At 68.5% G+C, this 57,671-nt stretch carries 49 protein-coding genes and 2 pseudogenes (2 of these 51 only partly in view); 30 read left to right on the top strand and 21 right to left on the bottom strand.

Features of this window, described 5'->3' with window-relative positions; all coding sequences use genetic code 11:
- Positions 1 to 208: the start of a PIG-L family deacetylase gene (locus NI1_RS22495; protein WP_067824346.1), read on the bottom strand. Its footprint begins 722 nt before the window's first position; only the first 208 of its 930 coding nucleotides appear in the window; it begins with the start codon at positions 206 to 208; the stop codon falls past the left edge of the window.
- 197 nt (positions 209 to 405) lie between these two features.
- Between NI1_RS22495 and NI1_RS22490 the strand changes: the two genes are divergently transcribed.
- Both NI1_RS22490 and NI1_RS22485 read left to right on the top strand, forming a co-directional pair.
- A complete protein-coding gene (locus NI1_RS22490; RefSeq protein ID WP_067824344.1) occupies positions 406 to 2,844 on the top strand; it encodes an MFS transporter in 2,439 nt (812 codons plus the stop codon).
- A 141-nt stretch (positions 2,845 to 2,985) separates the two neighbouring features.
- On the top strand, positions 2,986 to 3,864 hold the full coding sequence (locus NI1_RS22485) for an SGNH/GDSL hydrolase family protein (RefSeq protein WP_067824342.1): 879 nt from the start codon (positions 2,986 to 2,988) through the stop codon (positions 3,862 to 3,864).
- A 13-nt stretch (positions 3,865 to 3,877) separates the two neighbouring features.
- On the opposite strand, the gene NI1_RS22480 is transcribed toward NI1_RS22485, so the two are convergent.
- The 7 genes from NI1_RS22480 to NI1_RS22450 all read right to left on the bottom strand — a co-directional run bounded on the left by NI1_RS22480 (position 3,878) and on the right by NI1_RS22450 (position 10,018).
- Complete coding sequence (locus tag NI1_RS22480) at positions 3,878 to 4,825, bottom strand: DUF4862 family protein (RefSeq protein ID WP_067824341.1); 948 nt, start codon at positions 4,823 to 4,825, stop codon at positions 3,878 to 3,880.
- Positions 4,822 to 5,529, bottom strand: coding sequence for a fumarylacetoacetate hydrolase family protein (locus tag NI1_RS22475; protein WP_067824339.1), 708 nt, complete (start codon positions 5,527 to 5,529; stop codon positions 4,822 to 4,824). Before NI1_RS22475 ends, NI1_RS22480 begins: the two co-directional genes overlap by 4 nt.
- Positions 5,530 to 5,536: 7 nt before the next feature.
- Positions 5,537 to 6,286 (bottom strand): amino acid ABC transporter ATP-binding protein, encoded by a 750-nt coding sequence (locus NI1_RS22470; RefSeq protein WP_067824338.1) that lies wholly within the window; start codon positions 6,284 to 6,286, stop codon positions 5,537 to 5,539.
- Positions 6,283 to 6,981, bottom strand: coding sequence for an amino acid ABC transporter permease (locus NI1_RS22465; RefSeq protein WP_067824421.1), 699 nt, complete (start codon positions 6,979 to 6,981; stop codon positions 6,283 to 6,285). Before NI1_RS22465 ends, NI1_RS22470 begins: the two co-directional genes overlap by 4 nt.
- 11 nt (positions 6,982 to 6,992) lie before the next feature.
- Positions 6,993 to 7,781 (bottom strand): transporter substrate-binding domain-containing protein, encoded by a 789-nt coding sequence (locus tag NI1_RS22460; RefSeq protein WP_067824336.1) that lies wholly within the window; start codon positions 7,779 to 7,781, stop codon positions 6,993 to 6,995.
- A gap of 123 nt (positions 7,782 to 7,904) precedes the next feature.
- Entirely contained in the window at positions 7,905 to 9,365 is a 1,461-nt protein-coding gene (locus NI1_RS22455; RefSeq protein ID WP_218026804.1) for an amidase, read from the bottom strand.
- Entirely contained in the window at positions 9,362 to 10,018 is a 657-nt protein-coding gene (locus NI1_RS22450) for a GntR family transcriptional regulator (protein ID WP_067824334.1), read from the bottom strand. The genes NI1_RS22455 and NI1_RS22450 overlap by 4 nt, the downstream gene beginning before the upstream one ends.
- An 81-nt stretch (positions 10,019 to 10,099) precedes the next feature.
- Between NI1_RS22450 and NI1_RS22445 the strand changes: the two genes are divergently transcribed.
- From NI1_RS22445 to NI1_RS40150, 3 genes are all read left to right on the top strand, one after another.
- The gene (locus tag NI1_RS22445; protein WP_157535266.1) at positions 10,100 to 11,119 is read left to right on the top strand and encodes a bile acid:sodium symporter family protein; all 1,020 of its coding nucleotides are present in this window, start codon (positions 10,100 to 10,102) and stop codon (positions 11,117 to 11,119) included.
- A gap of 94 nt (positions 11,120 to 11,213) precedes the next feature.
- Positions 11,214 to 11,606 carry a hypothetical protein gene (locus NI1_RS22440; RefSeq protein WP_067824332.1) on the top strand — a complete coding sequence of 131 codons (393 nt, stop codon included), beginning with the start codon at positions 11,214 to 11,216 and terminating at the stop codon, positions 11,604 to 11,606.
- 152 nt (positions 11,607 to 11,758) lie between these two features.
- On the top strand, positions 11,759 to 12,550 hold the full coding sequence (locus tag NI1_RS40150; RefSeq protein ID WP_369690152.1) for a DUF6319 family protein: 792 nt from the start codon (positions 11,759 to 11,761) through the stop codon (positions 12,548 to 12,550).
- 145 nt (positions 12,551 to 12,695) lie between these two features.
- Here the strand turns inward: NI1_RS40150 and NI1_RS22430 are convergent, their stop codons facing one another.
- The gene (locus NI1_RS22430; RefSeq protein WP_245663360.1) at positions 12,696 to 14,213 is read right to left on the bottom strand and encodes a GGDEF domain-containing protein; all 1,518 of its coding nucleotides are present in this window, start codon (positions 14,211 to 14,213) and stop codon (positions 12,696 to 12,698) included.
- Positions 14,214 to 14,534: 321 nt separating this feature from the next.
- Between NI1_RS22430 and galK the strand changes: the two genes are divergently transcribed.
- From galK to NI1_RS22395, 7 genes and pseudogenes are all read left to right on the top strand, one after another.
- Complete coding sequence (gene galK, locus NI1_RS22425; protein WP_245663359.1) at positions 14,535 to 15,647, top strand: galactokinase; 1,113 nt, start codon at positions 14,535 to 14,537, stop codon at positions 15,645 to 15,647.
- Positions 15,648 to 15,743: 96 nt separating this feature from the next.
- Positions 15,744 to 16,175 carry a group II truncated hemoglobin gene (locus NI1_RS22420; RefSeq protein ID WP_067824326.1) on the top strand — a complete coding sequence of 144 codons (432 nt, stop codon included), beginning with the start codon at positions 15,744 to 15,746 and terminating at the stop codon, positions 16,173 to 16,175.
- Between the two features lie 120 nt (positions 16,176 to 16,295).
- Positions 16,296 to 18,017: a sodium:solute symporter family protein gene (locus NI1_RS22415; RefSeq protein WP_067824324.1), complete on the top strand. Its 1,722-nt coding sequence runs from the start codon at positions 16,296 to 16,298 to the stop codon at positions 18,015 to 18,017.
- A gap of 12 nt (positions 18,018 to 18,029) precedes the next feature.
- On the top strand, positions 18,030 to 18,263 hold the full coding sequence (locus NI1_RS22410) for a hypothetical protein (RefSeq protein ID WP_067824322.1): 234 nt from the start codon (positions 18,030 to 18,032) through the stop codon (positions 18,261 to 18,263).
- Positions 18,264 to 18,399: 136 nt separating this feature from the next.
- Complete coding sequence (locus NI1_RS22405; protein WP_067824320.1) at positions 18,400 to 19,251, top strand: SMP-30/gluconolactonase/LRE family protein; 852 nt, start codon at positions 18,400 to 18,402, stop codon at positions 19,249 to 19,251.
- A gap of 57 nt (positions 19,252 to 19,308) precedes the next feature.
- Positions 19,309 to 19,545: pseudogene (locus NI1_RS22400) on the top strand (acyl-ACP desaturase); the annotation flags it as partial.
- A gap of 67 nt (positions 19,546 to 19,612) precedes the next feature.
- Positions 19,613 to 20,395: a CPBP family intramembrane glutamic endopeptidase gene (locus tag NI1_RS22395; RefSeq protein WP_067824318.1), complete on the top strand. Its 783-nt coding sequence runs from the start codon at positions 19,613 to 19,615 to the stop codon at positions 20,393 to 20,395.
- Between the two features lie 54 nt (positions 20,396 to 20,449).
- On the opposite strand, the gene NI1_RS22390 is transcribed toward NI1_RS22395, so the two are convergent.
- Positions 20,450 to 21,154: a DUF8020 domain-containing protein gene (locus NI1_RS22390; RefSeq protein WP_067824316.1), complete on the bottom strand. Its 705-nt coding sequence runs from the start codon at positions 21,152 to 21,154 to the stop codon at positions 20,450 to 20,452.
- A 254-nt stretch (positions 21,155 to 21,408) separates the two neighbouring features.
- Between NI1_RS22390 and NI1_RS22385 the strand changes: the two genes are divergently transcribed.
- The 8 genes from NI1_RS22385 (at position 21,409) to NI1_RS39920 (ending at position 35,156) form a co-directional block, all read left to right on the top strand.
- Positions 21,409 to 22,407: a FecCD family ABC transporter permease gene (locus NI1_RS22385; RefSeq protein WP_067824314.1), complete on the top strand. Its 999-nt coding sequence runs from the start codon at positions 21,409 to 21,411 to the stop codon at positions 22,405 to 22,407.
- A 77-nt stretch (positions 22,408 to 22,484) separates the two neighbouring features.
- Positions 22,485 to 23,510 (top strand): FecCD family ABC transporter permease, encoded by a 1,026-nt coding sequence (locus NI1_RS22380; protein WP_067824411.1) that lies wholly within the window; start codon positions 22,485 to 22,487, stop codon positions 23,508 to 23,510.
- Between the two features lie 20 nt (positions 23,511 to 23,530).
- Positions 23,531 to 24,403, top strand: a complete 873-nt coding sequence (locus NI1_RS22375; protein WP_067824413.1) for an ABC transporter ATP-binding protein — start codon at positions 23,531 to 23,533, stop codon at positions 24,401 to 24,403.
- Positions 24,404 to 24,506: 103 nt separating this feature from the next.
- Positions 24,507 to 31,820 carry a non-ribosomal peptide synthetase gene (locus NI1_RS22370; RefSeq protein ID WP_067824311.1) on the top strand — a complete coding sequence of 2,438 codons (7,314 nt, stop codon included), beginning with the start codon at positions 24,507 to 24,509 and terminating at the stop codon, positions 31,818 to 31,820.
- 37 nt (positions 31,821 to 31,857) lie between these two features.
- Positions 31,858 to 32,856 (top strand): ABC transporter substrate-binding protein, encoded by a 999-nt coding sequence (locus tag NI1_RS22365; protein ID WP_067824309.1) that lies wholly within the window; start codon positions 31,858 to 31,860, stop codon positions 32,854 to 32,856.
- Complete coding sequence (gene entS / locus NI1_RS22360; protein ID WP_067824306.1) at positions 32,853 to 34,079, top strand: enterobactin transporter EntS; 1,227 nt, start codon at positions 32,853 to 32,855, stop codon at positions 34,077 to 34,079. Before NI1_RS22365 ends, entS begins: the two co-directional genes overlap by 4 nt.
- Positions 34,079 to 34,915, top strand: coding sequence for a siderophore-interacting protein (locus NI1_RS22355; RefSeq protein WP_067824303.1), 837 nt, complete (start codon positions 34,079 to 34,081; stop codon positions 34,913 to 34,915). Before entS ends, NI1_RS22355 begins: the two co-directional genes overlap by 1 nt.
- A gap of 7 nt (positions 34,916 to 34,922) precedes the next feature.
- Positions 34,923 to 35,156, top strand: a complete 234-nt coding sequence (locus NI1_RS39920; RefSeq protein WP_067824300.1) for a phosphopantetheine-binding protein — start codon at positions 34,923 to 34,925, stop codon at positions 35,154 to 35,156.
- A gap of 34 nt (positions 35,157 to 35,190) precedes the next feature.
- On the opposite strand, the gene NI1_RS22345 is transcribed toward NI1_RS39920, so the two are convergent.
- The gene (locus tag NI1_RS22345) at positions 35,191 to 36,840 is read right to left on the bottom strand and encodes a (2,3-dihydroxybenzoyl)adenylate synthase (RefSeq protein WP_067824298.1); all 1,650 of its coding nucleotides are present in this window, start codon (positions 36,838 to 36,840) and stop codon (positions 35,191 to 35,193) included.
- 94 nt (positions 36,841 to 36,934) lie between these two features.
- Here NI1_RS22345 and NI1_RS22340 point away from each other — a divergent pair, with 94 nt between their 5' ends.
- From NI1_RS22340 to NI1_RS22330, 3 genes are read left to right on the top strand one after another with little or no spacing between them, the layout of a single operon-like run.
- On the top strand, positions 36,935 to 37,738 hold the full coding sequence (locus tag NI1_RS22340) for an SDR family oxidoreductase (protein ID WP_067824296.1): 804 nt from the start codon (positions 36,935 to 36,937) through the stop codon (positions 37,736 to 37,738).
- On the top strand, positions 37,735 to 38,967 hold the full coding sequence (locus NI1_RS22335; protein WP_245663358.1) for an isochorismate synthase: 1,233 nt from the start codon (positions 37,735 to 37,737) through the stop codon (positions 38,965 to 38,967). The genes NI1_RS22340 and NI1_RS22335 overlap by 4 nt, the downstream gene beginning before the upstream one ends.
- 28 nt (positions 38,968 to 38,995) lie before the next feature.
- A complete protein-coding gene (locus tag NI1_RS22330; protein WP_067824290.1) occupies positions 38,996 to 39,661 on the top strand; it encodes an isochorismatase family protein in 666 nt (221 codons plus the stop codon).
- On the opposite strand, the gene NI1_RS22325 is transcribed toward NI1_RS22330, so the two are convergent.
- From NI1_RS22325 to NI1_RS22285, 9 genes are all read right to left on the bottom strand, one after another.
- Positions 39,649 to 41,577 (bottom strand): M3 family metallopeptidase, encoded by a 1,929-nt coding sequence (locus NI1_RS22325; RefSeq protein WP_067824288.1) that lies wholly within the window; start codon positions 41,575 to 41,577, stop codon positions 39,649 to 39,651. The two genes, NI1_RS22330 and NI1_RS22325, sit on opposite strands and share 13 nt — an antisense overlap.
- A 28-nt stretch (positions 41,578 to 41,605) precedes the next feature.
- The gene (locus tag NI1_RS22320; protein WP_067824284.1) at positions 41,606 to 42,202 is read right to left on the bottom strand and encodes a LemA family protein; all 597 of its coding nucleotides are present in this window, start codon (positions 42,200 to 42,202) and stop codon (positions 41,606 to 41,608) included.
- Positions 42,199 to 43,014 carry a DUF3137 domain-containing protein gene (locus NI1_RS22315; RefSeq protein ID WP_067824281.1) on the bottom strand — a complete coding sequence of 272 codons (816 nt, stop codon included), beginning with the start codon at positions 43,012 to 43,014 and terminating at the stop codon, positions 42,199 to 42,201. The genes NI1_RS22320 and NI1_RS22315 overlap by 4 nt, the downstream gene beginning before the upstream one ends.
- A gap of 148 nt (positions 43,015 to 43,162) precedes the next feature.
- Positions 43,163 to 43,855 (bottom strand): DUF8020 domain-containing protein, encoded by a 693-nt coding sequence (locus NI1_RS22310; protein WP_067824279.1) that lies wholly within the window; start codon positions 43,853 to 43,855, stop codon positions 43,163 to 43,165.
- Between the two features lie 100 nt (positions 43,856 to 43,955).
- Complete coding sequence (locus NI1_RS22305) at positions 43,956 to 45,440, bottom strand: PepSY-associated TM helix domain-containing protein (protein WP_067824276.1); 1,485 nt, start codon at positions 45,438 to 45,440, stop codon at positions 43,956 to 43,958.
- Between the two features lie 165 nt (positions 45,441 to 45,605).
- Positions 45,606 to 46,181 (bottom strand): hypothetical protein, encoded by a 576-nt coding sequence (locus tag NI1_RS22300; RefSeq protein WP_067824273.1) that lies wholly within the window; start codon positions 46,179 to 46,181, stop codon positions 45,606 to 45,608.
- 64 nt (positions 46,182 to 46,245) lie between these two features.
- Positions 46,246 to 47,901: an acyl-CoA synthetase gene (locus tag NI1_RS22295; protein WP_067824271.1), complete on the bottom strand. Its 1,656-nt coding sequence runs from the start codon at positions 47,899 to 47,901 to the stop codon at positions 46,246 to 46,248.
- 174 nt (positions 47,902 to 48,075) lie between these two features.
- Entirely contained in the window at positions 48,076 to 49,737 is a 1,662-nt protein-coding gene (locus NI1_RS22290; RefSeq protein ID WP_067824269.1) for an acyl-CoA synthetase, read from the bottom strand.
- Positions 49,738 to 50,084: 347 nt separating this feature from the next.
- Positions 50,085 to 50,924 carry an SDR family NAD(P)-dependent oxidoreductase gene (locus tag NI1_RS22285; protein ID WP_067824266.1) on the bottom strand — a complete coding sequence of 280 codons (840 nt, stop codon included), beginning with the start codon at positions 50,922 to 50,924 and terminating at the stop codon, positions 50,085 to 50,087.
- A 135-nt stretch (positions 50,925 to 51,059) separates the two neighbouring features.
- Here NI1_RS22285 and NI1_RS22280 point away from each other — a divergent pair, with 135 nt between their 5' ends.
- The 7 genes and pseudogenes from NI1_RS22280 to NI1_RS40145 form a co-directional block, all read left to right on the top strand.
- Positions 51,060 to 51,845, top strand: coding sequence for a helix-turn-helix transcriptional regulator (locus NI1_RS22280; protein ID WP_067824263.1), 786 nt, complete (start codon positions 51,060 to 51,062; stop codon positions 51,843 to 51,845).
- A 244-nt stretch (positions 51,846 to 52,089) separates the two neighbouring features.
- Complete coding sequence (locus NI1_RS22275) at positions 52,090 to 52,941, top strand: alpha/beta fold hydrolase (protein ID WP_245663357.1); 852 nt, start codon at positions 52,090 to 52,092, stop codon at positions 52,939 to 52,941.
- A 27-nt stretch (positions 52,942 to 52,968) separates the two neighbouring features.
- Entirely contained in the window at positions 52,969 to 54,471 is a 1,503-nt protein-coding gene (locus tag NI1_RS22270; protein WP_084523542.1) for a GMC family oxidoreductase, read from the top strand.
- Between the two features lie 33 nt (positions 54,472 to 54,504).
- The gene (locus NI1_RS22265) at positions 54,505 to 55,965 is read left to right on the top strand and encodes an aldehyde dehydrogenase family protein (RefSeq protein ID WP_067824260.1); all 1,461 of its coding nucleotides are present in this window, start codon (positions 54,505 to 54,507) and stop codon (positions 55,963 to 55,965) included.
- Positions 55,962 to 56,225: a putative antibiotic biosynthesis monooxygenase gene (locus tag NI1_RS22260; RefSeq protein WP_067824257.1), complete on the top strand. Its 264-nt coding sequence runs from the start codon at positions 55,962 to 55,964 to the stop codon at positions 56,223 to 56,225. The genes NI1_RS22265 and NI1_RS22260 overlap by 4 nt, the downstream gene beginning before the upstream one ends.
- Positions 56,222 to 57,148: a catalase gene (locus NI1_RS22255; RefSeq protein ID WP_067824245.1), complete on the top strand. Its 927-nt coding sequence runs from the start codon at positions 56,222 to 56,224 to the stop codon at positions 57,146 to 57,148. Before NI1_RS22260 ends, NI1_RS22255 begins: the two co-directional genes overlap by 4 nt.
- Before the next feature lie 22 nt (positions 57,149 to 57,170).
- Positions 57,171 to 57,392, top strand: a pseudogene (locus NI1_RS40145) (NAD(P)-binding domain-containing protein); the annotation flags it as partial.
- A gap of 24 nt (positions 57,393 to 57,416) precedes the next feature.
- Here NI1_RS40145 and NI1_RS22245 read toward each other — a convergent pair.
- Positions 57,417 to 57,671: the end of an AfsR/SARP family transcriptional regulator gene (locus tag NI1_RS22245; protein WP_157535265.1), read on the bottom strand. 3,414 nt of this gene lie beyond the right edge of the window; 255 of the gene's 3,669 nt are visible here — the last part of the coding sequence; its start codon lies off the right edge, out of view; its stop codon occupies positions 57,417 to 57,419.

Here is a 57,671-nt window from a genome sequence, read left to right as displayed (position 1 = left end):
CCAGCGCGCGATCGTCCTCGGCCCGGCGCACGGCGTAGTCGCCGAAGGCTCTGCGGCGGCCGGTCAGCCCCGCGGTGTCCGGACCGGCCGTGTACACGGTCAGTATCCGCACCCGCCGGCCCGCCGCGGCCCGCGCCGCGACGAGCGCTCCGACCGCGAGTGCCGCGTCGTCGAAGTGGGGTGAGAGCACCACGAGTTCCCTGCTCACCGCGCACCATCCGTATCCGAGGTAGTGATCGATCGTGCGGGCGCGAGCCCGCTTTTACGCCAAACGTGCGGTGGCCGTGGTGGGTTCAATTCAAGCGTGCGATAGGGCGCGGGTAAGCTCGCCGAATTGCTTAACAGCGAGGGTTTTTCGAGGAGTACCGCAGGTAGGGAAGACGAAAACCGACAAGGGCCCCAAACATGACGAATGTTACCACCGAGGCTTTTGATACCACCGAGGCGCGGGCCGTCCCGCCGCCGCCACCCGCCGGGGAGACGCTGTCGCACCGGCAGATCCTGACCATCCTGTCCGGGTTGCTGCTGGGCGTTTTCCTGGCGGCGCTGGACCAGAACATCGTGAGCGTGGCGATCGTCCGTATCGCCAACAGCCTGCACGGCTTCGACCAGCAGGCTTGGGCCACCACGGCCTACCTGATCACCGCCACCATCGCGACCCCGCTGTACGGGAAGCTGGCCGACATCTACGGCCGCAAACCCTGGTATCTGATCGCGATCGGGGTGTTCGTGATCGGTTCGGTGGCATGCACATTCGCCACCTCCATGTACCAGCTGGCCGCCTTCCGGGCCATCCAGGGCATCGGTGCGGGCGGGCTGATGTCGCTGGCGTTCACCATTATCGGCGATATCGTCCCGCCCCGGGAAAGGGTGCGCTACCAGGGCTATTTCATGATGGTCTTCGGTATCGCCACGGTGCTGGGGCCGGTCCTGGGCGGCTGGCTCTCCAATGCCGACCAGTTGCTCGGGCTGGCGGGCTGGCGGTGGGTGTTCCTGGTGAACGTGCCCATCGGGGTGCTGGCGCTGCTGGTGGTGGGGAAGGTCCTGAACGTGCCCTTCGTGCGGCAGCCGCACCGCACCGACTGGCTGGGGGCGATCACGCTCGCGGTGGGCACCGTGCCGTTGCTCATCATCGCCCAGGAGGGCCGGGACTGGGGCTGGCGCTCGGAGCGGGCCCTGCTCTGTTACGGGATCGCCGCCGCCGGGCTGGTGCTGTTCCTCATCGTCGAGCTGCTGATGAAGGATTCAGCGCTGATTCCCTTGCGGCTCTTCAAGAGCGGCACGTTCAGCCTGGCTATTCTGGGCGGGTTCATCGTGGGCGTCGCCATGTTCGGCGCGATCGTGCTGGTGCCCTTGTACTTCCAGGTGGTGCGCGGCTATTCACCTACGCGCGCCGGGCTTTTCATGCTGCCGCTGGTGCTGGGGATCATGATCGGCGCGCAGCTGGCCGGACTGGTCACCAAATACACCGGCCGCTACAAGATACTGCCGGTGCTCGGCTCGCTGGTGATCGCGGCCGGTTCGGTGCTGTTCGCCCTGGTGCGCTTCGACACTCCGCTCTGGCAGCCGCTGTTATATTGCGGCGTAATCGGTTTAGGCCTGGGCGGCTGTATGCAGACGCTGGTCATCGCCACCCAGAACGCCGGGCCGCGCACGGATATGGGCGTCTCCACCGCCGCCGCCACCTTCTTCCGCCAGATGGGCGGCACGCTCGGCGTGGCGATCTTCCTGACCATCCTGTTCAACCTGCTGCCCGGCCGCATCCTGCACGCCTTCGGCGGCACACTCCCGCCCGGCTTCGACGCCGGCGGCATGGGCGGGCTGGAGAGCGATACCGCGGGTCTGGCCGCCCTCCCCGACGAACTGCGCATCCCCATCCTGACCGGCTTCACCAATGCCATGGGCGGGGTCTTCCTCGTGGCCGCCGCGGTGGCGGTCGTCGGCGCGGTGGTGCTCATGTTCATGAAAGAGCTGCCGCTGCAAGATGTGCCGATGCCGGTGGCCCAGGTCGCGGCGGAGCCGGAGCCCGAACCGGAACCGGAGGACGAGCCGCTCACCGAGTCCACCATCCTGTCCATCGCCGGCGTGGTGCATCGTGAGGACGGCCAGCCCATCCCCGATGCCGTGCTCACGCTCATCGACCAACGCGGCCGCCAGGTTTCGCGCGCCATCGGTGAATCGGACGGCGTGTACGCCATCGGCGTTCCGCGGGCTGCCACCTATGTCCTGATCGTCTCGGCCAACGGCTATCAACCGGCGGCCGTTTCGGTGACGGTGGGCCGCCGCCCGCACGAACTCGATATCGCCCTGATAGGTTCCGGCGAGGTCTCCGGCATCGTCCGCTCGGCCGGGCGCGGCGCCCCGCTCCCCGACGCGACCGTCACCCTCACCGACGCTTTCGGTGATGTGATCGGTTCCGCCGTCACCGCCGCCGACGGCGCTTTCGCCTGCCGGGGCGTGCTGGCCGGCACCTACACCCTGGTGGCGGTGGCCGAGCATATGCGCCCGAACGCCGTCGCCCTCACCGTGCCGGACAGCGGAATGCTGCGCCACGACGTCGAATTGGCTCCGCGCGCCGTGTTGGCGGGAGCCGCGCTCACCGATGCGGGCCGGGCCGTTCCCGACGCTCAGATCACCGTCCTCGACGAAGCCGGAGACCTGATCGCCATCACCCGTACCGATGACACCGGCCGCTACACGGTCCCCGACCTGGAGGAGGGCCGGTACACGGTGATGGCCCGCGGCTACCCGCCGGTCTTCAGCCGGGTGGCCGTCGCCGACGGCGCGGTGGACCACGACGTCCTGCTCGGTTACGACCGCGTGGAATCCGTGGACCGGGTGTGAATCCGGTGGCCCTTGCCGTGCGCCGCATCGGCAAGGGGCACTGGATATTTCCCCGTTCGCCGCGCGAAATCCCAGCGCCGCTGTTAATTTCCCACCCGGACGCCGGTCCAGTTCAGGAACGACCGGCCGAGGGGAGACACCATGAAGTTCTCACGCGCACTACTCACCGCCACCGCCCTGGCCGCGATCCTGCCCGGCACCGCCACCGCCGAACAGCCCACCTACTCCGAATACGTGGCGCTGGGCGATTCCTGGGCCGCCGACGCCACTCTCAGCCAGATCACGACGGCCTTCACCCCTCTGCACTGCGTGCAGAGCGCCGGCAATTACGCCAAGCAGGTGGCGGCCGCCCTTGCGGTCCCCACCTTCCGCGACGCCACCTGCGGCGGTGCGGAGACGAAGAACATGACCGCCCCGCAATCCACCGCACTGGGCACCAACGCACCCCAGTTCGACCGCCTCACCCCCACCACCGATCTGGTGACGCTCGAGATCGGCGGCAACGACGCGGGTCTGGCCGAACTCGTCATGCACTGCGTGACAACCGATCCCACCGCCTCCCCGTGCGTGGACGCCATGGTCTCCGACGGCCAGGACAAGATGACCGCCGCCATCGCCGTCGCCGAAACCCGGGTCCGCACCGTCGTCGCCGGCATCCGCGAACGCTCACCGCAGGCCCGCGTGCTGCTGCTCGACTACTTCGAGGGCATCGGCCTCGACGGCGGCTGCTTCACCCAGATCCCCATCTCCGATACCGACGCGATCTGGCTGGGCCACAAGCTCATCGAACTGCACGACATGCTCGCCCGGGTCGCGGCAGCCACCGGCGTCGATTTCGTGAACACCTATGACGGCAGTTCCGGCCACGACGCCTGCCAGCCCGCGGGCACCCGCTGGGTGGAGGGCCTGGTCCCGTACTCCAGCAACCCGGTCGGCTTGGCCGTGCCCTTCCATCCCAATCAGCTCGGTGCCGACTACCAGGCGAGCAAGGTGCTCGAGGTCCTGCGCGCCGCCGACTGACCGCCGCGCCCGATCAGGCGGCGGCGAAGGCGGAGTGCAGGGCGTTCAGTGACCGGGTCACGGTCGCCAGCCGGACGGCGGGCGACGCGTGGCGGGGCGCGGAGACCTTGAGGCCGTGCAGGATCGGGCCGGGGCCCGCGGCGCGCAGTGTGGCGGCTATCCAGTCCGGGGTGAGCAGGGATTCGGGACAGACGGGGGCGGGCGGCAGATGACAGTCGTCCCAGCCCGCGCCGTGCGCAGTGGCGACGGGGGCGCATCCCGAGAAGGTCAGCCCCGCCAGGACGCCGGCCGCACGAGCTCTGAGCACATGGCCGATTCCACCTGCGGCACTGCGCTGTTCGAGCGCGGAGCGTCCCCAGTTCACCAGCAGGCCGATCGGGATCGGGGTGTGCGCGTTGGCCTCGGTGATGGCCGCCAGTTCGCTGCCGAGCGGCAGGAAGCCTTTGACGGCGGGCCGGTTGCGGATCGGGGCGTCGCAGTGTTCGAGCAGGAGTCGCGCTCCGTCCCACTCCCATTCGGCGATCTCGCGCAGGGAGGCGGCCAGCGCGGAGCCGGAACCGTATCCGGTGCGCAGGCGGGGAGCGCTGTAGACGGTGACGGCGAGCACGGCTTGCCGGGCGGTCAGATCGTTGAGGCGGCGCACCGTTTCGGCGACCCGCACCAGCCGGGTGACGGCCGTGCGGCGACGCCATTCGTCGGTGGAGGCGAGCCCGAAAGCGGGGTCGTGCTGGACCCGCGCCATGGTGTCGGGGATGGTGGTGAGGGTGCAGGAGAGGCCGGAACCGGCCCGGCGGAACCAGGATTCGGTATGCGGGTCCAGTCGTCCGGGAAACGGGAGCTCCAGCCCGCCCACACCGGGTAGCGCGGCGATCCCGTCGAGGAACCGCGCGTGGGTGCCGTGGTCCCAGCCGGTGGATGGCACGGCGTTGTAGGCGCTGACGATCCACTCCGGCGAATTCATCGGGCCACCACGGGATTACGGAGCACGCCCAGGCCGGTTCCGCAGATCTCGACGATGTCGCCGGGGCGCAGGCGGAGGGCTTCGTCGGCAGCCACGGGGGTGCCGGTGAGGATCACATCCCCGGGATACAACGTCATGAAATTCGCGCAGAACAGCACCAATTCGGGTATCGAGAACACCAGCTGGGCGGTGCTCGCCTGCTGCACGACCCGCTCGTTCACCCGGGTGGTGAGTTCGAGGGCGCGCAGGTCCGGCAGTTCGTCCAGGGTGACCAGCTCCGGGCCGAGCGGGCAGAAGCCGTCCAGGCTCTTACCTCGGGTGGACTGCCCGTCGGCGGCTTGCAGATCCCGGGCGGAGACGTCGTTCGCCAGGCAGATTCCGGCCAGTGCGTCGAGGGCCTGCTGTTCGGTGCGCAGGCCGCGGGCGCGCTCCCCGACGACCAGGGCCAGTTCGCCCTCGCAGACGACTTGCTCCGACAGCCTGGGATCGACCACGATCGGCGCGCCGTCACCGGTCACGCACCCCGGAAACTTGCCGAATATCAGTGGAATTCGCGTCTCCGGCCGAGCCCGGGGCGTGGCATCGGGCCGATAGTTCTCCCCGATGCCGATGAGCGAACCGGGCAGCCGCACCCCCGCCGGCAGCAGCGGGCTGCTCGCCGCCGGACGGCCCGGCCCCTCGAATCGCAGTGCGTGGCGTGTCACGAAAACCTCAGTGGCTCAGGCGGGCCGCGTACGACACCAGCCGGGGATGGGCGAAGACCTCGTCGGGACTGCCTTCGGCGACGATGCCGCCGTGCTCCATGAAGATGACCCGGTCGGCGACCTCGCGCGCGAACTTCATCTCGTGCGTGACCACCACCATGGTCATGCCCGACCGGGCCAGGCTGGTCATGATCTCCAGCACCTCGTTGACCAGCTCCGGATCCAGCGCCGAGGTCGGTTCGTCGAAGAGAATCGCCTTGGGCTCCATCATCAATGCCCGGCAGATGGCCACCCGCTGCTGCTGTCCGCCGGAGAGATCGGATGGATAGGCGTGCGCCTTCTCCGCCAACCCGACCGACCGCAGCTTCTCCAGCGCGCGTTCGGCGGCATCCCGCCCGGCCTGCCGGTTCACCACCGTCGGCCCTTCCAGCAGATTGCCGAGCACCGTGCGATGCGGCCACAGATTGAATTGCTGGAACACCATGGCGATCTCACGCCGCAGCCAGGTGAGCCGGAACTGATCCAGCAGCCCGAGCTTGCCGCGCTTGTTCGGGGTGTAGGCGACCTCGCGCCCGCCGATCTCGATCCGCCCGGCATCGGGCACCTCGAGCATATTGAGGCAGCGCAGCAGCGTGCTCTTCCCGGACCCGCTGGGCCCGATGATCGCCACCACCTCGCCGCCGCGCACCTTCAGGCTGAGATCACGGAAAACCATCTTGTCCCCATAGCTTTTCGTCAATCCGGTCACGGTGATCATGCTGTGGCTCCCGCGGTGCGCAGCGAGGCGGCCGTGCCCATGCGGCGGCCGGTACGACGTTCGACGATCATCTGCAATCCCATGAGCAGGCTGGTCAGCGCCAGATACAGCGCCGCTACCACGCCCAGGGTCTCGGTGACGTTGTAGGTGGCGTTGTACGCCTTCTGGCCCGCCAGCATCAGATCGGGCACGGTGATCACCGAGACCTGGGCTGATTCCTTCAGCATGATCACGCAGTTGTTGATGTAGGGCGGCGTCATGAGCCGCACCGCCTCCGGCACCACCACGCGCCGGAACTTCTGGAACGGATTCATGCCGATCGATTCGGCGGCCTCCAGATGCCCGGGTGACACCGCCCGCAGCCCCGCCCGGATGATCTCGGAGAAGAACGAGGCCGAGTTCAGGCTCATGGCGATGAGCCCGGCCGTGAAGGCGTCGAAGACGAGCCCGAACGGCTGGGTGTAATAGAAGAAGAACAGCGACAGCATGAGCGGCAGCCCACGGAAGAACCACACGTACGCCCCCGCGGTCAGGCGCAGCGCCCGGAAGCGCGAGAGCCGGGCCGCCGCGACGAGATAGCCGAGCACGGTGGCGCAGACGATGGCCGCCAGCACGATGGTGAGGGTGGTGCGCGCCCCCTCGAGGAAGATCGGCAGGTATTCCCTTGCGATCGAACCGGTTTCGTAGGTTCCCATGGGCCCGCCCGTCACGCCTTCGGCAGATCGATGGTGTAGCCGAACCACTTCTGCTGGAGCTTGGCGATGGTGCCGTCGGCCCACATGGCGCCGATCGCCTTGTCGAACTTGGGTTTCAGCGTGGTGTCGGTCTTGGCGAAGCCCACCCCGGCGGGCATCAGGTTGAAGATCTGCCCGACGGTGTGCAGGTCACCGCCCTTGGGTGAGGTCTTGACGTAGTCGTCGGCGGCGATCCGCCCGGCGGCGAAGACGTCGATGCGCCCGGCCGACACGTCGGCGAACCCTTCCGGCGCGCCCGGATACTCCTTGAGTTCGGTGTAACCGCCGACCTTTTCGATGGCGGTCTGGGTGGCGGAGCCGCCGATGACGCCGACCTTCAGCCCATCGAGCTTGGTGATATCGCTGACCTTGGCGCTGCCGGTCTTGCTGACGGCGATGGTGCCGTCGGCCAGATACGGGTCGGAGAAGGTGATGGACTGTTTGCGCTGATCGGTCATCAGCAGCCCGGACATGACGGCATCGAACTTGCCGGCGTTCAGACCCGGCAGCAGGCCGGAGAGCTGCCCGGAGACGAATTCGACGCGCACCCCGAGGCGTTGGGCGATCTCCTTGCCCATATCGATATCGAAGCCGGTGAGTTCACCGCCTTCGGAATAGGTGATCGGCTTGTAGGTGCCGCTGGTGGCGATGACCAGTTTGTCCTTCTCGCCGGCGGGCTTGGATCCGCCGCAGGCGGTGACGGCGACCGCCAGGGCGGCCAGCGCGACCGCCGCGGCGGCCTTCTTCTTCCAACGGAACATCCGCTACTCCAGTGGATCTCGTGAGTTCTGACGAGAGTGAAGGTATTGAGCGGTTGTGACGGGGGAAGACGCCGGAGATGTCCGGATTGTAAAATTGTCTTCTGTAGACAATCTTACGAAAAGTCAGGCGGGGGCGAGGCTTTCGAGCAGCTCAGCGGCGTCCAGGGCGAACTCGTCCCGGCCGGGAGCGGCGACCACCTGAACCGAGAGCGGCAGTCCTTCGGCGGAACGGCCGAGTGGAATCGACACTGCCGGAGCGCCGGTCAGCGAGACGGCGCGGCACTGGCCCATCAGCTCCCAGCCCTCGAGCAGCCGCCCGTCCACCTCGAGGCGGCCGTCGGGATCGCAGGCGGGGCCACCGGCGACCGGCAGCAACACGATGTCGGCGCGTTCGAAAACGGTGAGGGCCTCGGTTTGTGCATGCTCGGCTTCGATTCGCGCCGTGCGGGTTTCGGCTGCGGTGGCGCGCAGTGAATCGGCGAAGGTGCGGCGATTGGCGGCGGTGACCAGGTCCTCGCTACCGGCGATGGCGGCGAGGTGATCGTGCAGCGGGTCGACCGCGCGGAGCCGGTTGTAGGCGTCGAGGCAGTCGAATACCCGTGGCTCGTTCGTGACGGCGTGACCGCGCTCCGCGAGCCGCGTCGCGAGATCGGCGAGCAGCGCGGTGATTTCGGCGCGCACCGGTCCGAGATGCGCGCCGTCGCTCCACACCACGCGCAGTCTGCCGATACGCCGCTCGGTGGCGGACGGTGCGGGACCGGCCGCAAAGCCCGGTGGGGGACCGGCCGTCAAGCCTGGTAGGGGACTGGCCGTCAGGTCCGGCGGGGGACCGGCCATCAAACGGAGGGTGAGCCGTAGATCGCGCACCGAACGCGCGAGGGGGCCGGGAGTCTGTAACCAGCCCTGCATGCCGCCTGGACGCGCCGTCGGATCGGAGCCTGAATCGCCTGCGGTGCCCGGCAATTGGCCCTGTGCGGGCAGTCGCCCGGCCGTCGGACGCAGTGCGGTGATGCCTACGCACTGCGCGGGCCAGCGCAGCGAGCCGCCGAAGTCGGTTCCGACGCCCAGCGCGGAGACGCCTGCCGCCAGCGCCGCGGCCTCGCCGCCGCTCGACCCGCCGGGGGAGTGGGTGGGAAAGCGGGGATTTCGCGTGCGTCCCACCAATGGACTGTCGCAGGTGACGCCGAACGCGAACTCAGGGCAGTTGGTCTTGCCCAGCAGTACGGCGTCGGCGGCCAGCAGGCGCGCGACGACCGGTGCGGTCACGGTGGCGATATTGCCGGACAAGGCTTTACATGCCGCGGTGGCGGGCAACCCGGCGACCGCCAGGACATCCTTGACGGTGATCGGAACCCCGGCCAGCGCCCCGAGTTCCTCTCCACGGGAGCGCTTTTCGTCGATGCGCCTAGCGACCGCTTCCGCACCCGTCCAATCCGCGGTGACGAAGATATTCCAGTCCGGATCGTCGGCCCCGCGGGCCAGGGCGAGCACCTCGGCGGCGGTGATCTCGCCTCCCCGCACCGCCGCCGCGAGTGCGGTCGCATCCGGCATCCCGGAATTCAACAGGCCGAGCAGCGAAGTCACGAACGCTCGCCTCCGGGCCGGTTCAGGTAGTCCCGTTCGCCGTGCTCGGAGAATTCCTTGACGATCAGTTCCCGATCCCCGGATCGCAGTCCCTCGAGCAGCCGCTCGTGCCGCTCACATCCGCGCAGCAGATCACCCGCCGACTTGGCCTCGGTGAGCACATTGGCGGCCATGCACAACTGCATCTGCCCCATCAATGCCCGATACGCCGCACTGAGCCGCTTGTGCCCGCACGCCCCGATCACCGCGAGATGGAAGTCGATATTGCACTGGATCACCTCGGCGTGGTCGCGCTTCTTGGCCGCCCGCCGCATCCGCTTCATGATCTCGTCCAGGGGATCGAACCGCGCCGGATCGTAATCGGCCAGGATGAGTTCGAGCGCGAACCGTTCCAGCGCATGCCGCAGGCTGTAGATCTCGTCGACATCGGCGGCGCTCATCTCCACCACCCGGTATCCGCGTCGCGGCGTCTGCTCCAACAGCCCTTCGCTTTCCAGAATGCGCAGCGCCTCCCGCAGCGGCGGCCGGCTGATCTGGAGTTTCTCCGCCAGCGGCGGTTCCGAAACCCGGCTGCCGGGTGCGAGCTGACCGGTGACGATGAGCCGCCGGACGTCCGCCGCCGCCAATGACACGAGACTCTCCTGAACCACCATGCGCCCCAGCCTAACTGTCTACAGAAGTCAGAATTCGGTTGTCGCACAGGCTTTACAGCGCGGTAATCTCGCTCGGCCAAATTGTCTACAGTAGACTTTCCCCCGATCGAAGCGGTGATCCCGATCCTGCAAAAACGCCTGCGCGCCCCCAATCTGCCCGGCTGGCTCGACCCCTTCGTCGCGCTGCTCATGCTCACCCTGCTGGTGGCCGCGCTGCTGCCCCCGACCGGCTACGCCGCGACGGCGCTCGGCGAGATACGCGGCATCGTCATCGCGGTGGTGTTCTTCTCCGCCGGACTGCGGCTCTCCCCGGCCGCCACCTGGGCGGGCCTGAAGGCGTGGCGGCTGCACACCGCCACCCTGGCCATGACCTTCGTGATCTTCCCGGCCGTCGCAGCGCTTTTCGCGTGGACGGTGACGCCGTGGGTGAGCCGGGATCTGATCACCGGCCTGCTCTTCCTGGGCGCGCTGCCCTCGGTGGTGCAGACCTCGGTGGCCTTCACCTCGGTGGCCCGGGGCAATACCGCCGCGGCGGTCTGTGCTGCCTCGCTCTCCAGCCTGGCCGGGGTGGTGGTGACGCCGCTGCTGGTGCTGGCGCTGATCGGCTCCTACGCCGGTATCGGGCTCGGGCAGTTCGGGCAGGTGGCCGTGCAATTGCTGCTGCCCTTCGCGCTGGGCCAGCTACTGCACGCCCGGCTCGCGGAATGGGCTGGGCGGCACGCCTTCACGCTGCGCTGGATCGATCGCGGCTCGGTGCTGATGATCGTGTACTCCGCGTTCGGCGGCGCGGTCGCGGGCGGAGTCTGGCATCGGCTGCCGGCCGCGCAATTGCTGCTGGTGGCGGTGCTCTGCGCGGCGCTGCTGGCAATCGCGCTGGCGCTCACCAGCTTCGGCGGGCGGGCACTGGGCCTGGAACCGGGTGACCGTGCCGTGCTGGTGTTCTGCGGTTCGGAGAAGAGCCTGACCATCGGATTGCCCATGTCGGCCATCCTGTTCACCGGTCCGCTGGCCGGCGTGGTGATCATTCCGGTCATCGTCTACCACCAGTTACAGCTCATCGTCTGCTCCGTCGTCGCCCGACACGCAGATCGGGTTATCTGACGACACGCCGTGACCCTCAGGTAGTGTGCCTCCCGCAGCTATTCAGCGGCAATGTGGTGCGGGGGCGGGAGTGCACGGTGGAAAGGGAGATTCGATGATCGCCCCTCTGCTGAGGTTGGTCGGCGTGGTGTCCGGTGGTGTCGCGGTACTCACCGGCTGTACCCAGTCGGGTGAGACCGCCGCGGAATCGCAGATTCGCGTGACCGATATGTCCGAGATGCAGCGCAGCGCCTTCGTGACCGCCTGTGACGGAACGGCGGCGGGCTGGCAGGCCACCGCGGTGGTGAGCAATCGCGATCAGGTCGAGCACCGGTACCTCGTGGTGATCAGTTTCCTGACCCCCGAGTCGACGACCTTGGAGCGCACCAGCACCGAGATCACGGTGGGCCCGAATGCCACCCAGGACTTCACCACCGAGACCAAGCTGGATCCGGTGACCCGTCCGCAATCGGTGCACTGCGTGCTGCGCGGCGTCGAGCAGCTGTAGGAAAATTGCGCGGCGGGGGCGGGCAGGGCCTACGATCGGAGCCGCCGCCATGCTCGGTGGGCCGCATGAATCGGAAGTGCTGAACGTTCGCTGACCAGTGCGGCGGTGGGGGTGCGAAATCTTCGGATGTGGATTTGTCGGTGCCATGGTGCATGCTCTTGGCACGCAGATGTCCAGCCGTCCGCCCGGAGAGCCCCATGTCGTCCCGTAGCACCAAAGCACAGCCCTTGTCGGAGACCGAGATTCGGCAGATAGCCGATCAGATCGACGCTGGCCGCCCGCCTATGGTGTGGTTCACGGCGTCGGCGGTCGGCGTGCCGGAAGGCCGTTCCGGAAAGGTGATCTCGCTCGGTGATCCATCCGAGGGAGATTTCCTTCAGGTCAAGCCGACCGGTTCGAAAGACGTACTGTCCTTCGGTCCCACCGAGGTGACCTTGACCAAACCGGCCCGCAAGGACGCGGCCGCCGGAGCGAAACCGAAATCGGCAACCAGGAAGGACTCCACCGTGACGATGCCGTCGCCCGCCACGCCTGTCACCCCGCCGAGCGCGCCGGTCACGCCGCCCGCGCCGAAAGCCGAAGCGCCGCAGCCCGCCAGCGCCCCCGCCCCGGCCGCCAAGCCCGCCGGTGGCACGCCCGCGCCGGCCCGCAAGCCGGCCGCCGCCGCCGCGAAGAAGGCGAAGGCCCCCGAGGTGACGGTCACCCTGCTCGGCACCGCCGACGGTGAGTGGACCGTGGAAGTGGTGGCGGGTAAGAAGCGCAGCAAGGGCCTGCCGGTGCCGAGTTCCGCTGTGTCGCAAGCCGCCAAGCTGCTGCACGAGGAAGTCGCCGAAGTAGTGGACGGCGTACTGGAGTCGGTGCGCGCCTCGCAGCGCGCCAAGGTCGAGGCCCTCCAGGCCGAATTGGAGAACGCCCGTCGGCTACTCGACGAACTCGCCGGCTAGCTAGCTGTCCCCCTTCGTCATTCCGGTTAACCCCCTTTGTTATTCCGGCATGCTTTTGGCCGGAATCTCACTGCTACAAGTGAGATCCCGGCCAAAAGCGCGCCGGGATGACGGGGGTGAGGCCGGGATGACGAGGCTTGGTAACTCACACCGCGGATTCGCGCTGCCAGGGTTGCGACCCGCTCTTCGGGTGCCCCGGGCGCAGATCATCGTGGAAGATGTATCCGAGCGAGTATTCCTTCGCGTGGTACATGGCCGAATCCGCTTCGCGCAGTAGCTCGTACACGGTGGTCTCCCCGCCCCGCGGTCCACTGCAAGCGATTCCGATACTGGCCGCGATCCGCACCTCGGCCGCACTCAGCTCGAACGGTTCACCGAGTGTCGCCAGCAGCCGCTCGGCCAGCAGCACCGCCTGCTGCCGCGCCAGTGGCGCCAGCACCACGAATTCGTCTCCGCCGTACCGCGCGGCCGCGTCGTCGCGCCGGATGATGCGCCGGATCCGCGCCGCCGCATTGGCGATCAACTCGTCACCCACCGCGTGCCCGTAGTTGTCATTGACCCGCTTGAATCCGTCAAGGTCTATGAACAACAAGGCAAGTGGCTGCCCGCCCCACTTCTCCCGATTACGATGCAACGCCCGCAGCAGAGCGGCGCGGTTCAGCAGTCCGGTCAGCATGTCGTGGTCGGCCTGATACTGCGCGCGCCGTTCGCTGCGGGCGCTGCGTTCGATGGCGCGCTCGCTACGTAGCAGCACCCCCGCTAGTAGTAGCGCGAAGAGCGACGAAACCACCACGCGGTCGATCAGATCCAGACTCGACCCGACCACCGGCACCAGCGCCGCCACGATCATCACGATCGCGATGATGCTGGCCCGCTGCCGCGACCGATGCGCGTGAATATCGCGATGCCCGCCCAGCACCACCATGCTCGGATGCAGCGCCGCCGCCCCGATCAGCGTGTACGCCAACTGCAAAGGCATCAGCAGCACCTGCCGGCTCAGGTCGGCCGAGCCCGCCGTCTCCAGGTTGTAGCCGATATCCCCGGCCAGAATGACCAGCATGGCTAGGTACACCAGCCGCACCGCCGTCTCCGACCGCGCGGAGGTCACCACCGAATGCACCACCACGGTGAGCAGGAAGGCATCCACGATGGGGTAGGTCACGGCGGTCACGGTGGCGAGATTGAAGCCGGACGCCTTGTGCAGGATGGGGGAGATGAGGAAGGTCCACGACACCAGCGCCGCGCCCAGGCCGATGAGCCCGGAGTCCAGCAGCAGATCGTGGTCGGTGCTGTTCTGCCGCGGCCGCAGCCACAAGACCGCGGCCGCGCCGATACAGCAGTAACCGCTGAGGGTGAACAGATCGTCGAACGGATGATGCTGCCAGTCGGTGAGATCACGCAGCGCGGTGCCGATGGTGAACTGCACCGCCGAGGCCGAGAGCAGATGCCAGGGCAGCGGATGGCGCGGGCGATGCTGGCGGGTGCCGACGCCGATCATGAACAGGCTGATGGTGACCGAGGTGACGAGAGTGGCCAGTGCCAGGGGGCGGGAGTCGACGACCAGCGGCAGCGCGAGAATGAGCAGCCCGCAGAGGAACAACATGGTGCGCCAGCAGAATCGGAACCGCCGCACAGACGGACCGGTCGGTTCTACGTCTGTCACTACCAGCCCCCCTTGTCCGCTCCATCCCCAGGAACCGTGCCACCTTCGGTCTTGCGCACCCGAAATCACCGTGTCCACGAGAGCCGGCTCAGAGGGACACCGGTGAATCGCGAACCGAGTGTTGCTGTACGAGCATAGGACCCAGCCGACGGCGGCAGAACGGCTGCCGTCGAGATCTGGGAAACCGAGTCGATCATGACACGAAACGCGAGATTTCGTAGCGGAGTTCACCGATCCCGAAGGTTCTCGTTTCGCGAGACTCGCTATGCTGCCTGCGAATCGAACCGTACGGCCTGCATGATCGTCTGGACAGGAGCAACGGTGGTATGCACGACGGGGCGCTGGTACGCGCCGGGCCGGGTCAATCTGATCGGCGAGCACACCGATTACAACGACGGCTACGTGCTGCCGCTGGCGGTGCCACTGGGTGTGACCTGCACCGTCACCGCCCGATCGGATGAGATGGTGCGGTTGCGATCTCACCAGGCGCCCGGCGACGCGGTGAGCGAGACCCTGGAGGCGCTGACCGCGGGCGGCTGGTCGGAACTGCCCGGCTGGTCGCACTATCCGCTCGGCGTGATCCGGGAATTCGAGCGCCGCGGTCACGAGATCACCGGTCTGGAACTCGAACTGGACGGCACCGTCCCGATGGGCGCGGGCCTGTCGTCCTCGGCCGCGGTGTGCTGTTCGGTGGCGGTCGCGCTGCGAGATCTCTTCGCACCCGAGCTGTCCGCCGACGAGATCATCGATATCGCCCGCGCCGCCGAGAACGTCTACGTGGGTGTGCCGACCGGCGTGCTCGATCAGTCGGCGTCGATGCTCTGCACCGCCGGACATGTGCTGTTCCTGGACGTGCGCAGCGGCGGCCGGGTGCAGATCCCGTTCGAGCTGGAGCGCTTCGACCTCGAACTGCTGGTGATCGACACCGGCAGCCCGCACCGCCTGGTGGACGGCGAGTACGCGCGGCGCAGAACCGAAACCGCTGCCGCCGCCGCACAATTGGGCGTCCCATCGCTGCGTGATGTCACCGAGCCGGAGGCGGTGGAGGCGCTCGCCGATCCGGTGCTGCGGCGCCGCGCCCGGCACGTGGTCACCGAGAACGCACGCGTGCTCGAGGTTGCCACGCAATTGCTCACCGGTGCGGACCCGCGCGCCATCGGCCCGATCCTGACCGCCGGGCATCGCTCCCTCCGCGACGACTACGAGGTCTCCGCACCCCAGCTCGACACCGCCGTGGCGAGTGCCCTGGCCGCCGGAGCCCATGGCGCGCGCCTGGTGGGCGGTGGTTTCGGCGGCAGCGCCATCGCACTGGTGGATCGCGGGCGCACCGGTGCGATCGGCTCGGCGGTGCGAGAAGCCTTCGCCGACAGTGATTTCCATCCGCCGCGCACCTTCGCCGTCACGCCCGCGGCGGGGGCGCGCCGGCTCGATTGATCGTTTTCCTTCGCCGGAAAGACGGACGAACAGCCCATGATCGGCCTAGCCTGGATACGCAACGATCCACTCGCACACCAGGAATGAGCGCGAGCCATGGAAAGTCTGTACGAGTTCGCCGGCGGTGACGAAGCCTTGCACCGGCTGGAGGAGATCTTCTACGACAAGGCACTCGCCGACCCGGTGCTGCGCGAGGTGTTCCCGGTCCGGCAGCCCACCCACGTCGACCATCTGACCTGGTTCACCGCCGAATCCTTCGGTGGCCCCGCCCGTTTCACCCGCGAGCTGGGCTTCGCCTACATCATCGACGCCCATCGCGGCCTGCGGATCACCGACGCCCAGCGGCTCCGCTTCGTCGAGGTCTACCTGGAATCCCTGGATGCGGCCGGGCTACCCGCCGACGAGAAATTCCGAGCCGCCGTCCGCGAGCACGTCGAGTTCGGCGCGCGGGTCGCCCAGCAGAATTCACATGCCGAAACCGACGCCGACCTGCACCCATTGCGCGAAGTCCCGCACTGGACCTGGTAATCGCGGCGGACACGCCCGCCGCCGTCGTGAACCTCCCGGAGCGCCGCGAACGCCCCGCTACTATTGCGCGGCACAGTCGCGCCCGCGTCATCTCGTGATCGTTTCGACAGGAGAAGCCGTATGCCGTTCGACGCCAGCCCGCCGGCCGCCGTTTTGGCCGCCGGGCAGCTGCGACTGGACGCCGACCCCGTCGACTATGCCCTGGTCGCACTGTATTTCACGGTGGTACTCGGCATCGGATTGATGGCCCGGCGGCGCATCTCGACCAGTCTGGATTTCTTCCTCTCCGGTCGTTCGCTGCCCGCCTGGGTGACCGGGCTGGCCTTCATCTCCGCCAATCTGGGCGCGGTCGAGATCATGGGCATGTCGGCCAACGGCGCGCAGTACGGCATGCCGACCATGCACTACTTCTGGATCGGCGCGGTGCCGGCCATGCTGTTTCTGGGCATCGTGATGATGCCGTTCTATTACGGCTCCAAGGTGCGCAGCGTGCCCGAGTTCATGCTGCGGCGTTTCGGTCCCGGGGCGCACCTGGTGAATGCGATCAGCTTCGCGGTGGCGCAGGTGCTGATCGCCGGGGTGAACCTCTATCTGCTGGGTTCCATCCTGAACGCGCTGCTGGGCTGGCCGCTGTGGGTGTCGGTGCTGGTGGCGGCGGCGATCGTGCTGTCCTACATCACCCTCGGCGGATTGTCGGCGGCCATCTACAACGAGGTCCTGCAATTCTTCGTGATCGTCGCCGCGCTGCTGCCGCTCACCCTGGTCGGGCTGCATCGGGTCGGCGGCTGGGAGGGGCTGCGCGGCAAGGTGATCGAAGGACCCGGCGGCGTCGAGCAATTGCACGCCTGGCCCGGCAATGAACTCACCGGGTTCACCAGCAATATCGGTTCGGTGATCGGCATCGTGTTCGGTCTCGGCTTCGTGCTGTCGTTCGGCTACTGGACCACCAATTACGTCGAGGTGCAGCGTGCCCTGGCCACGCACTCCATCTCCGCCGCCCAGCGCACTCCCATCATCGGTGCGTACCCGAAGATGTTCATCCCCTTCATAGTCGTGATCCCCGGCATGATCAGCGCGGTGCTGGTGCCGCAGATGGCCGACTTCAAGGCCGCCGTCACCGCCGACCCCGACTTCAGCGGTGACGTCACCTACAACCAGGCCCTGCTCTACCTGATGAAGGAAACCCTCCCCAACGGTCTGCTCGGTGTGGCCCTGGCCGGACTGCTGGCCGCGTTCATGGCCGGCATGGCCGCGAATGTGTCGGCCTTCAACACCGTCTTCAGCTACGACCTGTGGCAGCGCTATGTGGTCCGCGATCGCGAGGACTCCTACTATCTCCGTATCGGCCGCCTCGCCACCGTGGCCGCAACCCTCATCGCGGTCGGAACCGCGTTCGTCGCAGGCAATTTCGCCAACATCATGGATTACCTGCAAACCCTGTTCAGCTTCTTCAACGCGCCCTTGTTCGCCACCTTCATCCTGGGCATGTTCTGGAAGCGCATGACCCCCGCCGCCGGCTGGACCGGCCTGGTATCCGGAACCGCCGCCGCCATCATTATTTTCATCCTCAGCAAAACCGGCTTCTTCGAATTGTCCGGCCAGGGAACGAGTTTCGTAGCCGCGGGTGTCGCCTTCGCGGTCGACATCCTGGTGAGCATCGTCGTCACCTCGAACTCCCGCCCCAAACCGGAATTCGAACTGGTCGGCCTGGTCTACTCCGAAACCCCCACCGACCTGCGCACGGACCCCGATGCCGCCACCCTCCCCTGGTACCAGCGCCCCGCCCCGCTGGCCGGCATCGCCCTGTTCCTGGTCATCCTGCTCAATATCCTCGTCGGATAGGAAAGGCGCCCAATGCTGTTCGATATCCGCACCATTGTCGGCGGACTTCTCGCCTGCTACGGCCTCATCCTCATCATCGTCGCCCTAAGCTACGACTCGACCGTCCAGCACATGAAAACCGGCGGCATAGACATCAACCTCTGGGCCGGCATCGGCATGCTCATAGCCGGCCTCGTCTTCTTCACCTGGGTCCGCCTGCGCCCGGTCCGCGAGGCGGAAGAGGCGTCGAATCAAACCCCCGAATAGCCGGTAGACCAACGGGCATAAGCATTCTCCGGGCTCACGATCACCACATCCGCCGACTGCACCGGCTCCTACCCCCCGCCGAGTGGGATACATTCACAGCTACCGTGAAATTCGGCGACTTCGAAAGCGACCAGCCATGCCCGAACCACGAGTCTTGCTGGACGGCCTGGGAATCCCGGAATCCCCGCGCTGGCACGAAGGTCGCCTGTGGTTCTGCAACTGGATCGACCGCCAGGTCGTAGCCGTCGACATGGACGGCAAGGCCGAAGTGATGGCCACTCGCGACCCCGACAGCCACCCGATGGGCTACTCCATCGATTGGCTGCCCGACGGCCGCCTACTGGTGACCGGCGACCAGCTGCGCCGTCAGGAACCCGACGGCACACTGGTTCTCCACGCCGATCAGCACGCGAACGAAATCGTGGTCGACGCCTGCGGCAACATCTACCTCAACGGCGCGGACTTCGCCTTCGCCGCCGGAGCCCCACCTGAGCCCGGCTACATCAAACTCGTCACCCCCGACGGCCGCCTCCGCCAAGTCGCCGACGAGATCGAATTCCCCAACGGCATGATCATCACCCCCGACAACCGCACCCTGATCATCTGCGAATCCTTCGCCGGCAAACTCACCGCCTTCGACATCAACGCCGACGGCGACCTGTCCAACCGTCGCACCTTCGCCGAAAACCTAGGCCCGGACGGCATCTGCCTGGACGCCGAAGGCGCGGTCTGGGTCTCCACCGGCGGCCACTCGATAGTGCGCGTAGCCGAAGGCGGCGAAATCCTCCAACGAGTCGAACTCCCGGAGAACCGAGCCCCTTTCGCCCTCATGCTAGGCGGCCCCGACCGCCGCACCCTCTTCATCTGCACAGCCGAATGGCGCCTCTCCGACCCCGTCCCGGAGAACCTCACCCGCCTCACCACCGGCCCCCGCACCGGCGAAATCCTCACCCTCCCGGTCCAGATCCCCGGAGTCGGCCGCCCCTGACCCGCTTGCACCTTTCATCCACATTTCGGCCATCGAGTCGCCCGGCATACGGACTGCCGGGTCAGTCACCGCACCACCGGCAGGGTCTGCGACGACCCGATCGCGGACCGCATGCTGGCGCGCATCGCCGCCGACGAGAACTTACACATGATCTTCTATCGGGGCATTACCGCGGCGGCGTTCGATCTCGCGCCGGATCAGGCCATCGAAGCGGTCACCAAGGTGGTGAAGAACTTCGCCATGCCCGGCACCGGCATGCCGAACCGGCAGCGCAATGGCGTGCTGGCGGCCGAAGCCGAGAAGGCCGCGGTGTCCGCCGGATAGTCGGCTCGCGGGGGCCGCCGCGTGTCAGAATTCGTGGGTGAACGTTGTGCTGGAGTCGGGTTCTCGGCAGCGCAGCCCGGGACGGCTCTGGGTCGCGGTGGGCGTCTACATCGTGGTCACCCTGTCGGCTTCGGCGGGGTTGCTTGTGGTGCAGTCGCTTACGGGTCTGGACGCCGCGGTGTTGTCGCTGGTGCAGTTCGGCCCGGCGATCGCGGCGGCATTGACCTGGATGGCCTTCCGCAAGAACATCTCTGGACTACTCCCGCCCGAAATACCTTGGCGTCGAGTGCTTGTCGACCTCGTCGCGGTGATCACTGTCTGCGTGGCGATCTGGGCGCTGGCCTCGGCGGCCATGGCCTGGTCGGGGCATCACCTGGTCGGACCCGCCGCGATCGGGAGCACGCCGTTCGCAGTCTTCCTGGCCCTTCAACTCGTCGGCGCATGCGGCGAGGAGATCGGCTGGCGCGGTCTGATGCAACCGATGCTCGAAACCCGGATGCGCCGGTTGGCCGCGGTCCTGGTGACCGGCGCGGTGTGGGCGTGCTGGCATGTGCAGGTGTTCGCGGCGGGCGCGGTGCCGGCCCTCTCGTTCGTGGTGGCGGCCCTGTCCTTCGCCGTGGTGCTGGGGTACCTGGGCAACGGCAGTGTCCGCCAGCGCATCCTGGTAGCCACGGTCGGCCACTGGTTGATCAATGTCGGCTGGTACCTGGTCGCCGGGGACGACACGCTGAGCCAACCGCAGGTGATCGTCATGGCGGTCACCGGAGCGCTGGCCGCAGGCGCCGTGCTGGCGGTGACGCGGGCCCGGCGACGGGCGTGACTGTGACCCGCCGCCGGGCATGCGATCACATGTTCTTCGATTCCACAGGCCGGATCACTTGGCCGGGGCGTTGAACGGCTGGTTGATGGTGGTGAAGTACTGGATGGCGGCGGCGATGGCGATGGGTGCGGTGATGAAGATCTGACCCGCGAGGGTGCCGATGAAGCCGACCGCTGCCGCGCCGGCGATGCAACCGCCCAGCGGGCCGAGGCCGAAGAGGGTGGCCAGGACGCCGGTGGCGACCGCGCCCAGGACCGCGCCCGCGGCGCAGCCGATCAGGCCGCCGCCGATGCCGCCGACCAGGGTGGCGATGCTGGCGCCGAGGCTGATGGTGGTGCCGAGGCGGCTCCAGGCGGCGACTTCGCGGTCGTACTCGTTCTTCCAGGGGGCCTTGTCCTCGAAGGGGAGCGCCACGGGCTGGTAGGTGGCGTGGGCGACGTCGAGGCGGGGGGTGAGGGTGGCGGTGCGGCCGGAGAGCTCGGCGGTGATGGGGAAGACGAAATCGTCGACGCGGAAGTTCAATTCGGTGCCCGCGACGGTGGTCCCGTCGGCGGCCTTGATTTTGAAGACGCCGTCCTCGACCGCCAGGGAACCCGCGTCGGTGTTGATGACCATGTTCGTGTCGTTGCGGGTGGCGGTGTAGTTGATCGCGGCCGCCTCCGGCGAATCCGCTTGCGGGGCAGCGTGACCGGTGCCGGTGGCGAGCGTCAGAGCGGTGCTGACGGCGGTGGTCAGCATGACGAGCTTGGTGAATTTCACGGGGGTTGAACCTCTTTCTGTTCCCTCATCGAGGCATGCGTCACCCAGCCCGTGGCTTGCGCATGGCAAATACGTTGCCGGGCTGATGTTTTCGGCTACCGTCCGGTCGCGTCGCGGGGTTTGCGGCGCTGTCGCCGACTTCCTGAGCGGCAGCTGTGAACCGGACATGCGACACAGTAGGGTAGGCAAGCCTTACCTATCAAGACCTTCGTTCTTGCCTATCGCCCTCGACAAACCCATTGGAGCGAACGCGAATGCTTTCCCGGCGACATTGGCCAGGCTGTTTGCTGGCCGCTGCCGTGCTGGTCGCGGCCTGTCTGCTCAGCCTCGTGATCGGCGCGAAATCGATTCCCATCCACGAGGTGTGGGCGGCGCTGTGCGGCGGCGAAGACACCCCCGATCACCTCGTCGTCACCGAATACCGGGTGCCGCGCACCCTGCTCGGACTGCTGGCGGGCACGGCGCTCGGCGTGGCGGGCTGTCTCATGCAGGGCCTGACCCGCAACCCCCTGGCCGATCCCGGATTGCTCGGGGTCAATGCCGGTGCGGCCTTCGCCATCACCATCGCGGTCGCGTTCCTGGGGGCGAGCGGCATCGAATCGTACGTGTGGTTCGGGTTCGCGGGCGCGGCCGTGGTCTCGCTCGCGGTCTACCGGCTGGGCACCGCCGGACGGCAGGGGGCCGACCCGGTGCGGCTGACCCTGGCCGGTGTCGCGCTCACCGCCGTCCTGACCGGCCTCACCAAAGGGCTGATCCTGCTGCACCCCAAGGCTTTCGACGAGATGCGCAATTGGGACTCCGGCGCGCTGACCGGCCGGGGCTACGGTGTCATCGCCGGTGCGGCCCCGTTCATCGCCGTCGGCCTGGTGCTCGCGATCCTCGCCGCCCGCTCCCTCAATGCCGTCGCCCTGGGTGAAGACCTGGCGCGGGCATTGGGCGTTCGTGTCGGCCGTACCCGGGTCCTCACCGCGCTCGCGCTGGTCCTGCTCTGCGGCACCGCCACCGCCGCGATCGGCCCGATCACCTTCGTGGGCTTGGCCGTTCCGCACCTGGCCCGCTGGGTCGTCGGCCCCGATCAACGCTGGATACTCGCGTATTCGCTGCTGCTGGCCCCGATTCTGCTGCTGCTCGCGGACGTCATCGGCCGGGTGGTGATCACCCCGGACGAGATCCCGGCGGGTCTGATCACCGCCTTCCTCGGCGCACCCGTCCTGATCGCCCTGGCCCGCCGCGCCCCGGCGGGTGTGGCATGACGCGCGATTCCGGCCGCCGGCCGGCCGCCTCGGTGTCCGTGCGCTCCGACTCGGCCGGTATCGATTTCGGGCGCGCGATGCTGGTGGCGCGCTCGCGCTGGGCCGGAATCGAAGCGCGCGTGGGGCTTCGGAGCGTGGTGGTGTGCGCCCTGCTGCTGGCCGCCGCGCTGGCCGTGGCGGTGATCGCGCTCGGCAGCGGCGACTACGCCATCCCGCCCGGCCGGGTGCTGCGGGCGCTGTTCGCGGGCGACAACAGGTTCGATCGGCTCGTGGTGTGGGACTGGCGGGCGCCGCGCATTCTGCTGGCACTGCTGCTGGGTGCGGCGCTCGGGGTGAGTGGCGCGATCCTGCAATCGGTGACGCGCAATCCGCTGGGCAGCCCCGATCTGGTCGGAGTCAACTCCGGCGCGTACACCGGCGCGCTGCTGGCCATCCTGGTGCTCGGCGGCGGCCGGTACGAGACGGCGGTCGGGGCGGTGCTCGGCGGATTGGGCACGGCGGTGGCCATGCACCTGCTCGCCCTGCGCCACAACGTGTCCGGATATCGGCTGATCATCGTGGGTATCGGCATCGGAGCCATGCTCGCTTCGGTCAATACCTGGCTGATCCTGCGCGCCGATCTGGATGCCGCCATGTCCGCCGCGGCCTGGGGTGCGGGCTCGCTCAACGGGCTGACCTGGGCGCAGGTCGTGCCCGCCGCGGTGGTGCTGGCCGGATTGACCCTGGCGGCGATCCCCCTCGCCCCGCGGCTGCAAATGCTCGAACTCGGCGACGATCTGGCGCGGGCGTTCGGAATCCGGGTCGGGCGGACCCGGCTGGCGCTGATCGTGCTGAGTGTGGCCTTCACCGCGGTGGCGACGGCCGTCGCCGGGCCGATCGCGTTCGTCGCCTTGGCCGCACCGCAATTGGGCCGCCGCCTGGCCCGCACCCCCGGCACCGCGCTGGCCCCGGCGGCCGCCATGGGCGCACTGCTGCTCATCGCCTGCGATTGGCTCGCCCAGCGCGCGTTCGCGCCGACCAGCCTGCCGGTCGGCGTGGTGACGGTTTCGATCGGCGGGCTCTATCTGGCGTATCTGCTGGTGGCCGAGGCCCGGCGGAAGTGAGGAAAGCGAGCATGGACGAGATGCTGGACGGCGAAATGCGCGGCGGCGGGGGCGAATCGAGCGCGGGCTCGGGGTCCCGGCTGCGTGCGGAGCGGCTGCGACTGGGATATCGCGGCCGGACCATCAGCGAGGAACTGTCGGTCGATATCCCCGACGGTGAATTCACGGTGATCATCGGCCCGAACGCGTGCGGTAAATCCACGCTGCTGCGGGCCCTGGCCAGACTGCTGGCCCCGGAGTCGGGCGCGGTGCTGTTGGACGGCAAGCAGATCGGGTCCTATCCGGCGAAGGAGGTGGCGCGCACGATCGGTTTGCTGCCGCAGACCTCCACCGCCCCGGACGGCATCCGGGTCGCGGATCTGGTCGCGCGCGGGCGCTTCCCACACCAAACGCTGTTGCGGCAATGGTCGCGGGCCGATGCCGATGCGGTGGCCGCCGCGCTGGCCGCCACCGGTGTCACAGAGCTGTCCGCGCGACCGGTCGACGAGCTCTCCGGCGGTCAGCGGCAACGGGTTTGGATCGCCATGGTGCTGGCGCAGGAGACGCCGATCATCCTGCTCGACGAGCCCACCACCTACCTGGATATCGCCCATCAGATCCAGCTGCTGGAGCTGTGCCGGTCCCTCCAGCGCGATTCCGGGCGCACCGTGGTGGCGGTCCTGCACGACCTGAACCACGCCTTCCGCTACGCCGATCACCTGGTGGCGATGAAGGACGGCCGGGTGGTGGCGGCCGGACGGCCGCGCGAGATCGTGACCGCGGAGCTGGTCGAGGAGGTGTTCGCGCTGGGCAGCCGGGTGATCGAGGATCCGGAAACGGGTGCGCCGCTGGTCATTCCGCTGGCGGTGCAGCCGTCGCGAGCCCAGGACGAAAACGTAGCTTCCCCACGCTAGGTAAAGTTAGGCTAACCTTGCTTTTCTGGATGGATTGCGCCGCCGCTGAGCCACCGCTCGGCCCCGTGCGATCCGAATGTCGTTGAGGGTGAAGGGAGTTGCCGTGTCGCCGGAGGATCGAGCCGACTCGTGGACCGGGGGTCCCGCGCTACCGCTGACCGGTCCGCAGCTGGGCATCTGGAACGCTCAGCGGTTCGATCCGGAATCCGGGCGCTACCTGGTCGGCGAGGTGCTCGAGATCTCCGGCGCGCAGCCCGTCGACACCGAACTGCTCGCCGAGGCGATCCGGCGCACCGTCGCCGAGGCCGAGAACATGCGGCTGCGGTTCCGCGAAACCGATGCGGGGCCAAGGCAATTCGTCGCCGATGTAGCGGCGCGACTGGGCCCTGAGATCGACCTGCGGGCCGCCGCCGACCCGGTGTCACTGGCCCACGAGGCCGTCGCCGTGGAGCGCCACCGCGCCGCCGAACACTGCCGCGGCATGGTGGACCGGCAGCTGTACAGCTACACGCTCATCCGCGTCACCGACTCCGAGGTGTGGTGCGTGCAGCTCTATCACCACCTCATCGTCGACGGTTACAGCGCCGCTCTGCTCTCCCGCCGCGTCGCGGCGCATTACACCGCACTGCGCCGCGGAAACAACCCGCCCAAGCGCACTTTCGGCACCATCGCCGCTTTGATCGCGGAGGAACAGGCATACCGCACCGGCCCCGACTTCGAACGGGATCGCGCGTACTGGCGTGAAACCCTCACGCCCTGGCCGGATCTGGACGGTCGTGGCCGTCACGTCGGCGGGCCGGTCGAGCGCACCTTGCGCGCCGAATCGATCCTGTCGACCGAAACCCTCACCGCGCTAAGGGAATCCGCCGACCGGCACAATGTGTCCTGGGCCGACATCCTGCTCTCCTGCTACGCGGCCTTCCTCAGTCGCCATCTCGGCACCTCCGATCTCGTCATCTCCATGCTCCTCATGGGCCGAGTCGGCCGCGCTGCCCTCACCACCCCGGCCATGGCCGTGAACGTGCTCCCGCTGCGCCTGACCGTCCGCCCCGGCGACCGCCTGGCCGACCTGGCTCCCCGGGTAGCCGACACCCTTCGTGAAATCCGCACCCACCAGCGCTACAGCGGCGACGACCTGGCCCGCGACTTCCACGGCCACGGCGCCGGCGAACTGCTGCACGGTATCGGCATCAACCTCAAGGTCTTCGACTTCGCCCTCGACTTCGACGGGTCCCGCGGCGTGCTCCGCAATGTGGCCGGCGGTCCACCCGAAGACCTCGGTCTGACCGTCACCCCGCTCCCCGACGGCACCCTCCTGCTCGGCTTCGAATCCGACGCCCGCAATAACACTGCGGCCGCGGTCCGAGCCCGCATCAACGGCCTCGCCCGAGTCATCAACGCCTTCACGGGATCTCACAAACCTCCGGTGGGAGCCCTGCACCTGATCGACCCGCACGCCCGCGCGGAACTGCTGGCCGCCCGCGCCGAACGCTCGGGCCCCTGGCCCACCGACCCGCCGAGCCCGCCCCAACCGCACTCGGCCGCAACGGATGTCGTGCCGGTTCCGGAACTGTTCGATCGGCTGACAAAGGTGCACCCGGATGCGATCGTGCTGGCGGATGCCGAGGGGGAGTGGTCGGCTCGAACGGCCGGGCAGCGGGTGCACCGGCTGGCGCGGTATCTGCGGAGCCGTGGCGTCGGGCCGGAGGTGATCGTCGGTATCGCCCTGCCGCGCGGGGCCGAGTTCGTGATGGCGTTGTTCGCGGTATGGCAGGCGGGGGGAGTGGCGCTGCCGCTGGACTCCGAGCATCCCGTGGCCCGGCTGTCCGCGATGGTCGATGACGCCGCACCCGCCATTGTCTTGGCCGCCGGTGAACTTTCGGCCATATTTGGCGCATCGGCTGTTGTGGTAGACCCCACCGCCTATCCAGCTACACCGGAGGGGTTTTCGGCCGAATCCTGGCCGGCGGCCGACGCCGTCACCGCACCGCCGGGAAAGGTGGAGGACGCAGCGGCTCAGTCGGGTGTCGCCGGACTCGCACAGGTTCCCGCGAACGCGGAGTCCGGCGTTTCGACCGCGCGGCCGGGCAGCGTTGCGGGACCGGCGAACCCGGTGGCCATGGCGACGCCGGTGCGGCCCCGGCAGGGCGCCTACCTGATCTACACATCCGGCTCGACCGGGCGGCCCAAAGGTGTGCTGGTGGACCACGGAGCATTGGCGCAGCTGGTAGCCGGGAACCGATCCGGAATGTACGCGCGGGCGGCCGCCGGGTCGGACGGGCGATTGCGGGTCGCGCACACCACATCGTTCGCCTTCGACGCTGCGCTTGATCCGCTGTTCTGGCTGCTCGACGGGCATCGGGTTCAGGTGTACGACAGTGATATCCGGCGCGATCCGGCACGGCTGGTGACGGCGTTCGAGCGGGATGGGATCGATGTCGCCGACGGCACCCCGGTCCTCGCGGCCGCGCTGCTGGACCATGGGCTCGATCGGGTCGGGTTGCGGTTGCTGGCGCTCGGTGGCGATGCCTGTTCGCCGGAGTTGTGGCGGCGGATTCAGGACGCCGGGATCGCGGCGGTCAATCTGTACGGGCCCACCGAATCGACGGTGGACGCGGTCGGGGCGGTGGTGGACGGAGCGGGTCCACGGATCGGGTATCCGTTGCCCGGTACGCGAGTTTATCTGCTGGACAGTGGTTTACAGGCGGTGGCCGATCATCGGATCGGCGAGTTGTATCTGGCCGGGCCGCAGCTCGCGCGTGGATATCTCGGGCGGCCCGGGGGGACCGCCGAGCGGTTCGTGGCAGATCCGTTCGGACCGCCCGGCGCGCGGATGTACCGGACCGGGGATCGGGCGCGCTGGGTGCCCGGTCGTGGTTACGAGTACGCCGGGCGAGTCGATGCGCAGGTCAAGATTCGCGGGCATCGCGTCGAACTGGGCGAGGTGGAGGCCGCACTCGGCGGGCTGCCGCGAGTTCGGGGCGCGGCGGCCGATATTCGGCAGATCGCCGGCCGACCGACCTTGATCGGGTATGTGGTGACGCACGAGAATGCCGCCGCCGCAAGCTTCTCCGTTGATTTGCGCAGTGCGCTGGCGGAGCGGGTTCCCGACCATATGGTGCCCGCGCGCATCGTCGTGCTGGAGGCGTTGCCGCACACCGTCAACGGCAAGCTGGACCGTGCCGCATTGCCGGATCCGCCGGCGGACGGGGGCGGCCGGGCTCCGGAGACGCCGGCCGAGCAGGCGCTCTGCACCGTGGTCGGGGCAGTGCTCGGGCACGAGGCGGTCAGCGTGGACGATGACTTCTTCGGTGCCGGCGGCGACAGCATCACCGCGATCACCGTCAGCAGCCGCCTGCGTGAGCAGGGATTCGTGCTGACGCCGTTACAGCTGTTGAGCCGGGCCGGATTCGCCGCGCTGGCCGCTGCCGCCGAGCGGTCTGCGGGTGTGGCAGCCGAGCTCACTGCTCGGGGTGCGGCGACGCCGGAGCGGGCGAGGGTGGCACTGACTGCTCCCGAGTCGGCGGCGCTGAGCGAACGGTACGGCGCGATCGCCGATGTGCTGCCCTTGTCTCCGCTTCAAGAAGGGCTGCTGTTCCATGCGTTGCGGGACGGCGCGGACGACATCTACACGCTGACAGCGCAATTCGAGCTGCACGGCCCGGTCGACGCGGAACGGCTGGGCGCGGCCTTCGCGCAGGTGCTGGCGCGGTACCCCAATCTCGGTGCGGCCTTCAGCTATGCGGAGCTGGACGATCCGGTGCAGGTGCTGCCGCAGCGGCCCCGAACCGCTTGGCGCGTTGTCGATCTGCGAGATCGGACGGCGGCGGGGCGTGCGACCGAGGCGCGCGAGCTGGCCGAACGGGCAGCGGCCGAACCCTTCGATATCGCCGAGCCGCCACTGTTGCGCGGCTTGCTCATCCGGCTCTCGGAAGAATCTCAGCGATTCGTGCTCACCGCCCACCATCTGCTTGCGGACGGCTGGTCGATTCCCATCGTGATGCGTGAACTGCTGGCGCTGTATCACGGTGCAACGCTGAGCAAGCCCGCGTACTACGGCGACTACCTCGTCTGGCTGGCCGCCCGGGACGCCGACGCCACCCTCGCGCGCTGGCGCGAACATCTGGACGGGTTGTCCGCCGGGTCGCTGGTCGGCACCCTCGGCGGTCGGTCCACAGCGGTCGGACAGCGGATTCCATTGCCGGACAGGATGTCCGAAGATCTGGAAGCCGCCGGCCGCCGTCACGGCCTGACCATGAACATCCTCGTCCAGGGCGCCTGGGCGCTGGCGCTCGCCGCGCATCTCGACCGCACCGATGTGGTGTTCGGCGCGGTCGTCTCCGGCCGTCCGGCGGACCTGCCGGAGGTCGAGAACATGGTGGGCCTGTTCAGCAATACGATTCCCGTCCGGCTGCGCTTGGATCGCGAGCGCCCGCTGCTGGATCAGCTGGTGGAATTCCAGCGCGAGACCTTCGAATTGCAGGGCCGCGCCCACCTCGGCCTGGCGACCATCGAACGCGCTCTGGGGTTGGGCAGCCTGTTCGACTCCCTGGTCGTCTTCGAGAACTTCCCGAAATCCGCACTGCGCCAACCGGACAGCCATGAATTGCGGGTCGCCGACGTGACGGTGCACAGCCTCACCCACTTCCCGGTCACGGTGACCGCGCGGCCGGGGGCACGGTTCGAGCTCATGCTGCACCACGACCCCGCGGCGGTACCGGTCGCGGCGGCCGCACGCCTGGCGGAGCGCCTGGGCGCGGTGCTCACCGGCTTGGTCACCGAACCGGCCGCTTCGGCCGGTACCTGGCTGGACGCCACGAATATCGAGGCAGCACACCGTGAAAGGTGTGGCCGAACGCTGGCCGAGTGGGGGTCTACCGTAGCCGTCGACCCCGATGCGCCCGCTGTCACCGCCGAAGACACGACAATCAGCTACCGAGAGTTCGATTCCCGCGCGAACCGCCTGGCCCGCCGGCTGATCGCGCGCGGTATCGGACCCGAATCGGTGGTCGCGGTGGCTATGCCGCGCACCCTGGACGCGGTCATCGCCGCCCACGCCGTGATCCGCTCCGGCGGCGTGTACCTGCCGATCGACCCCGAACAGCCCGCGCGACGCATCGAGAAGATCCTCGAAACCGCCCGTCCCGCACTCGTTCTCGAATCACTCGAAGAGTGGGCCGCGGCCGATTTCGACGACGCTCCCGTCACCGATGCCGACCGCATCGCCCCGCTGCACCCCGGGAACTCCGCGTATCTCCTGTTCACCTCCGGCTCCACCGGCATCCCCAAAGGCGTGACCGTCCCGCATGAGGCGATCGTCAACACCTTCGAATGGCTCCAGCACGAACAACGATTCGGCCCCGGCGACACCGTCCTCTACCGCACCCCGCCCACCTTCGACGCCTCCCTCCTCGAACTGTTCCTGCCCCTGCACGTCGGCGCCCGCATCGTCCTCACCCGCCCCGACGGCCACCGCGACCCCTACTACCAAGCCCGGCTCATACGCGACGAACGCGTGACAGCCATCCAGATGACCACCTCTATGCTCACCGTCCTCGCCGAGGAAGCCGACCTGGCCGCCTGCACGGACCTGCGCTGCGTCATCACAGGTGGTGAAGCGCTGCCCCCGGGCACCGCGCAACGGGTACGCGCCCTGACCGGTGCGCGGGTGCACAACCTGTACGGCCCCACCGAAGCCGCCGTCTGCATCACCCGCCACGAGACCGACGACACCGATACCCGCGTCGTCCCCATCGGCCGCCCCGCGCCCGGTTCCGGCGTGCACGTACTGGACGAAAAGCTGCACCCGGTCCCGTCCGGCGTGATCGGCGAACTGTATTTGACCGGTGCCCAACTCGCGCGGGGCTACCTGTCCGCGCCCGGCGCCACCGCGGCATCGTTCATCCCCGATCCCAATGGCACCGGCACACGCATGTACCGCACCGGCGACCTGGTGAAATGGACCGCCCGTGGCGAACTGGAGTACGTCGGCCGCGCCGACAGCCAGGTGAAGCTGCGCGGCCAGCGAATCGAACTGGGCGACATCGAATCCGCTCTGCTGAACTGTCCCGGCGTAGCCCAGGCGGTAGTGCTGCTTCGCGAGGACACCCCCGGTGACCAGCGCTTGGTGGCCTACCTGATCACACCGTCCGGCCTGGCGACGGATACCGCCGCGGTGCGTTCCGAAGTGCGGAAGCTATTGCCCGCCTACATGGTTCCCAGCGCCTTCGTGATCCTCGATCACATCCCCCGCACCGGCAGCGAGAAGGTGGACCGCAAAGCGCTGCCCGCGCCGGACCTTGCCGGCCCGGATGCGAAGTCGGCGGAGCGGACCGGCCGGCTCGGAACCGAAGCCGTGGTGGGGCGTAACGACGCGTACACCGCGGTGCAGGTGGCACGCGCCCGGCGTTCGGATCGGGTGAGGCCGGAGGCGGTCGCCGCCGTGGCTGAGGTGTCGGCGGCGATCGCTGCGGCCATGGCGGCGGTGCTGTCGGTTCCCGCCGTGGCCACCGACGAGGATTTCTTCACTGCCGGCGGCCATTCCCTCACCGCCGTGCGGCTGGTCGGCCGATTGCGCCGTGCCGGTATGGAAGTCGTGCTCGATGACGTCTTCGAGGCCCGCACGCCGCACGCCTTGGCCACCAGGATCGCCGGAGCGACTGCCACGTCCGGGCTCTTCGGCCGCCGCCTGGATCATGTCCTGCCCCTGCGCGCGGAGGGTGCGGGCGCACCGCTGTTCTGCGTCCATCCCATCGGCGGAACCGCATGGCAGTTCGGCCCGCTCGCGCGGCTGTTGCGCGCCGACCGGCCGGTCATCGGATTGCAGTTGCCGTCATTGGGCGACAGGGACTTCCACGCGGCGGACCTCGGCGAGCTGGCACGGCATTACCTCGCCACCGTCCGCGGTATTCAGCCGCGCGGCCCCTATCATCTGCTCGGCTATTCCCTGGGCGGCAATATCGTCCACGAACTCGCGGCCGCGCTGGAATCGGATGGCGAGACCATCGCCTTTATCGGGCTCATTGATTCCCATCCGCTCGCGAACCTCACCGACCAGGCCACGAAGGCACTCGCAGACCCCGCCGCACTCGATCGCCTGCTGCCCGAAATCGACGGCGACACAACGGAACTCGCCGGTCTGCTGCGCTCCGCCGCGACCGACCTGCTGCGCATGGTCACCAACTCGGCCCCGCCCCGCTACTCCGGCCGCATGGCGCTCTACGCCGCCGATACCGCGCTCATCAGCAATGACGGCTCCGGCCGGGAGCGCACCGAAGCCCAGCTGAGCGGGTGGGTCGCCGACCACGCGCGGCTCGTCGTGCGCCGGCTGCCGTATACGCATTTCGACATCGTGTCCGAGCGCGGCTGGACCGAACTCGCCGCGCTGCTCGATGCCGATCCGGCGCTCGGGCTTTAGACCGATTCCCCAACAAGAAAGAAAGAACACCACATTCATGTCGCTGTACCGATCGACGGCCCGCCTGCGCGCCGCCGTCGCCCTGTTGATCCTCGCGCTGGTCGCGGCGGTCGCGGGCTGTAGCAGTTCCAGCTCCGATGAAGCGAGCGAGTCCGGCACCCGCGAGGTGCGGACCGATCGCGGCGCTATCACCGTGCCCGCCGATCCACAGCGCATTGTCGTGGTCAACGGCGCGCTCGCCGGATACCTCTTCGATCTGGGTGCGAAGGTGAAGGCCGCCGACCCGCGGGTGCTGGGCGTGACCTTGAAGCCGGGTGAGTTCCCCGCCGCCTGGGCCGCCGACGCCAAGGAGCAGGGCACCGCGGTGCTGGCCTCCGGGGACAACATCAATCTGGAGTTCATCGCCGCGCAGCGACCGGATCTGATCATCGGTGGCGGGCAGGGCTATCCGGGGCAGCAGTCCATCGACGCCTACGACAAGCTGACCGCTATCGCGCCGACCGTGCTGGTGCCGTCCAATTCCATCAACTGGCAGGACCAGTTGAAGTCGGTGGCCGACGCCGTCAACCAGTCCGCCAAGGTGAATGCGCTGATCAGTGCGTATGACGCCAAGGTCGCGAAGGTCAAGGGCAGCATCAAGCCGCCCTCGGGCGCGATCTCGGTGTTCCAGTCGCGCAAGGACAACAAGCCCTCGGTGATCGCGCCGGGCACCCCGCTGGCCTCGCTGCTCACCGCGACCGGGTTCACCATCGACGACAAGGTGGAGGCCAAGGCCGGTAATCCGGCGCGCGCCGCGGCCGCCGACTGGGTGTCGTTCAGCCCGGAACTGGTCACCACGGTCGTGGATGCGCCCGCCCTGTTCGTGATTCAGCTCGACGGCGGCCGCTCCATCGCCCAGCTGAAGGAAGATCCGATGCTCGCCAAGCTGCCGTCCTTCCAGTCCGGCAAGGTCTACGACCTGCCCGCCACCAGCCAGCGCCCCGACTACCGCAATGTCATGAGCACCCTCGACCTGCTGGCGGAGCGCTTCCGGTGACGGCCGCCGGCGGCCTGCTCATCGATGTCTCGCCGCTGCGGGCCAGCCGGGAGTTCCGCTGCGCCTTCGCGGCCCGGCTGGTATCGGTGCTGGGGATCGGGTTGCTCATGGTGGCCCTGCCCGTGCAGGTCTACCAGCTGACCGGATCCTCGCTGCACGTCGCCGGCGTCACCACGGTCACCGCGATCGCCCTGTTCGCCGGCAGCCTGGCGGGCGGGGTGATCGCGGACCGGTACGACCGCCGCGATGTCATCCAATGGTCGCGCAGCGCAGCGGGTTTGGGTTTTCTGGCGCTGGGGTCGAACGCGCTGCTGCCGGACCCGATGCTGCCGGTGATCTATGCGGCGGGCGTGGTGGACGGCCTCGCGGGCGGTATCAGCGGGTCCGCGCTCATGGCCCTGGTGCCCAGGCTGGTCGGTCGCGAGAAGGTCGCCGCCGCAGGGGCTTTGACGGCCCTGACCGCCGATCTCGGCACCATGATCACACCCGCATTGGCCGGGCTGCTCATCGCGAAAACCGGTGTGGCCCCGGCGTTCTTCCTGACCGCCGCCGCGACCGTGGGCACGGTGAGCCTGATCCGGGCGATCGGCCCACAACCACCACCGGAGCGCGAAATCCAGCATCCGCTGCGCGAGCTGGCGACCGGAATTCGATTCGCGTTCCAGCACCGGACGATTCGCGCGGCATTGCTCACCGGACTGATCGCCATGCTGGTGAGCGGGCCGCTGGTCCTGCTGCCCGCGCTGGCCGACGAGCTCGGCGCCGGGACGACCACCCTCGGCCTGCTCTACGCCGCACCCGGAGCCGGTGCCGTGCTCGGCTCGCTGACCAGCGGCTGGATCGGCCGCAGCGCTCGCCCCGGCCGTGCCCTGCTGATCTCTTCGGCCTGCATGCCGATCGGCGTCATCGTCGCCGGGCTCGCCCCGCACGCCGCGCTGGTCTTCCTCGGCCTGGCCGGTTTCGGCACCGCCCGCGCGGTGAACATGGTGCTGCGCTACGCCGTCTTGCAACGCGAAGCCCCCGAGGAACTGCGCGGCCGCGTCTCCGGCCTGCTCATGGTGCAGGCCGTCACCGGCACGGCGGTGGGCTCCATGCTGGCCGGCATCGCAGGCCAATTCTGCACGCCCGCAACCGCTCTCGTGGTCTACGGGCTGTTCGTACTGATTCTCGGCGCGGCCACCGCCCTGGCCGCCGCGCCACTGCTGGGAGAGGAGAAGCCCTGATGGATCGTGCCGCCTATGCCACCCGTATCAGCGAGGTGCTGTCGGGCCCGCACGGAGCCAAGGTCGGGTATCCGATCGGATTGTGCGAGGTGCGGGTACTGCGCACCGAACAGGTGGGCGCGGGCCTGCTGCGCATCACCTTCGGTGGTCCGGACCTCGCTGGTTTCCACAGCTATGTGCCGGATGAGCATGTGCGCCTGGTGTTCCCGGATGAGGACGGTGTGCTGCGCTTGCCCAGGCGTGACGGGTTGTCGCTGGAATGGGGCAACCCGCGCCCGGTCTCGCGCGAGTACACCGTGCGCCGCCACAGCGCCGAGGATGCCGAGCTGGATATCGATTTCGCGATCCACCCCGGCGGGCTGGCCTCCGAGTGGGCGTTGACCGCGACCCCGGGCACCCCCGTGCATATCGCGGGTCCGCCCGGGGGAGTGGTGGTTCCACGCACCTACGACCGGTACCTGTTCGCCGGAGACATCACCGCGCTGCCCGCCATCGCGCGCTGGCTGGAATGGTTGCCGCGTGGGGCCGCCGGTTGGGCGTTCATCGAAGTGACCGGGCCGGACGAGGAAATCCCATTGGACGCCCCGGCCGGTGTCGAGGTGTGCTGGGTGCATCGCGGTGCCATGGAACCGGGTACCGGCGACGCGTTGGAGCGAGCCGTGAGAACCGTGGAAGTGGCTGCGGGGGAGCGGGTTTACGCCTGGATCGCCGGTGAAGCAGGTGTGCTGCGCCCGCTGCGCCGCTTCGTGCGCACCGACCTCGGCATCGGGCCGAAGGACTACCTGATCGCCGGCTATTGGAAGCGCGGCATCGCCGATTACGACAGAGACGAGTGAGGCAACGATGAACGATCAAGCGATCACAGCGGGACAGTGGGCCATCGACGATGTGGCCACGGCGCTAAGCATCGACCCGGCCGGACTGACCCTCGACACCGATCTCCTGGACGCCGGACTGGATTCGGTCCGCATCATGTCCCTGGTCGAGAAGTGGCGGGCGGCCGGCCACGAACACATCGACTTCCCCACGCTCGCCGGTGATCCGGTGCTGCGATCCTGGCTGCAAGCACTGTCGTGACCGGTGGCGCGGCCGAGCCGCGCCACCTTTCCGGTCAGTTCGCCGGAGTCCGCGCCGCGAGCAGTTCACGTAGCTCGCGGCGGCTGGTCTTGCCCACCCCGGTCTCCGGGAACACGGGCACGATGACCACCGCGTCCGGCATCTTCCAGGCCGCCACCCCGCGCCCGCGCACGAACGACCGGATGGTGGTGAGCGTGGGCGCGGCATCGGGGTCGACGGGCTGCACGAAGGCGCAGATTCGTTGCCCCAGTACAGGATCGGGTGTGCCGATGACGACGGCGTCGCGGACCTGCGGATGCTCCAGCAGATGAGCTTCGAGCTCCTCGGCCGAGACCTTCTCGCCGCCGCGGTTCACCCAGTCCCCGGCCCGGCCCTGCACCACGAGATTGCCGTCCGGCCGCACCCGCGCCATGTCGCCGGTGCGGTACCAGCCCTGTGGCGTGAAGCTGCGGGCATCGGCCTCGGGATTGTCGTAATAGCCGCGAATCGTATAGGGGCCCTTGGTGATCAGATTGCCGACGCTTCCGGGTTCGACGTCGTGACCCGTATCGTCCACCACCCTGATCCGATCCTCGTCCGACATCGGACGGCCCTGCGTGTTCACCACCGCCTCGATCGGATCGTCCAGGCGGGTGTAGCAAACCAGGCCCTCGGCCATGCCGAACACCTGTTGCAGGGTCACCCCGAGCGCCGGGCCGACCCGGCGCGCCAGCTCGTCGGGGCAGCGTGCGCCACCCACCTGTACGATCCGCAGGCTCGAAAGGTCCGGCGTGTCACCGGCTTCCGCGCGCTCCACCCACAGCCGGGCCAAGGGCGGCACCAGGCCGGTGATGGTGACCCCGAAGCGCTCGACCGCCCGGAACGCGGTCGCCGGAGTCGGATCGGGCGTCAATGCGACGGCGCCGCCCGCCCACAGCACCCCCAGGATGCCCGGCGAGCTCATCGGGAAGTTGTGCGCCACCGGCAGCGCCGCGAGATACACGCTGTCGGTGCCGAGTTCGCAGATCTGCGCGCTGCGCCGCACGCTGTAGAGGTAGTCGTCGTGGGTGCGCGGAATCAGTTTGGGAATCCCGGTGCTGCCGCCCGAGAGCTGCAAGAACGCCACTTCACCGGCATCGATGACCGGCAATTCGCCCGGCTCGTCCCGGAATTCGGCGATATCGCGCACCCCGGCGGGCAACGCCGCACTCGGATCGTCGGCGACCACCAGTACCTGCTCGAGCGCCTCCGCCTCGGCACGCACCGAAATCGCCAGCGCCGCATGATCGAACCGCTGATGGGTCGTGCAGGTGATCATCGCCACCGCTCCGCTCGCCCGAGCGATCGGCACCAGCTCCGCCCGCCGATGCGCGGGCAGGCAGAACACCGGCAGCGCCCCCAGCCGGAACAGCGCGAAGATCACCTCCACGAACTCGGCACGATTGGGCAGCTGCACCAGAACCCGGTCCTGCCTGTCGATTCCGAGCCGCGCCAGGCCCGTCGCCAGCGAACGCGAGCGATGGTCCAGCTCCGCATACGTCCAGCGGTGCGTGTCGTCCACCACGGCGAGCGCCTCGGGCTGTGCCGCCGCTCGCTCGCCGAGCATCTCTCCGAAGCTCTGCCCGGACCAGATGCCACGGGTCCGGTAATCGTCGGCTTCGGCCTGCGGCCACGGGGTGTAACCAGGCAGAACGGTCGATGGCATTGGGGGACACCTCTTTCCGGCGAACCCTGTCGCCGTGTCGGTCGGAAGTCGCGCCGGAAACAAGCGCACTTTCATATCAGGTTAGGCTAACCTTATGTCCATGATCGATTCGGATGCACGAATGATCGTGGTCACCGGGGCCGCCGGCGGGATCGGCGCGGCCGTCGCCGCCGAACTCGCGCCGGGTGCGCGGGTATTGGCGCTCTGGGATCGTGATCCCCGGGTGCATGAGGTAGCCGCCGAAATCAAAACCCGCACAACGGGATCGGTGCAGGCCGCCGAGGTGGATGTCAGTGACGCGCGAGCGGTGGCGGACGCCTTCGACGACCTCGTCGCGGCCTGCGGTCCCGCCGATGTGGTGGTGCACGCCGCCGGTGCGCTGTTCCCCGGCAGCCCCCTGGAAGTGGATCCCGAGTCCTGGGCGCGATGCCTGGCCGTCAATGCGACCGGGGTCGTGAACGTCACCCAGCGCGCCGCCCGCGAGATGGTCGCGGCGGGACGCGGTGCGATGGTGGTCGTCTCCTCCAATGCCGCCGCCACGCCCCGGGTGGGCATGGCGGCCTACGGGGCCGCGAAAGCGGCGGCGACCGCCTTCACCCGGTCGCTCGCACTGCAAGTCGCCCCGTTCGGGGTCCGGGTGAACCTGGTCTCGCCCGGCTCCACCGACACCGCCATGTTGCGCGGCATGTTCGACGCGACCGCCCCGCCGCTCGACGCGGCCGCCCGCACCGCCCTGCTGGACGGCGACCCCGAGGTGTACCGGCTCGGAATTCCGTTGCGGCGCATCGCCACTCCCGCCGATATCGCCGCCGCCGTCCGTTTCCTGGCCTCCGCCGACGCCCGCCACATCACCATGCACGATCTGCGGGTGGACGGCGGAGCCACGCTCGACATGTGACCGAGAGGATGATCATCATCTCCAGCGAATCCGCAACTACCACAAACCATTCCGGTGAACCCGGCTTCATACTGGCCCGCCCGCACCGAACGGTCATCGCGACCGGAGTCGCCCGTACCTTCCAATCGGCCGCGGAGGCTTGCGCCGCCCTGCGCACCGGTCAGGTCAGCCACATCGTCGGCGCGCTGCCGTTCGCCGTCGATGCTCCCGCCGCGCTGTGGGCGCCCCACGCGGTGACGATCACCGAGGCTCCGGTGCCGACCACCGCCGACCGGACGGCCACGCCCGGGCCGATCGCCGCGGCGGTCGCGCAGCGCCGAGCCGGAAAGGCCGGTGCGCCGGTCGGATTCGAATTCGACGAGGCCGTGCCTTCCCCCGAGACCCATCTGCATCGGGTCGGAGCGGCGGTCCGGCTGCTCGCCGATCCCGCGCATCCGGTCCGGAAAGTGGTGCTGGCCAGGAGTGTTCGCGCACACGCCGCCGAGCCCGTCCATCCCGTCGACATCCTGCATCGGCTGGTGGAGACCGACCCGCTCGGCAACGGCTTCCTCGTCGACCTGTCGGCCGCGGGCGAACCGTACGACGGCAGGCACCTGATCGGCTCCAGTCCCGAAGTGCTGGTGCATCGTTCGGGGACCGAGGTGCTGAGTCACCCGCTGGCCGGTTCCGCCCGCCGCATCCCCGACGATGCCGCCGCGGATCGCGTCGCCGCCCGCACACTGCTCGCCTCGGCGAAGGACCTGACCGAACACCGCTACGTCGTCGACCAGGTCGGCGGCGTGCTGCGCGACCGCTGCGGCAATGTCGGCATCCCCCGGCACCCGGAGCTGACCAGTACGCCGGAGATGTGGCATCTGGGTACGCCCATCACCGCGACCGTCCCGGCCGCCGGCCCGTCGGCGCTGGAATTGGCGGTGGCACTGCATCCCACGCCCGCGGTCTGCGGCACCCCCACCGCCCCGGCCGCCCGCCTGATCGAAGCCCTCGAAGGCGATCGCGGTTTCTACGCCGGCGCGGTCGGCTGGTGCGATGCCACCGGCGACGGCGAATGGATGGTCAGCATCCGCTGCGCCGAACTCGATGCCGACCGGCGCACCCTGCTCGCGCACGCGGGCGGCGGTATCGTCGCGCAATCCGATCCGCACGCGGAACTGGCCGAAACCACCGCCAAGTTCCAGCGCATCCTCGCCCCGCTGGGCATCACCCATCGCCCCGTCACCGTCGGCTGACCCGCCGCCGCGAAAAGAGAGCCGCCCCATGCCGATTCCGCCCATCGCCCCCTACGCCATGCCGACCGCGGCCGAGGTGGTCCCCAATCAGGTGTCCTGGAAAGTCGACCCGGCCCGCGCCGCCCTGCTCATCCACGACATGCAGCGCTACTTCCTGACCGCCTACGACACCGCCGCGGAACCGGCCCGCACCATGCTGGCCAATATCGCCACGCTCCGAAAACACTGCCACGACCTGGGGATTCCGGTCGTCTACACCATGCAACCCGGTAACCAGCACCCCTCCCGCCGCGGCATCCTCGCCGACTTCTGGGGCACCGGCATGGCCCACGGGCCCGACACCGAAGTGGTTCCCGAACTGACCCCGGCGGCTCAGGACATCCAGGTCACCAAATGGCGCTACTCCGCCTTCCAGCGCACCGACCTCCGGGAACTGCTCAACTACCACAACCGGGACCAGCTGCTGATCACCGGCGTCTACACCCATATGGGCTGCATGCTCAGTGCCGCAGAGGCTTTCATGAGCGATGTGCGCCCGTTCCTGGTCCTGGACGCCACCGCGGACTTCAGCCGTGAGGAGCATCTGATGGCCCTCAACTACACCGCCCGCCGCTGCGGAGCCGTGCTCACCGCCGGTGAGGTCGCGGCACAGCTCGGCAGTTCGACTGCGGCACAGAGGTTTCAGGGAGCCTGATGCGGATCGGCCGGGTCGAGCCACGCTTGGAAGGCATCGAAACCGAAGGGCCGGCCGAGGAACCCGGCCACCAGCTCGGCGGCGTCCCGGGAGCCGCCGGGAGCCAGCACATGGTCGCGATAGCGTTGCGCCACTGCGGGTTCGAGCAGATCGGCCGGATCGAAGGCGGAGAACAGGTCCTTCGCGATGACCAAACTCCACATGTAGGTGTAGTACGCCGAGGTGTACCCGGCCAGGTGCCCGAACGACGATTGGAAGTTGGTTCCCGGCAGGGTCGACATCAGGCTGTAGCGGGTAATGGTGTCGGCCACCAGTGCGGTGTGGTCGGCGGGGCGGTCCCGGTGCAGCAGATACGACACCGCGCTGTAGCCGAGCTGAGTTCGGACCTGGAGTCCGCCGCCGAAGCCGCGGGCGGCCCGCATCCGCTCGACCAGCTCGGCGGGGATCGGCATGCCGTTCTCGTCGACCGCGAAGGTCCCCAGAATCGTTGCGTCCCAAGCCCATTCCTCGAGCATCTGCGACGGGGCCTCGACGAAATCCCATTCGGTGGCGACGCCGGAGAACCGCGCCCAGCGCTGGTCTCCGCCGAGCACGTGATGCAGCAGATGCCCGAACTCGTGGAACAGGGTGACGACGTCGCGATGCTCCATCAGCCCGCGGGAGAAGTTGCAGACCAGCACGCCCTCGGGCAGCAGGCGACCGGAGACGCCGCTGACCAGATCGAATTGTGCGGCGTGCTTGTACTTGCCCGCGCGCGGATGCAGATCCAGATAGATCCGCCCGCGGCGCTCGTCCCCGTCGTAGACGTCGTAAACGGTGACGTCCTGGTGCCAGCTCGGCACGTCCACCGCGCGATACTCCAGGCCGAACAGTCGCCCGGTGACCTCGAGCAATCCCGCTCGCACCCGGGTGAAGTCGAAGTACCGGCGCACCTCCCGGGCATCCACGCCGTACTGCTCGCTGCGGACGAGTTCGGTGTAATACGCGCTGTCGGAGCGGTCGAGCGCCGTGGCGGCGGGCTCGTCCTGCCGGCGGCGCGCCAGGATCGTGTCGAAGTCGCGTTTGCCCGCGGCCTCGGAGGCGTCCGCGAGCCGTTCGATGAATTCGCTGATGGCCCGGCCGGTTCCGATCATCTTGACCTCGGCGTCGTAGTCGGGCCAGCCGTCGTAGCCGAGTAGCCGGGCCTTCTCGTCACGCAGCTCGAGCATCTCGTGCAGCACGGCGTCGTTGGCGGGCCAGCCGCGACTGTCGAATTCGATGGTGAGGTCCCGGCGGGCCGCGGCATCGTGCGCGTAGGTCCGAAACGGCATGAAGTCCGGGTTGTCGGTGGTGACGGTGACCGATCCGTCCGCGGCGGGCGGGTGCGCGGCCACGAAGTCGGCGGGCAGGCCGTCGAGCTGCTCGGGGGTGAGCCGCACCTGGCGAACGTCCTCGCGGATGGTCCGTCCGAAATCCTGGTCCAGCACGACCAGTCGCTCGGAGATCTCGCGCAGCCGGGCCCGGGTGCGATCGTCGCGATCCACGCCGCTGCGGCGGAAGTCGCGCAGTACATGCTCACGCATCCGCAGCGTCGTCGCGTCCAGCCCGGTCGTCGCGGTGGCGGCGACGATCTCGTAGAGCCCGCGGTCGAGGTCGCGATCGATCCGGACCCGGTCGATCCGCTGGACCAGCTGATCGGCGAGTTCGCGCACCTCGGGATCGGTGTGCACCTCGGCGAACAACCCGGCCGCCGAGGCCGCGCCGCGCAAGGCGATATCGGCGTCGTTCCACAGCTCGAGCACCTCGATGGCGTCGGCACCGGTGTACTCCCGCAACCGCCGCAAAGTCCCGGTCGCGGTGTGCAGCCGGTCGAGCACCTGACCGGAGAGCCAATCGGACCAGTCGGCGGTGGGCAGGACCAGCGGTTCGGGACTCATCCCACGACCCTAGTCGCGCATCGGGCGACTAGCCCTCCGGCTGCGCCTCGAACAGCTTGTTCACCGCGACGGGTTCCCGCGCTTCGGGACCGCTGATCTCGAAGTACTCCGCGGGCGAAACATGGTGAACCGTAGCCACTATGGCGGCGGGAATGGATTCGATCTTGGTGTTCAGTGCGCGGACATTCGCGTTGTAGAGCCGCCGGGTGGCGGCGATCCGATCCTCGATATCGCTCAATTCGCGTTGCAACGCAGCGTAATTCTGCACGGCTCGCAGATCGGGATACTGTTCGGCGAGCGCCGACAAATGCGACAACGCCGCGGTCAAAGCGTTTTCGGCATTCGCCACCCCGGAGACCTCCGCGCCGGCGGCTACCGCACGCGCCTGATTACGCGCCGCCGTCACCGATTCCAAAGTGCCGCGCTCGAATTCGGCGGCCCGCTCGACCGTCGCCACCAGATTCGGCACCAGTTCGTGGCGGCGTTGCAGCTCGACATCGACCTGCTTCCACGATTCGGCGATCAGATTCCGCAGCCGGACGAATTCGTTGTACGCGGCGAAGTACCACAGCACCGCCACCAGCGCTACCGCGACCACCACAATGACAATGACGGTGCTGCTCATGCGATTTTCCTTCCGTAGTCGGTCCACACGAATCGGGGAATGCCGTCCGCGATGATGCGCATCGCCTCGAACACCCCACCGATCTCATGCGGCCGATTGCCGAGAGTGGTTATGCCGACCAGCGAATCTCCGGCGATCTCGAACTTGGTGAAGGTCACCGCCCCGCCCCGCCGCCGCGCCAGCTCCACCAGCCTGTCGATCGTCCGCGGCGTCAGCACCGCGTGCGCGAACGCCGGATGCGCCGAGTACACCGAGAACTGATCGTTGAACTCCGCCGACTCGAACTCCACCCGATCCCCGATGGTGCTGTCGAAAGTCATCCCGATCGTCAACCGCGGCAGCTCCGCCGGCAACGTCACCACGAACACATTCCGGAAATGCGTACTGACATTGATCCGATTGTTGTGCAACCAGGTCAGATGAAAGAACCGCGCCGGATACCCACCCACCGTGCCTTCCATCGTGTCCCGCACCCGAAACCGCCGCGCCCGCCCGATATCGAACGGCGGAAAATCCCACTCCGGCACCGCCCAATCACCCACCCGCCGATACCGAAACCCGTTCTGCTCCGCCCAAGCCGCCGTCCACCGCTTCCGGAACGCCTTCACGATGACCCCCGACGGCAAAAACGCCAGCGCCGGCGTAGCAACCAGCAACACCCACGAGAACGGCCGCCCATGCTCCTGCCACCACCGATATTGCAGGATCACCAGCACCACGAAAGTAAGCAACGACAAAACATTGAGAAACCGCGGCCGCGACCAGAACGGACCGCTGTCAGCGGCCGATTCCCGGTCGATCACGTCGTTCATGATGCCCCCCTAGCGCACCCTGCCCGTCATGGGCAGTCGCAACGATTGTCGCAGGTGGTTGCAACTTGTTTGCGGGTGGCTGTCCGGTGACAACGCCGTCCGGCGCCGGCCCGCCGCGCTCGCGACGGGCCGCGCCGAATGCTTCGAATTACTTGGCAGCCGGGGTGAAGGGCTGGTTGATGGTGGTGAAGTACTGCACCGCGGCGGCGATGGCGAAGGGGGCGGTGATGAAGATCTGGCCCGCGACGGTGCCGAGGAAGCCGACGGCGGCGGCGCCGGCGATGCAGCCGCCGAGGGGGCCGAGGCCGAAGAGGGTGGCCAGGGCGCCGGTGGCTACCGCGCCGAGCAGGGCGCCGGCCATGCAGCCGATGGCGGCGCCGCCGATGCCGCCGACCAGGGTGCCGATGGAGGCGCCCATGGACAGGGTGGAGGTCATGCGGCTCCAGGCGGCCTGTTCGCGGTCGTACTCGGACTTCCAGGGGGCCTTGTCCTCGAAGGGGAGGGCGACCGGCTGGTAGGTGGCGTGGGCCCGGTCGAACCGGGGGGTGAGAACGGCGGTGCGGTCGTCGATCTCGGCGGCGATCGGGAAGACGAAATCGTCTACGCGGAAGGCCAATTCGGTGCCGGCGACCACGGTGCCGTCGTTCGCCTTGATCTTCAGGACGTTGTTCTCGACGGCCATCGAACCGGCGTCGGTGCGGATGGTCATGATGCCGTTGTCGTTGGTCGCGGCGTAGTTGATGGGGCTCGCCTCGGCCGGGGCGGCCTGGACGGTGCCGGCGGTCACGCCGACCACGGCGGCGGCGAAAGCGGCGGAGACGGCGAGCTCGGTGACCTTCATCAGGTGAAATTCCTTGCGTCAGTGCAGGTCTGATCCCGCACGAGGGTATGGGGGTCCGGCGGCACGGCGGAAAGCCGTGTCGCTCGGTGGGAGCGGTGTGCTAGGCGGCGGTGCGGTCGCGCAGGCGGGCGGCGTAGCCCACCGCTACATCGACGATCAGGAAGGCCGAAAGGGGACCGCCGATCATCGGCGCGAACCAGCCGACCACCACGGCCGCGGCCGCGACGGGCAGCAGCACCGTCCAGGGGGTCCGGCGCAGTGCGCCGCGGCGCGGGGGCTTGCCGACGCCGAGCTTGCTGTCGTCCTTGGTGGGACGGCGACGCCACCACATCAGGTAACCGCGCACGATCACCGTGATCAGGCCGATCATGATGGCCAGCAGGAGCAGCTGATTGAGCAGGCCGAACATCAAACCCATGTGGAACTGAATGCCCCAGTTGGTGAGCTTGGCCATCAGCGGCCAATCGCTGTAGCGCAGTACGTCGGTGACCACGCCGGTCTGACCGTTCACCGCGACGGAATCCAAGGTCAGCACGCCCGGGCGGCGCAGCTCCTTGGCCACGAAAGCGGTGCCGTCCTTGGCCGGCACGCTGATCTCCAACGGGCCCTCCAGGCCGTTCGCGCGGGCGACGCCGTAAACGGTGTCCACCAGCGCGGCCTTGTTCGGCGCGGGTGCGGGCATATTCGCTTGCGGCGCACCGTGATCGGAGTGCTCACCGCCGGACATGCCGGACATGGTGGAGCCGGGCAGCTCGGCGCTCACCGCGGGGGTGGTCCAGCTCATCTCCTGGCGCAGCTTGGTGACGTTCTCACCGGCGTACTTGGACCAGGTCATACCGGTCACCGACAGCAGCAGGAGCACCGGCAGGATCCAGACACCCACGGCCGCATGCCAGTTCAGCGTGCGAGCGCGCGGCTTGGAGCGATCCGGCCGCAGCAGCCAGCCGGCCGAGCGGCGTTCGCGGCGCGCCCGCACCCGGCGGTACCAGAGCACCAGCCCGGCCAGCGCGATCAGCCACAGCCAGGAGGCCGCGATCTCGCTGTAATAGCGGCCGAAATCGCCCAGATGCAGATCCCGGTGCAGCTTGTCGATCCAGGTACGGGTGGGCAGCGCACCCGAACTGCCGTAGACCACGCTGTCGCCGACCGACTGCGCGGTCACCGGATCGACGAACACCGCGCGGCGCTCGGACGCGCCCAGCGACGGATCGTTGAAGATCACCCGCGTGGTGTCGCCGCTGTTCTGTGCCGGCGCCACCGCGGTGAGCGCGAGCTTCGGCTCCACCGCGAGCGCCGCGGCCACCTGCTCGGAGAGCGGCTTGACCGGCCCGGTCGAATCGGTGTGCAGCAGACCGCGATCGGTAATGGTCTCCAGCGTCGGAGCGACCGCGTAGAGCGCTCCGGTGACGGCCGCGATCAGGATGAACGGGGCGACGAAAACACCCGCGTAGAAATGCAGTCGCAGCATGAGCGCCTGGAAGGCATTGCCCGCACCGCGTTTGGTGGATGCCGGTTTCGATTCCGGTTCCGGGGTAGGGGAGGGCGGCGGTGCCGAAGTATCGACACCGCTGTCTGTGATTGTCACGAGCGGACTTTCTGTTCGTTCGAGAAACCCGGGCACGCCGAATTCGGCTCTGCCGCAATGGGCGAGCGGAGACGGCGAATATCGCGCGGACGTCGCAGGTCCGTGCGCGGGTCGAAGGTCCTCCGGGGTTTCCGGGGCTGGGCCCCGAGAGCTCCGGGAGTTGTTTCAGACTCGAACGAGAGCGGGTGGTCCGCGAGTGCGGAAGACATCGGCCGCGAAGACGCGCAGCACGACGCGATCACGATGCTCGATAGGCAGTCGCGGCGGACCGCTGAGCACCGGTAGGGAGGTGGCGACCGGCAGCACCCAGGCGAGCACCGTGGTGCCGATCCGGTACGCGGCTTCCGCGCCGACGATGACGACGGCCGCGAAGATGGCGGCGGTGACGTGCGCCGCCAGCATGGCCGGACTCCACATCCCCGCATTGTGGTGATGGTGATGCCCCGAACCGGGGGAGCCCCACATCATGCTGAAGTGCCCGAGCAGCTGCCCGCCGATCAAGGCGACGACCAGCCCGAGCCAGGTATTGCGGAGCACCCCGACCCCGGCGACCAATCCACCGACTGCCGCGGAGGCCGCCACCAGCAGCGACAACGGACCCGACTCCAGGGGCGCGGCCCCCGAGATCCAGCCGTGCGCGGCGACGGCGAGCGCGCCGGAAACGAGTCCGGCCGCCCCACCGCGCAACACCGCAGCATCACTGCGGATATGCGCCGAGGGGCGGCCGGACTCAGAACTCACGCGCTGATGATAGCGGAGGAAGTGAACCCGCTTTTACAGCCGTATACGCCAATTCCATCCGGAATCATTCGGTGGGAACCGACATTTCGACGAGCGGCTTACGCAGCAGCTTCCCGGTCGCATTGCGCGGCAGTTCGTCCAGGAAGATCACCTCGCGCGGCACCTTGTACCGGGCCAGGTTCGCTTTCACGTAGTCCTTGATCTCCTGCGCGTCCCGCTTGGAGTCGGGCCCCGGAACCACGATGGCGCGCAGCCGCTTCCCGAAGTCGCGGTCATCGACGCCGACCACCGCGGCCTCGAGCACATCGGCCCGATTCGACAGCAGGTTCTCGACCTCCTGCGGGAAGACGTTCTCACCGCCGGAGACGATCATGTCGTCGTCGCGGCCGTCGATGAACAGCAAACCGTCGGCATCGAAGTGCCCGACATCGCCGGAGGACATCAGGCCGTCGACGAACTCCTTGGTGCGGCCGTCGGTGTACTGCTTGAACGAGTGCCCGTTCTCGATGAAGATCGTTCCGGTCACGTTCGGCGCGGTAATGCGCTTGCGGTTCTCGTCGTAGAGCGCGACGCGGATGCCGACCGGTGGCTTACCCGCGGTGGTCGGCGCCTTGCGCAACTCGGACGGGGTGGCCACGGTCATGACGGCGCACTCGGTGGAGCCGTACACGTTGTAAAGACTGTCCCCGAAGTAGTCCAGGGTGCGGGTGACCACGTCCGGCGGGATGGCCGAGCCGGCGGCGAACAGCACCCGCAGCGTCTCGCCGGGCTGGTACTTGGCCAGGGTCTCGGCGGGCAGATCGAGGATGCGCTGGAGCATGGTCGGCACCACGGTCAGGCCCTGCGCCCGGTACTTCTGGATGTTCGCGAGGGTGGTCTCCGGGTCGAATCGGCGCTGCTGGAACACGACTCGGTTGCCCAGCGCCAGCGCCAGCGTGAACTGCGACAGGCCGGTGGCATGGAAGATCGGGGCCGCCATCACCACGGTGCTGTTGCGCGGCACCGGGATTCGATCCAGGAACTGCGCGGTAATGAACGGGCTGACCTTGTCGCGCGGCGCGCCCTTGGGGGTGCCGGTGGTGCCGGAGGTCAGGATGACCATGCCGCCCGGCTTCTCCGGCGGGTCCAGCGGTTCGGTGGACTGCCCGGCCGCGACCGAATCGATGGTCGGGATCGACGGATCGGCGTTGTCCTTGGCATCCACCCAGGTCAGGATGCGCGGGATCGCCTCCGGAATGGCCGACATGAGATCGAAGAACTCGCTGTCGTGCAGCACCGCCTTGACGTTCTCGCGGGCGGCCACATCGGTGAACTGCGGCTTGGCGAAGCCGGTGTTCATCAGCACCGCGCGCACGCCCAGCTTGCCGGCGGCGACCAGGGCCAGCACCATGCCGCGATGGTCGCGGGCCAGCACGCCGATCACGTCACCGGGCTGCAAACCCTGCGCGGCGAGTCCGCGCGCGAAGGCGCTGGACTGCTTGTCGATCTGCTCGAAGGTCATCTCGCCGAGCTCATCGACGATGGCGGCGCCGCGCGGATTGGTCTTGGCGCCGTGGATCAGCGCGCCCGCGAACGGACCGAACTTCAGGACGTTGACCGCCGACCGCAGCGCGTGATCCGGCCGCAGCGGATTGAACAGCCCCCCTCGAACCATCGCATTGACGCTCAGAGCCGCATTGCCCGCCTTGCGCAGAACCGAGCCAGCCGATGGAAGTGACATAGGTACTACCTTCCGCGATCCCCACCGCCGGACGAGTTGGCCGGACGGACCGCAACATCGAGATCCAGTGCGGTGCTAACCCTAGCAAGCGCTGGCAGCGAAGTTGTGGCCGAGGTCTCTGTTACCTGCGGTATCGCATAGGGCGGCCCTGGTCGTGGCGCGGATCGCAGGTTGTCACCGGGCTCCGGACGGCTGTTCGTACTCGACGAGGACGCGGCGCAGGAGTTTGCCGGTGGCGTTGCGGGGGAGTTCGTCGATGAAGATGACGTCGCGGGGGACCTTGTAGCGAGCGAGGTTGTTCTTGACGTACGACTTCACTTCGTCGGCGGTGATCTCCGCGCCGGGCTCGGGGACTATGAAGGCGCGCAGGCGTTTGCCGAACTCGACGTCGTCGACGCCGACCACCGCCGCGTCGAAGACGTCCTTGCGCTCCAGAAGCAGGTTCTCCACTTCTTGGGGGAAGACGTTCTCGCCGCCGGAGACGATCATGTCGTCGTCGCGGCCGTCCACGAACAAGAGTCCGCGATCATCGAAATGGCCGACATCGCCGCTGGACATGTAGCCGTCGATGATCTGCTTGTGGCGGCCGTCGGTGTAGCCCTTGAAGGGTGCGCCGGAGCGGATGAAGATGCGGCCGGTCACGTTCTTGGCGCGGATGCGGCGGCCGTCGTCGTCGAAGAGCACCACTTCGCAGGTGGTCGGGGCGCGGCCCGCGGTGCCGGGGGCGACGGCCAGATCCTCCGGGCGGGCGACGGTCGCCACCGCGCATTCGGTGGAGCCGTACAGGTTGTAGAGCACGGGGCCGAACACCTCGGCGGTGCGCACGCTCAACTCGGGGGAGAGCGCGGACCCGGCGATCACAATCGCCTTCAGCGAAGAGGTGTCGTACTTGTCGCGAATCTCCTTGTCCAGCTCCACCATTCGATGCAGCATGGTCGGCACCGCGACCAGCATCTCGGCCTTGTGCTCGGCGATCAGGCGCAGTGTGCGCTCGGCATCGAAGCGGCGCGCGACCACCACCTTGTTCCCGAATGCCACGCCCGCGAGCCAGGTGCCGAACCCGGTGCTGTGGAAGATGGGGGAGACGATGATCATCGTTCCCTGTTTCGGGAAGTCGATGCGATCCACCAACTGCACCGTCGACAGCGGTCCGGTGCGATCACGCGGCGCGCCCTTCGGGAGCCCGGTCGTGCCGCTGGTGAGAATGATGAAGCCGCCGGGCTTCTTGGGCGCGGGCAGCGGCGTCTTGGCGTTCGCGTCGATGAGCCGGTCGAGAGTCGTTGCGTCGGAGGGGATATCGGTGCCTTCGTCCACCCAGGTGAGCACTCGCGGCAGCTCCGGCGGCAAAGCGTCGAGCAGGCCCAGGAATTCGCTGTCGTGCAGCACCGCCCGCACATTCTCGCGCTCGCACACCGCCGCGAACTGCGGCTTGGCGAAACCGGTGTTCATCAGGGCCAATCGAGCGCCGAGCTTGCCCAGCGCGACCATGGTGAGCAGCAACCCGCGATGGTCGCGCGCGAGCACCCCGACCACCGTTCCGGGCTTGACGCCCATGCGCTGCAATCCGCGCGCGAGCGCATTGGATCGCTCGTCGAGTTCGCGGTAAGTCAGCTCGCCGCGTTCGTCCGCGAGGGCGGGCAGGTCCGGTGATACCCGCGCGGTATGCCGGACGATGGTGGCGGGCGGTCCGAAAACCCTTGCCTCCATGGCGGTTCGCAGCGTTTCACCCGGATTGCGCAGATCGGTCAGCCCGCGCTCGCGTAACCGCCGTAAACCCTTCGCGGCCTCGCCGATATGCGCCAATCGCTGCTGCGCGGTTTCCAGAACCGAGGCCATCCCAGCCCACCTCCGTGCTCGAACTCCGCCACCCGGAGCCGGCGGCGGGTTGTCGCCACGGTAGCAGCGGGCTGTGATCGCTGTTACACAAATTCGGTCACATCGGACATTCGCCGGTTGTGTGCGAGTAGACCCGCGCCCTTCACCTTCACGTCATGTTCAGGACATCTGGGTAACCGAAGCTGCCATCGCCCCACCCCTATTCAGATGAGGTCTTACGCATGGAAATTCTCTCCGTTTTCGCCAACCTGCTGTCCGCCATGTTCACGGCGAGCGCCGGTAGCGCCTAAACGCGGTATCTCGACGGCCCGGCGGTGTGAAACCGCCGGGCCGTCGGCGTTTTCCGGTCAACCGGCGGCCACCGCGGTCCCCATGCTCAGGTGCGCGGTGGCATCGAGGTCGGCGGCGACGGCGGCGAGCTTGCCCCGGATGGCCTGCACCGCATCCGGTCCCAAGGCCAGGCGCAGCGGCGGATTCGGCCGGCCGACAACGGCGACGACCGCGGCGGCCGCCTTCTCCGGATCGCCCTCCTGCTGCTGGTCCGAGGCGGGCAGGCCGTCGCGGATGGCGCCGACGGTCTCCGCGTAATCCGCGATCTCCGAGGCGATGGTGAGCGCGGCGGGCTTGGCGAAACCGGTCCGGAAAGCGCCCGGTTCCACGATCAGCACCTGAATGCCCAGCGGATTCACCTCGGCCGCCAAAGCCTCACTCGCCAATTCGAGCGCGCCCTTGGCGGCGCTGTAGACGCCGACTCCCGCGAACGACATGAACCCGCCCATACTCGACACCTGCACGATCGCCCCGCTGCGCCGTTCCCGCATCTGCGGCAGCACCAGCTGGGTCAGCCGCAGCGGCCCGTGGAACATCACCTCCATGGCATCGCGCAGCTCGGCCTCGCTGGTCTCCTCGATCGCCCCCACGATCCCGAACCCCGCATTGTTCACCAGTACATCAATGCGCCCGGCCTCCTTCACCGCCCGCTCGGCGGCCGCCGCGTCCTTCACATCCAAGGCCACCACCTGCACCCGATCCGGATGCGCGGCAACCACTTCCGCCATGCTCTCCGGTCGCCGCACCGCCGCCACGACCTCGTCACCGGCCGCCAGCGCGGCGCGAGTGAACGCCGCCCCGAACCCGGAGTTGGCTCCGGTGATCAGCCAGCGGCGCGGGGTGGATGCTGCACTCATGGTCGATCCCTCTTTCTTCGCCCTCGGGGGCACGTCAGCCGGATTTCCGCTCCCGGACCGAGATCCGGATGCCGGTAGTAACACTGCCCGCCGGGGACATGGCCCGGTATGGCCCAAAGGTGGAATATTGACCCTGTGACCGGAGCGCTGACCGACCCGATTCGCCGCCCCCGCCCCCTGCCGCAGGGCGAGCTGCTCACCGCCGAAGACCACCGGCGGCTCATCGGCGTCCTCGAGTCCGTGGACCGCGCCGCCGACCTCCCCGAATTCCGGGAACGCCTGGTCCGGGCCCTGCAAAGCTGGATCGGCTTCACCGGAGTCGCTGTGCTGCACGGCAATACGCTCGCCGAAGCCCTGCGCGCGGGCTGCGGGGTGCGCGGCGGCTACACCCCGGAATTCATCGCCGAATACGACGCGCACTGGCACGCCCTCGACCCGTTCACCACCGACCGCTTCGCCGAACAGCTCCAATCCCGCGGCGTGGTCCGCCTGGGCGAGCTGGTCCAGGACTCGGTCTTCGTCGCGAACTTCCTGCGCCCCAACGGCATCACCGACAAAGCCGCCATGCTGGTGGACGGCGGCGCCTCCGGAGTCTTCGCGGTCGGCATGGCGGTCTGCGACGTCCCCGCCGTCCCCGACCGCGACCTGGCCCTCCTGCACGCCCTCCGCCGCCACCTCGCCCCCCTCGTCATCGAACAACTCGACCGAGACCGCGAACGCCGTGCCGCCCAATCCAATTGGAACCTCACCCCCCGCGAATGGGAAGTAGCCGACCTGGCCGCCCACGGCCTCACCAACCGCCAAATCGCCGAACGCCTCTTCATCGGCGTCGACACCGTCAAAAAACACCTGAGCCGAGTACTCGCCGCCACCGCCTGCACCAGCCGCACCCAACTAGCCCTCCGCTTCACCGCCGCCTGAACCCCGCTCAGACGATGGTTGATTCGGCCGCCGCATGATGCCCTTCCTCGCCGCCGCACGACCCGCACGATCATGATCACGCATTGCGAAAACACCCGCTGCGCTGCGCATTGTGAAATCGCACAGGGCCCTTTCAGTCGATGAGGCCACTGTTCCTCTCGGCACTCGAACCGGTGCCGGCCGGAGGTGGCCGGCGGTCCGGTCGAAGCCGTTCCGATCCTCCGGCAAGAAGGGCACGACAAACATGCGCAACACAACCGGCTTTCGACGCTCGGGCCGCACCATGCTCCTGCTGGGCGCAGTGACGATGGCGCTCGCGGCCGCGGCCTGCTCGCCGGCCGGCGACACCCCGGCGGCGCAGACTCGGACGCCGACGACGGTCCCGCAGCCCGACCCGGACAAGCCCGGCGTGCTGCTGGTGCACGGCGCCTTCGCCGACGGATCCAGCTGGGCGGGCGTGGCGGAACAGTTGCAGCGCAAGGGCTATCGGGTCACCACGGCGGCCGTACCGCTGCGCGGGCTGAAGTCCGACAGCGCCTACGTGCGCGGCATCCTCGACAGCCTGCCCGGCAAGACGATCCTGGTCGGCCATTCCTACGGCGGCGCGGTCATCACCAATGCCGCGGCCGGATCCCCGAAGGCCGCCGGCCTGGTGTACGTGGCCGCCTTCGCTCCGGACAGCGGGGAGTCGCTCGGCGAACTCGACGGCCGATACGACGGACCGGCGACCAAGATCACCGTCCTGCATACCGTCGTCGGCGAGGCGGCGCCCGAGCTGAGCATCGCGGCCGACAAGTTCCCCGAGTACTTCGCCCAGGACGTCCCCGCCGTCCAGGCGGCGGTGCTGGCGGCGGGGCAGCGCCCGATCTCGGTCGCCGCCTTCGCCGAGAAGACCGATGAACCCGCCTGGCGCACCCTGCCGTCGTGGTATCTCGTGGCCGCCGACGACCGGATGATCCCGCCGGCCGGGCAGCGCGAGATGGCACGGCGAGCCAACGCCACCGTCACCGAACACGCGGGCAGCCACGCCATCGCCGTTTCGCATCCGGACGCGGTCGTCACCGTCATCGATCAGGCCGCCGCCGGCACCCGCTGATCGCCATCCGGACGAAGGGACATACTCATGCCCGAATCTCACGCCGACGTGGTGATCGTGGGCGGCGGCTCGGCCGGCGCGGTACTGGCCGCCCGCCTGAGCGAGCGCCCCGACCGGCGGGTACTGCTGCTCGAAGCCGGCCCCGTCTACTCCGCCGCAAGCTATCCCACCGCCGTCGCCGCCAGCAGCACGCTGGGCGGGTACACCGGCCACGACTGGGGGTACGCCTCGGAGCCCGGCTACCTCGGTCACCCCATCGCCCTTTATCGCGGCAAGGTGCTCGGCGGGAGCTCCGCGGTCAACGGCGCGGTGTTCGTGCGCGCGCTGCCGGCGGATTTCGACCGCTGGACCGAGCGTGGTCTGAAGGGCTGGACCTTCCCCGAGGTGCTGGCCGCGTATCGCAAGCTGGAGCGCACCACCGCCGGGGACGACGCCTGGCACGGTCGCAGCGGCCCGATGCCGGTGCATCAGCTCACCCGCGACGAACTGAGCGACATGCAGCGCGCGTTCGTCGATTCCGCACTGGCATGCGGCATTCCGGCGACCACGGACTTCAACGGCGCCCAACCGCACGGCGTCGCACCGTATCCGATGAACGTGGTCGACGGCGTCCGGGTCAACACCGGCATGGCCTACCTGACCGACGAAGTGCGCGAAGCGAACCTGAGCGTGCGCGGCGACGTACTCGTGGACCGGGTCGTGTTCGATGCGGACGGCAGTCGCGCGGTGGGCGTGCTGACCGCGGACGGCGAATCGATCACCGCGGGGGAGGTCATCCTGTGCGCCGGAACCTACGGCAGCGCCGCGATCCTGCTGCGCTCGGGCGTCGGTCCGGCGGATGAGCTGCGGCGCTTGGGAATTCCCGCCGTCGCCGATCTACCCGTGGGCCGCACTCTCTACGATCATCCGTTCTACTACAACGCCTACGCGGCGAACCCGGAGCGGATCGGTCCGGGCGAACCGGTGATCGGCGCCAAGGTGTGGACGGCCAGTTCCGAAGCGGCAGCGGGTGAATTGGACCTGCACATCACGGCCACTCACCTGATCGACCAGAGCCTGAGCCCGACCGGCGCGGCCTTCGTGCTCGCGGTCGCCCTCACCCGGCCGCGATCGTGCGGCTCGCTCACCCTGGCCGATCGCGACCCGCGCGTCGCGCCGCGTATCGACCTCGGGTTCCTGGCCGATCCGGCCGACCGGCGGCGACTGCTCGAGGGGGTGGCGCTGAGCCGCCGCATCGGCCGCAGCGCGCCACTGGCCGATCTCATCGACCACGAAATGGCCCCGGGCACAGACACCATGGCCGATATCGAGGCATCGGTGCGCGCCACCCTGGACACCTACCACCATCCGACCTCGACGGTGCCCATGGGCGCGGACGACGATCCGGCCGCGGTCGTCGACCGGCTCGGCGCGGTGCGCGGGCTGTCCGGGCTGCGCGTGGTGGACGCTTCGATCTTCCCCGATCCGGTCTGCGCCGCCACCAATCCCACCGTGATCATGGCCGCCGAGCACATCGCCGCCCAACTCTGAACACCAATTTCCGCTACTCGTAAAAGGATTCAGTTGTCCTCCACCGTTCAACCGCAAGCCCGCCACTACATCGACGGCCGCTGGACCGCCGCCGGCACGGTGAGCACCTCCTACAACCCGGCCACCGGCGCCCCCCTCGGCACCTTCGCCGACGGCGGTGCGAGCGAGGCCGCCGCCGCCATCGCCGCGGCCCGGCGCGCCTTCGAAACCACCGCCTGGTCCCGTGATCGGGAACTGCGCGCCCGCGCACTGTTCGAGCTGGCCGATCGGATGACCGAACGCCGCGACGAACTGGTCACGCTGCTGGCGCGCGAGAACGGAAAGATTCTGGCGGAGGCGGCTTTCGAGGTCGACTTGACGATCCCGAAGCTGCGCTACTACGGGGCGCTGGCCCTGGCCGAGGCCGGTCGCGCGGCGGAGGTGAAGCCGGGCCTGTACTCCATGACCCTCACCGAACCGGCGGGCGTGGCCGCGGTGATCGCACCCTGGAATTCGCCGGTGGTGCTCGCGGTGCGATCGTTCGCGCCGGCGCTGGCCGCGGGGTGCACGGTGGTCATGAAGCTGCCCGGTCAGACCGGGCTCGTCAACGGCTTGCTCTACGAGATCATCGCGGCCACCGCGAGCCTGCCCGCCGGTGTCGTGAACTGCTTCACCGAGTCCGGCAATACCGGTGCGCCCCTGCTGATCTCGTCTCCGGACGTCGATGTCGTCAGCTACACCGGCAGCACGGCGGTGGGACGCCTCATCATGGCCGCCGCCGCGCCGAAGCTGAAACCGCTGTCGCTCGAACTCGGCGGCAAGAGCCCGATGATCGTGTTCGACGACGCCGACCTCGACGCCGTGGTGCCGGTGCTGACCAAGGCGATCACCACCTTCACCGGGCAGTTCTGTATGACGGGCAGCCGCATTCTGGCGCAGGCGGGCATCGCCGGAGAGTTGCGCGAGCGGATGGCGAAATCGCTTGCGGCGGTTACGGTCGGTCCGGGTGACGATCCCGCCAGTGAGATGGGTCCGATGATCGATCGCGCCAATGCCGAACGCGTGGACCGTATGGTCGCCGACGCCGCCCGGTACGCCACCGTCATCGAGCGCGGCGGACTGGTGAACACCGGCTCCGATGCCGTCGACGCCTACTACCGCCCCAGCCTGATCGAGGTCGCCGACCTGGCCGCGCCGATCGTGCAACACGAGGTGTTCGGCCCCGTAGCCACTTTCGAGGTCTTCACCACCGAGGCCGAAGCGATCGCGCGCGCCAATGCCACCGAATACGGTCTGGCCGCGAGCATCTGGACCCGGGACGTGGACCTGCCGTTGCGGGTGGGTCGCGAATTGCAGGCCGGAACGGTGTGGACGAACACCTGGGCGGTGGTGGTGGACCAATTCGAAGAGGGCGGATTCAAGCAGAGCGGGATGGGACGGCTCAACGGATTGCGCGGACTGGCCGAATTCCAGGAGATCAAGCACCTGGTCCACGCCGCCCCGCGCCGTGCATGACCGGAGCCTCGCCGCACCTGCCGCCGCCACCGCTGTGGAAACAAGCGGTGGTGTCGGGGCTGTCGATCTTCCCGATCTCCCTGCTGGGCAACGGTGTGCTGGGGCCGGTGCTGGCCTCGTCGCCGCTGATCGTGCGCACGCTGACCTTCACCCTCCTGTTCAGCACGGCGATGACCTTCATCGCCCTCCCCACCACGACTCGGCTGCTGCACGGCTGGCTGCACCCGACCGCACGGACGGACGAGCACAACCCCTTATGAGCGACGACACCCTCACCCCCGGGGACTTGACCGACCGGATCGCCGAGACCCTCGCCGCCGCACCCGGACAGCGGATGCTGCATCGGCGCGGCGTCACCGTCATCGGGTGCTTCCGAGCCGAACCCGGTGCGCGGGAACTCAGTTCGGCCGCATTGTTCTCGGGTGAGGAGGTCGCGGTGGTCGCGCGTTTCTCCGGCACCCGCGGCGGGACACACGATGCCGAGACCGGCGACCAGGGGCTGTCGGTGCGGTTCGTGCCCGCGAGCGCGGAACCGACCGATCTGATCGCCTTCACACTGCCGGTGTTCTTCGTGCGTTCCGGAGCGGACATGCTGGAATTTCTCACCGCCGTCGGCGCGGGGCCGGAATCCCCCGATGCCATGGGCGAGTTCCGGCGCCGGCATCCGGAATCGGCTGCCGCCCTCGGCGCGGGCGGCGGCGGTGCGCCGAGCAGCTATGTCGGGCAGCGGTATTACGGCGTCCATGCTTTCGGGCTGGCCGGGCCCGGCGGCACCACGTGGGCGAGGCTGGAGTGGCATCCCGACACGACCCTGGAACCGCTGCACGCGCGCGAATCCTCCGCGCTCGCACCCGATTACCTGACACGCGACCTCGCGGGTCGGTTGCCCGCGCGAATGACCCTCCGCGCGCGGCTGCCGCTCCGGGGAGATCCGGTGCACGATCCGACCGCATCGTGGGCCGAGCCGCCCCAGCTGCTCACGCTGGGCCGCATGACGCTCGAAACCCGCACCGTCGACAGCGATCTCGACTTCGATCCGTTGCGCGTCGCGCCGGGAATGATCGCTCCCCGCGACCGGCTGGCCGCCGACCGGTCGGCCATCTATCGCGTGGCCCGCGCCCGCCGGCGCGCCGCTGTGACTACGACTCAGGTTGCGTCACAGCACAATTCGAACATCCAATGACACCGAAGGAGATCAATCGATCATGACGACCACCGCGATCATCGGCACCGGAAATATCGGCAGCCGCCTGGCGGCCGACCTCACTGCCTCGGGCACCGATGTACTCATCGCCGGACGTGAACCGGCCGACGCCGAGCGGCTCGCCCTCGAACTCGGTTCGCACGCCCGTGCGGTCACCCTCGACGAAGCGATCGCCGAGGCCGGCATCCTCATCTTCGCGGTCTGGTTCGACACCACCCGCGAACTCGTCGAGAAGTACCGTGACCGGCTACCGGGCAAGATCGTCGTCGACCCCTCCAACCCCATCGCCCCCGACGGCAACGGCGGATTCGTCAAGACCATCGCCGCCGACCAGTCCTCCGGGCAGCTCCTGGCGGCCCTGCTCCCCGACGGCACCGCCCTGGTCAAAGCGTTCGGCACGCTCGCCGCGGAGTCGCTGACCACCGCCGCCCACCGCGACCCGCGGGCCGTCGGGTTCTACGCCACCGACGACGACAGCGCGGGTGCCGCCGTCGAAACCTTG

The organism is Nocardia inohanensis NBRC 100128, assembly GCF_001612945.1.
Lineage (GTDB): Bacteria > Actinomycetota > Actinomycetes > Mycobacteriales > Mycobacteriaceae > Nocardia > Nocardia inohanensis.
This window is presented reverse-complemented; position numbering and strand designations above follow the sequence as displayed.

Bases quoted from the DNA above. Each gene is read 5' to 3' on its own strand.
- NI1_RS22355 (WP_067824303.1), top strand. From the start codon at position 34,079: ATGGATCGTGCCGCCTATGCCACCCGTATCAGCGAGGTGCTGTCGGGC.
- NI1_RS22405 (WP_067824320.1), top strand. From the start codon at position 18,400: ATGCCCGAACCACGAGTCTTGCTGGACGGCCTGGGAATCCCGGAATCC.
- NI1_RS22285 (WP_067824266.1), bottom strand. From the start codon at position 50,924: ATGAGTGCAGCATCCACCCCGCGCCGCTGGCTGATCACCGGAGCCAAC.
- NI1_RS22365 (WP_067824309.1), top strand. From the start codon at position 31,858: ATGTCGCTGTACCGATCGACGGCCCGCCTGCGCGCCGCCGTCGCCCTG.
- NI1_RS40150 (WP_369690152.1), top strand. From the start codon at position 11,759: ATGCTCTTGGCACGCAGATGTCCAGCCGTCCGCCCGGAGAGCCCCATG.
- NI1_RS22310 (WP_067824279.1), bottom strand. From the start codon at position 43,855: ATGAAGGTCACCGAGCTCGCCGTCTCCGCCGCTTTCGCCGCCGCCGTG.
- NI1_RS22460 (WP_067824336.1), bottom strand. From the start codon at position 7,781: ATGTTCCGTTGGAAGAAGAAGGCCGCCGCGGCGGTCGCGCTGGCCGCC.
- NI1_RS22290 (WP_067824269.1), bottom strand. From the start codon at position 49,737: ATGGCCTCGGTTCTGGAAACCGCGCAGCAGCGATTGGCGCATATCGGC.
- NI1_RS22260 (WP_067824257.1), top strand. From the start codon at position 55,962: ATGACCGGAGCCTCGCCGCACCTGCCGCCGCCACCGCTGTGGAAACAA.
- NI1_RS22470 (WP_067824338.1), bottom strand. From the start codon at position 6,286: ATGATCACCGTGACCGGATTGACGAAAAGCTATGGGGACAAGATGGTT.
- NI1_RS22320 (WP_067824284.1), bottom strand. From the start codon at position 42,202: ATGAGCAGCACCGTCATTGTCATTGTGGTGGTCGCGGTAGCGCTGGTG.
- NI1_RS22340 (WP_067824296.1), top strand. From the start codon at position 36,935: ATGTCCATGATCGATTCGGATGCACGAATGATCGTGGTCACCGGGGCC.
- NI1_RS22465 (WP_067824421.1), bottom strand. From the start codon at position 6,981: ATGGGAACCTACGAAACCGGTTCGATCGCAAGGGAATACCTGCCGATC.
- NI1_RS22420 (WP_067824326.1), top strand. From the start codon at position 15,744: ATGGAAAGTCTGTACGAGTTCGCCGGCGGTGACGAAGCCTTGCACCGG.
- NI1_RS22415 (WP_067824324.1), top strand. From the start codon at position 16,296: ATGCCGTTCGACGCCAGCCCGCCGGCCGCCGTTTTGGCCGCCGGGCAG.
- NI1_RS22255 (WP_067824245.1), top strand. From the start codon at position 56,222: ATGAGCGACGACACCCTCACCCCCGGGGACTTGACCGACCGGATCGCC.
- NI1_RS22325 (WP_067824288.1), bottom strand. From the start codon at position 41,577: ATGAGTCCCGAACCGCTGGTCCTGCCCACCGCCGACTGGTCCGATTGG.
- NI1_RS22485 (WP_067824342.1), top strand. From the start codon at position 2,986: ATGAAGTTCTCACGCGCACTACTCACCGCCACCGCCCTGGCCGCGATC.
- NI1_RS22480 (WP_067824341.1), bottom strand. From the start codon at position 4,825: ATGAATTCGCCGGAGTGGATCGTCAGCGCCTACAACGCCGTGCCATCC.
- NI1_RS22385 (WP_067824314.1), top strand. From the start codon at position 21,409: ATGCTTTCCCGGCGACATTGGCCAGGCTGTTTGCTGGCCGCTGCCGTG.
- NI1_RS22330 (WP_067824290.1), top strand. From the start codon at position 38,996: ATGCCGATTCCGCCCATCGCCCCCTACGCCATGCCGACCGCGGCCGAG.
- NI1_RS22450 (WP_067824334.1), bottom strand. From the start codon at position 10,018: ATGGTGGTTCAGGAGAGTCTCGTGTCATTGGCGGCGGCGGACGTCCGG.
- NI1_RS22345 (WP_067824298.1), bottom strand. From the start codon at position 36,840: ATGCCATCGACCGTTCTGCCTGGTTACACCCCGTGGCCGCAGGCCGAA.
- NI1_RS22315 (WP_067824281.1), bottom strand. From the start codon at position 43,014: ATGAACGACGTGATCGACCGGGAATCGGCCGCTGACAGCGGTCCGTTC.
- NI1_RS22490 (WP_067824344.1), top strand. From the start codon at position 406: ATGACGAATGTTACCACCGAGGCTTTTGATACCACCGAGGCGCGGGCC.
- NI1_RS22275 (WP_245663357.1), top strand. From the start codon at position 52,090: ATGCGCAACACAACCGGCTTTCGACGCTCGGGCCGCACCATGCTCCTG.
- NI1_RS22440 (WP_067824332.1), top strand. From the start codon at position 11,214: ATGATCGCCCCTCTGCTGAGGTTGGTCGGCGTGGTGTCCGGTGGTGTC.
- NI1_RS22410 (WP_067824322.1), top strand. From the start codon at position 18,030: ATGCTGTTCGATATCCGCACCATTGTCGGCGGACTTCTCGCCTGCTAC.
- NI1_RS22380 (WP_067824411.1), top strand. From the start codon at position 22,485: ATGCTGGTGGCGCGCTCGCGCTGGGCCGGAATCGAAGCGCGCGTGGGG.
- NI1_RS22375 (WP_067824413.1), top strand. From the start codon at position 23,531: ATGCTGGACGGCGAAATGCGCGGCGGCGGGGGCGAATCGAGCGCGGGC.
- NI1_RS22270 (WP_084523542.1), top strand. From the start codon at position 52,969: ATGCCCGAATCTCACGCCGACGTGGTGATCGTGGGCGGCGGCTCGGCC.
- NI1_RS39920 (WP_067824300.1), top strand. From the start codon at position 34,923: ATGAACGATCAAGCGATCACAGCGGGACAGTGGGCCATCGACGATGTG.
- NI1_RS22295 (WP_067824271.1), bottom strand. From the start codon at position 47,901: ATGTCACTTCCATCGGCTGGCTCGGTTCTGCGCAAGGCGGGCAATGCG.